This window comes from Bacillus sp. EB106-07-01-XG149, assembly GCF_058791555.1.
In genome coordinates this window covers 195289-252959 of the sequence record NZ_JBYTDP010000003.1, presented here as the reverse complement: position 1 = coordinate 252959, position 57671 = coordinate 195289, and the positions used below count along the sequence as shown (strand labels likewise).

The following is a 57671-nucleotide window of genomic DNA, read 5'->3' as shown; positions in this document are numbered from 1 at the left end:
CCGATATTTTCACGCTCAAAGGACATTGCAATTGCTTTTCGGATATTTTTATTTGCTAAAAATTTATTCTTTTCATTTAAGCGAATAAATTGTGTAGATGGTCTCTTAATCGTTTTAAAGTCAGCATCTGATTTGTATTTGTCTACAAACTCTGATGTTAAGACTACACGATCAATTGCTTTCGTTTCATATAAATTTATAGCAGTTGAACGATCCTTAACAATATTGAAGTTTATTTCCTCAAGTTTTACTTCTTTATTTTCCCAATACGTTGGATTCTTCTTAAGTTGGAAACTTTGTTCATGCTTCCATTCATTTAATACGAATGGACCATTATAAAGTGTCGTATTGGATTCTAATCCAAATTTTGCTCCTTGTTCTGTTACAAACTTCTCATTCAAAGGATACAATGTTGGATAGACTGTTAAACTTACAAAATAAGGAACAGGGTTATCTAATTCCACTTCAAGTGTATGATCATCAATTGCCTTTACACCAAGCTCTTCAACTGGCAATTCTTTTTTGTTAACTTTCTCCGCATTTTTAACATCAAATAGTATGTAAGCAAACTTGGCACCCGTGTTTGAATCTACAGCTCTTCGCCAAGAATAAACGAAGTCTTTCGCTGTTACAGGTTCACCATTAGACCATTTCGCATCTTCACGTAACTTAAACACATACTTTTTGCCATCTTCTGATTTCTCATAAGATTTAGCGACACCTGGAACAAGTTTATCGTCTTTCCCCAGACGATATAATCCCTCCATTGTGTTATTCATGATGTTAGAAGATGTTGCATCCGTTGATAACGTCGTATCCATAGTTGGAATTTCAGCTGTCTCAGTTAGATTTAACGCTTGCTTGTTTGAGGATTTTTCTTTTGCACCTGCTTTATTATCCTCTTTTTGATAACTACAAGCTCCTAACATACTGACTGTCAGCGTCGATGCAAGTAATAACGGTATCTTTTTCTTCATGTTGTGTTGCCTCCCCTAATTGCACTTCCTGTACCCTCACTTGTAAAAAAGTAGAATTGAAAGAATAATCTCCAAGTTTCTACAATTTTCATTATACATATAATATAACAATTGTGAATATAGTTTTTTGTTTTTTTGTTAAAATTTTTAATAAAATATTTATTTTTTTATTTTTTTGTAAAGGGATACGTTAACATTGCTACCATCATCTTGAAATCAGACCTTTAATTGCGTATAATTTTCAAAAAATTAATTCTAGTACATATTATAGCTTTTATAGTATAATAATTCTAGTAATATTTTGACGGAGGGGAACATTTTGAATAAAGTTTTTTTTCATACTTGTATACTAATTTTCATAGCGATAATCGCTTCTAGTATTGGCGCATTCCTCGTTTCATCGCAATTTTTGTTGAATTTTGTCAACATATCGTTTTATGTCGCACTATTTTTTATTCTTATAGGCGGTTTTTTATTCATATTTCAAAATGGATTTTTTAACGTAACAATTTACGCCTTCCAAAGAGTATTTGGTACGAACAAAAAAATTGAGTCTTTAATTGAAGAAGTAGAGGAACCTGTCGATAAGAAAGAACGTATTTATAAAACATATTCATTCAAATGGACGTATCCAATTTGCATTACCGGTATCGTTCTTGGGTTGTTCTCGACCCTCATTAGCTTTACTATTTTGATGTAGTTTGCAAACACTATCCCATATGATATAATAATCAGCAAAACATTTTGTTATAAAACTTTAGTTCTTTCATATTAAAAGAGCTTAGGTAACAATAAATAAATTTATATGTATGCGATGATAAAGAAGAGTACATATTGAGGCAATTTCAGAGAGCTTGTGGCTGGTGTGAACAAGTAATTGCGCAGTATGGAATGGGCTTTTGAGCACCAAACCGAACCGAAAGTAGTAGGCTTTGGCGTTATATCCAAACGTTATTATGGATTAGAGAGATTTCACAGTAGTGAAATAATTAGGGTGGTACCGCGGTCCATTCGTCCCTATAGTTTTTGGGATGAATGGGCTTTTTTGTTTGCCTTCTCTTCCCCATCACGCATTCAAATTTAGGAGGAATTACTTATGTCAGTTATCTTTTCTGGTATTCAGCCGAGTGGAACGATTACACTTGGAAACTATTTAGGAGCTATGAAGCAATTTACAGAGCTTCAAAATGAACACGACTGTTATTTCTGTATTGTAAACCAACACGCGATTACAGTACCTCAAGATCCCGTACAACTTCGTAAAAACATTCGCAGTCTTGCTGCACTTTATGTAGCATGTGGCATCGATCCTGAAAAAGCTACTCTATTTGTACAATCAGAAGTACCAGCACACGCTCAACTAGGATGGATTATGCAATCAGTTGCTTACGTTGGAGAATTAGAGCGTATGACGCAATATAAAGATAAATCTTCTGGTAGAGATTCAGTTCCAGCTGGATTACTAACGTATCCACCATTAATGGCTGCTGATATTTTACTTTACAACACTGAAATCGTACCTGTTGGTGATGATCAAAAACAACATATGGAATTAACACGCGACCTAGCAGAGCGTTTCAACAAACGCTTCCGTGAAGTGTTCACTGTCCCTGAAATTCGTATTCCAAAAGTAGGAGCTCGCGTTATGTCATTAACAGAACCTACGAAAAAAATGAGCAAATCTGATCCGAATCCAAAAGCAATGATCAGTATGCTTGATGAACCAAAAACAATTGAAAAGAAAATTAAAAGTGCTGTAACTGATTCTGAAGGTATCGTGAAATTTGATAAAGAAAACAAACCTGGCATCTCTAACTTATTAACAATCTACTCTTCATTCTCTGGAAAAACAGTTGAAGAAATCGAAGCAATGTACGAAGGAAAAGGATACGGCGACTTCAAAGGCGACCTAGCACAAGTAGTCGTAGAAGCAATTCGTCCAATCCAAGACAAATATAACGAACTAATCAACTCACCAGAACTAGACGAAATTCTAGACAAAGGTGCAGAAAAAGCAAACCGCGTTGCATTCAAACAACTACGCAAAGTAGAAAACGCAATGGGACTAAGTAGAAAACGTAGGTAACTTATAAAGCGGAAGCGGCTCGTTCAGAATGTGAGGGGGATGGAGCTCCTGACGTAGAGGCGGATTTTGCCTCGCAGGAAGGCGCGAAGCCACCGAACATTCTTGCCGCTGGAGCTGGATTTCTATATAAAGCGGAAGCGGCTCGTTCAGCTCTGACTAGCTAGGGTTCTTTCGCATAGAAGACGCTTTTTGTCTTCTTATGCGGAAGGTTCTTAGACGCGAAGGGCTAGGAGCCGGAGCTAAGTTACAACAAATTAAAAAAACCGCCAATTGGCGGTTTTTTTAATTTACCTTTTGCTCGTTTTCCATTTCCCATAACTTTTCAAAAAATGGCTGTCCTTTTACAAGACGCTCGCATAATTGTTCGTGCTTCTCAGACCAGCCTGTTTTCGCTTCATCATACAGTTTAGCCCAAATATCTTCAAATTCCATATGTTGAACCATTCCGTATGCTGATGGATCCCACTCTGTGAACCAATAGCGAATTTCCGCTGTGTTTTTCGTTGTATGTAATTGATCTAACGCCATAAATAATAATTGTTTCAGCTGTCTTTCTTTACGAGTTAAGCCATTCATAATGAAAGGTGATGGTGATAAAATATGATGTTCTTTTTCCATTTCTTCTACTTGGAACTCATACTTTTCTGCTTGTACGTTTTCTACCATCTCATATACCATCTGCTCTTGGCGCGGTATAAGTCTGCTCTTTCGAATTGGTACATTGTAACCAATTGTGTCGATCGCAATAATTCCTTTTCCATCTGTAACAACAAAGCAATACTCTTGCTGCAAACGTTCATGATTTTTACGAATATATGCCTTATGATGTACGTCTTCCAACATTTTTTGCGGAAGCTCTAACAATTCGTCCTCGATGTAATGATATAATGTGGCATCTACTTTTAATAATGGCACTTGATCTAATAGCTCAATCGTATCATCTTTCCGCCATTCGTAAAAATGACAAACGTTATACCCATTCTCTTCACCTTCAAACCAATTTACCCATACATCATGTAGATATAACATTCACTACCCCTCACTTCACTACTGTTTGTATCAATCATTATGTTCAATTTTTCTTAACTTTATTCCACCTAAGGAAATATATTCTAATTATTATTTCTTCTTCTATTAATACTAAAAAAAACAGGAAATAGAGCTCCTGTTTTTTATATATGAAATGTATTTGCTTTATTCAATATTTCTTTTGCATCTATAGATAATAAAGAAAGTGTATCTTCTCCTTCCAATGTTACACAATCTTTGACAATATGAAATCCAAGCGCATAACCAAGCATCTTCGGATAAGAGTGAAATCCATTTAATAAGATGTCGTGCTCCCTTGTTCCTCGTTTTATACTTATTCTTTCATGTACAACATTTTTCCAATAATAAATAGCCTCTTCTTTTGAAAGATACGTCGTCCACGGTGCATTGTTTTTTTCTGAATATCTTTCCGTTACCGCTTGCTCAGCTAGCCCTTCCATAATCATCGTATCAAGTAATGTATATTCTGTTTCTTTCGTCTCAATTTGATGTAACCTGCATATGTGATGATATTCATGCGCCAATAACACCTTTAATTCTTCCACCGAATTCCGTCCACATACGAATAAGAAAATAACATGACGCATAGATAATCCAGCCCTACCGTTATACTCTTCTTGTACAGTTCGATTATAGGAATCTGATAATAAAATAAAGACAGGGACATCTGGACCTTTTAACCAATTTTTTAGTTTCTCATACTCCGTACGTAACTCTTTCCAAATTTCCTTTTTCTCTAACTCTTTAATTTCCTGTTCTCCTCGCATAACCGGGCGATACATACCTTTAGAAATTAAAAAGCGATACAATCTTTCTTTTGGCAGCGGGATATACTTCGTAAACTTCTCACACAGCTTTTCTGGCCGTCCATAATATAGATGTAACCACTCAGCAGTTTCAACAATCCCCATCTTTATCCCTCCTTTTTCTTATGTATATGCAAAAGGAGAAAAAGGCGTAAAAATAAATAAGGAGTTTTTTCGTAATATGCTACGAAAAAACTCCTTATTTCATCTATTATTTATACGATTTAAATACTAATACTGCGTTATGACCACCGAATCCTAGTGAGTTACTTAATACTGCATTTACTTCTTGTTGTCTCGCTTTATTCGGTACGTAATCTAAGTCACATTCTGGATCTGGTGTTTCATAGTTAATTGTTGGAGGGATTACTCCGTCTGTAATTGATTTAATTGAGAAGATCGCTTCAACAGCACCAGCTGCTCCTAATAAGTGACCTGTCATTGATTTCGTTGAGCTAATTGCTACTTTGTACGCATGCTCACCGAACGTTTCTTTAATTGCCATCGTTTCATACTTTTCATTCGCATCCGTACTTGTACCGTGCGCATTAATGTAATCAATATCTTCTGGCTGTAGACCTGCATCCGCTAAAGCTTGACGCATTGCACGCACGCCGCCTTCACCGCCAGGAGCCGGCATTGTAATATGGAATGCATCGCCAGTTGCACCATAACCAGCGATTTCCGCATAAATGTGAGCACCACGAGCTAATGCGTGCTCTAATTCTTCAAGAATTAAAATACCTGAACCTTCACCCATTACGAAACCGCTACGATTTTTATCAAATGGACGGCAAGCTGTTGCTGGATCTTCATTAAATGTTAATGCTTTCGCTGAACTAAATCCGGCAAATGCCATACTTGTTAACGGCGCTTCTGCTCCGCCTGTTATCATTGCATCAGCATCACCGCGTTGAATCGCTTTAAATGCATCACCAATTGAGTTTGCACCAGATGCACAAGCCGTTACAGAACAAGTGTTAATTCCTTTTGCTCCTGTTGCGATCGATACTTGACCTGCTGCCATATCTGGAATCATCATTGGTACGAAGAATGGACTCACGCGGCGCGGACCTTTCTCAGTAAAAATCTTAAATTGTTCTTCGTATGTTTCCATACCGCCAATACCAGAACCAATCCATACCCCAATTCGAGGTCCGTTTTCTTCTGTAATTTCAAGCTTTGCATCTGCAACTGCCATTTTCGCTGCTGCTACTGCATATTGTGTAAAGCGATCCATACGGCGCGCTTCTTTTTTATCAATATATTTCTCGACTTCAAAGTCATTAATTTCTGCTGCTACTTTTGCTGGAAATAGTTCCGGATCAATTCTTGTAAGTCGTCCGATTCCAGATACACCCTTTTTAATGTTTTCCCACGCTGTTTCAACATCTGTTCCGATCGGTGTAACAGCTCCTAGTCCTGTAATTACGACCCTCTTTTTCTCCATACAAAATACACTCCTTTTTTTCTCTCAGTCCTTATTTACCCCAACGAAGAGCAACTGCTCCCCATGTTAATCCGCCGCCGAAACCAACAAGTATAATTAAATCACCATCTTGAATACGTCCATTTTGCAATTCCTCTACCATTGCAATTGGAATTGAAGAAGCTGATGTATTACCAAACTTTTCAATTGTCATACTCATTTTTTCTTGTGGTAAATTTAATCTCTCTCTTGCAGATTCCATAATACGAATATTCGCTTGATGTGGTACTAAAAAATCCACATCCTCTTTCGTAAGTCCCGCTTTTTCTAACACGCGAAGACAGGAATCACCAAGTTGGCGAACAGCAAATTTAAAGACTTCTCTGCCGTTCATCATAACATACTCGTCTTGATAAAGATGCTTACCGCCGCTTCCGTCTGCTCCTAATTCGAAAGATAGAACGCCTCTTCCTTCTGAAACAGCCCCCATTACGATAGCACCGGCTCCGTCTCCAAATAGTACTGCTGTATTTCGATCATTCCAGTCTACAATTTTAGATAGTTTATCACTACCAACTACTAATACATTTTTATAAGTTCCCGTTTGAATAAATTGCTGCGCTGTAATCATTCCGTACATAAAACCAGCACACGCTGCACTTAAATCCATTGCGGCTGCGTGTTTTGCGCCAATGGCTTCTTGAATGACACAAGCTACTGCTGGGAATGCGCGATCTGGTGTTACTGTTGCCACTAAAATCAGATCGATATCCTCTCCACTAATCCCGGCATCTTCAAGTGCTTTTTTAGAAGCCTCTACCGCCATATATGAAGTATCTATTGTATCATCGGCAATGCGTCTTTCTGCAATTCCCGTTCTCGTACGAATCCATTCATCAGATGTATCTACGATTTTCTCTAAATCGTGATTTGTGACTACTTTTTCTGGCACATATCTTCCGATTCCTAAAATGCCCACGTTCACATCGCAGCCCTCCGTTTTATATCAATTATTATGACTTGGTACTAATTTTAAAACATAAATGTATTTTTGTCTAGAATATATTTCAGCTAAAACATAAATCCAGCATTATTCACTTTATTGTTTATTAAAAGAAACAGAAACATACCTTTCCTCTTTCTTTTGAAATATAAAAAGGCCCGAACCGCTTCTATCCACGGTTCGAGCCTCTCTTCCCTTCCAAAAAAGAAGGTTTTATTCTTTATCTGCTTTCCCAAGCTCATATGCTTCGTTCATAACTTTCATCAATAACTCTAATACTGGTTGTGCTTTCTCCATATCAAGCGCAATTCCATTATCATCTAAAATGGCCTTTGCTTCTGGTAAATGCTTCATTGCGATTTGTAAAAATTGCATGCTTTTCTCATTCATATTATGTTCTTCCTCTCCATTAAAACTTTCACATACATAGTGTAACACGCTCGCTATCCTTCGTATAACTCTTTATATTTTTTCATATGTGCCAATTGTTTATTTAAACCGTATTCTAACGGAGTATTTCTTTTTATCGAAATAACCTCGACAGTATCATCTCTTTCTTCCTCGCTCTTTTTATGCACTTTATCCGCTGCACGTAAAAGGTTCATACCTTTTTTCCATAATGACTTTTTACCACTAAGTAAATTGTATATGCCGAGATGCTCCTCGTTCATTCCATTTTCCCATAAGTATTCACATACATCTTCCACGTACAATAGATCACTTCCATTTTCCTCACTCGCATAATGACACTCTTTCTCATCCAGTTCTGATAAAATGAGCTGATGATACATCATAAAAGATGGTTGCCATGGCCCATATAATGTAGGAACTCGAAATACACTATATGGTGCCTCTCCTTTTTTCAATCCTTCTTCCACTTTCGAAAATAAACGTTTATTTTCAGATTCATCTACGTTTCCTACTTCAATAGAAGAAATTAGATTTAACTTCACTTTCTGTTCTGCACACAGTTTTATAATCCGCTTTAAATACTGTAATATAACTCTTTCATTCCGAAAACCACTTTGTTGATTTGGCTCATACAAGCAAAAGTAAACCGTATCGAACTTCTCTCCTTCTACTGATCTCCATCCATCTTCATCTCTTATCGAATAATACGTAAATAACGCATTTCGTCCAATCAACAATAACTTCTCCTCATTAATTTTTGTCATATTCTCGAATTCATCAAAATCAAGACCGTACACTTCTACTTCTTCTGCAATCATTTTATTCACAAGGTGATAACCTACAAACGTAAGTGCACCTATAATTAGCACGCGCTCCATACCACCAACCCTTTCTCCTTGAAACAAATAGCTCCTCATTTATGTATATGGGAGCTTCACAATTCTTCTTCATATTTTTTAAAGAAATCAGTCGTTTGCCTAACCATTTTATATTTCACATCTTGCAGATGGAATAAGACAGAAGTATCGCATTGATTGAATTGCCTCATTTTCTCATATTTACGTAACAACTGTTTTCTTCCTCTTTTTTCTTGTGTTGATACGAAAACTTTAACAGGTACACAAGACGGAAGAAGCGTAAATGATTTCTTATTTATTTTGGATTCTAATTCTTCTTCTTTGGAATCATACGCCAAACTTAATTCCTTCACTAATCTTTTGTAAAAAAACTTATGCTCTTTTTCAAACTCCACATATTCTGGTAAATCTAAACACGGATTTAACATAATGACAGAGCGTATACATTCAGGGTATTTGTTCATCATTTCAAGTGCTACAAGTGCACCCATACCATCTGCCATAATGTGCATTTTCGTATTTAATGTCTCTTTTCTCAAAACAACGTCATATAAGCGTTTTGCTAGACGAATAGATTGATCGTTTCCCCAATGCCTTCCATATAAATTAGAGGAAAAGACCGTATAGCCTTCCGCAATAAGGCCATGTAAAAAATAAGATCTTCCTGCATGCTGTGTCCATAAACTTGTACCATTCTCAATAAAGTAGTTGTAATCACCGAGAAGCATAACAGAAAATCCATTTGGCTTCTCCGGTAAATAAATGACACATGGTTCTTTTTCTAAATAAAAAAAACGTTCCGTAATACTCATTTTTCCCCCGCCTTATTTTCTAAACGTATAAAAGTACTCTTCTATAATGTATGAACGGAATGCAAATTTGCGTTGAAAAATCTACAAATATTTTTCTATATTCTTTTTTCAATTGTGTTACAATAAGGACAGATTGAACGAATAGAGGTGTAAAATATGCGTTTCATTTGGGCATTAATTTGGTCGTTCGCGCTTGTACATATGATGAGCTACGTAATCGGCTCTATGACTGGCGGTACATACGATTTTAACCAAGCGTCTATTTTCTCAGTTGTTCTTGCGGTATTAGTACTAGCAATTTCAGCTACAATTCCAAACGAGCCAGTAGAACAACACTAAAAAAAGAGTCCGGATTTTATCCGAACTCTTTTTTTATTTTACTTTACATGAACGACTAATTCGTTATTTTCTACATCAACAACTACGTGACTGTTATCAGTAATCGTTCCTGCAATTAATTCTCGTGCTAATTTCGTCTCAACTTGACGCTGTACATATCGTTTTAATGGACGAGCTCCGTACATCGGATCAAAGCCAGCTTCTACAACAAACTCTCTCGCTGCGTCTGTTAATTCTACCGTAATATGACGGTCAGCTAAACGACCTTGTAATTCTTTTACAATTTTATCAACAATACCTTTAATTTCATTCGTTGTAAGAGGTTTGAATAAAATAATTTCATCGACACGGTTTAAAAACTCTGGTCGGAAATGTCCTCTTAATTGCCCCATTACAAGTTCTCTTGATTCCTCTTTAATTGAGCCATCTGCTTCTAATCCATCTAACAAATGAGCAGATCCTATATTTGAAGTCATAATAATAACCGTGTTTTTAAAGTCTACTGTACGTCCTTGAGAATCTGTAATGCGTCCATCATCTAACATTTGTAATAAAATGTTGAATACTTCTGGATGTGCTTTTTCGATTTCGTCTAACAAAATAACTGAATACGGTTTACGTCTTACCGCTTCTGTTAATTGACCGCCCTCTTCATATCCAACATATCCAGGAGGCGCACCAATTAAGCGTGACACAGCGTGTTTCTCCATATATTCAGACATGTCGATACGAATCATTTGCTCTTCACTGTCAAATAACGTTTGTGCTAATGTTTTTGCAAGCTCAGTTTTACCAACACCTGTCGGTCCTAAGAAAATAAATGAACCAATTGGACGATTTGGATCTTTAATACCAGCGCGCGCACGAAGAACTGCGTCTGATACAAGGCTTACCGCTTCTTCTTGACCGATAACACGCTCTGATAAAATTTGCTCTAAGCGTAGTAATTTCTCGCGTTCACCTTCAACGAGTTTTGCGACAGGAATACCAGTCCAGCGTGAAACAATATCAGCAATCTCTTCTTCACTTACTTCCTCACGTAATAAACGATTTTCCTGTTTATTATGTGCGCCCATTTCTTCTGCTTCTTTTAATTCTTTTTCGATAGCTGGAATTTTCCCGTGACGAAGTTCTGCTGCTTTATTTAAATCGTAATTTCCTTCTGCTTCTTCTAACTCACGGCGCAAGCGCTCTAAATGTTCACGTAAGTCACGCACTTTATGAATGTCTTCTTTTTCTTTCTCCCATTTCGCTCTCATACCACTTGCAACTTCTTTTAAATCCGATAATTCACGTTGCAACGTTTTCAGGCGTTCTTGGCTACCAAAGTCCTTCTCTTTTCCAAGAGCCGCTTCTTCAATTTCTAACTGCATAATACGACGCGTTACTTCATCTAATTCTGTTGGCATAGAATCAATCTCTGTTCGAATCGTTGCGCACGCTTCGTCAACAAGATCAATCGCTTTATCTGGTAAGAAACGATCCGAAATATATCGATCTGATAAAACGGATGCTGCTACAATCGCGCGGTCATGAATATTTACACCGTGATAAATTTCAAAGCGCTCTTTTAAACCACGTAAAATGGAAATTGTATCTTCAACAGTTGGTTCTTCTGCTAATACTTGTTGGAAACGTCTTTCTAGCGCTGGATCTTTCTCAATATATTTACGATACTCATCTAACGTTGTCGCCCCGATACAATGCAGTTCACCGCGCGCAAGCATCGGTTTTAACATATTTCCTGCGTCCATCGCACCTTCTGTTTTACCAGCGCCGACGATTGTGTGAAGTTCATCAATGAATAATAAAATGCGGCCTTCACTCTTTTTAATTTCATTTAATACAGCTTGCAGACGCTCTTCAAACTCACCACGGAATTTCGCTCCAGCTACAAGTGCACTCATATCTAATGCGAAGATTGTTCTATCTTTTAATCCTTCTGGTACATCCTTCTTCACAATACGCTGTGCTAATCCTTCAACGATTGCTGTTTTACCAACACCGGGTTCACCAATTAAAACCGGGTTGTTTTTCGTTTTACGTGAAAGAATGCGGATTACACGTCGAATTTCACTATCGCGACCGATAACAGGATCAATTTTCCCTGCTCTCACTTCCGCCACTAAATCACGACCATATTTTTCTAACGCTTCATAAGTTGCTTCTGGATTTTGACTAGTCACTCTTTGATTCCCCCGAACTGTCATTAAAGACTGTAATAAGTTATCTTTTGTAATGTGAAATCTTGTAAGTAATTGATTTATATCGCCTTTTTCTTCTGAAAAAGCAAGCAATACATGTTCAACTGAAATGTAGTCATCTTGCAATTTCTCTGCTTCTTTTCCTGCTCTTACAAGTAGTTGTTGCAGAGCACCTGTTATATATAATTTCCCTACTTCTGCACCGCTTCCCGTTACAGAAGGTTTTTTCTTAATTAAACTTTCGGCGCCTTGCTTTAACGCTTCTATATCGACATTCATTTTTTGAAAAATACGCACTGCTAACCCATCTTGCTCTTCTAATAATGTAAACAAGAGATGAATAGTATCTACTTCTTGATGATGATGAGATACCGCTAAAGATTGGGCACTCATAATCGCCTCTTGTGTTTTTGTTGTCATTTGATTTAAGTCCATCTTTACAGTCCCCCAAATGTTTGACTTTCTTTGACCTTTGATTTGATTATACGCCAACTGACTTTTTTATACAATAATTTTGCTTATGTATTTTCAAACTTATTATTGGAAAAAGAAAAAGGGAACATTCATTATACAGTTGAAAAATATACGGTAAATGAAATTATAATTTGTAACGACAAAAAAGCCGCAATAATGATTGCGGCTTCTGTTACGGTTTTCTTTTATACGTCCACTGACGGTTATGATTCGCGTTATCTGGAAACTTTTCACCCGCAGTTAATTTCACCATTTGCGGATCTTTTACCATACTTCCTGTTTCACCAATTTCTACGTAAATGCCATCGTTTGGCGCTTTTTGTCCAGAACGAAACCTGCGATTTTGTCCCATTTCCATTCTCCTTCCATGACGTCTTTGCCTCATTAGTATATCCATTTTAAAAGAAAGCTTTTCTGTCATGTTTAGGAAACAAGTACTACATTTCGTTCTCGTACATATACATGAATGACACAAGCATAGGAAGGGATTTCTTTCCTATTTGTAGAAAAAAAAGAAACCAACCTACTATAGGCCAGCTTCAAAGGAGAGTCAAACATATACGAGAAGATTACATATTCATTATAAGCCTCATCATACGAGCAATGTAACCCTTTTCACAATTTGTACATAATGAAAGAAACATTGTTTGAACTTTCTAAAAAGATATTGACTTTTCTTAATTTCCAGCGAGAAATAGTAGACACCGCAGCACTTTGCGACGTAAGATGGATATATAGTGAACTTTCCATCTTTGGTGTTCTCACCCAGTTTAACCTCTTATTTCTGCATATTAAAAACGGAAATACAGATAGAAACAAAAAAATTATTATAAGAGGTGAAATTATGAATAAACAGCATTTAATCGCATTAGACTTAGACGGCACTTTATTGACAGACAACAAAATAATTTCCACTCGAACAAAACATACAATTGCAAAAGCAAAGGAACAAGGACATATTGTCGTTATTTCAACAGGACGTCCATTCCGTGCTAGTTTTGATTACTATAAAGAACTCGGTCTTAATACACCAATCGTAAACTTTAACGGCGCTTACGTACATCATCCTCTTGATTCAAAATGGGGAACACATCACTCTCCTCTTGAGCTAGCAACAGCGCAAGAAATTGTCCGAGCTTGCTTTGATTTTGGCGTGAAAAATATATACGCTGAAGTAATGGACGATGTGTATGTTCGTGAAATTGATGAAGATAAAAAACATATTTTCGAATTCGGTTCTCCAAATATTTTTACAGGAGACTTATTAAATACTCTAAACGATCATCCAACCTGCTTATTAATTGACGCACATGACGAGCATTCCAGTGCAATTCGTCAACATTTAACTGATATGCATGCTGAAGTAATCGACCATAGAAAATGGGGCGCACCTTGGCCGATTATTGAAATCGTAAAAAGCGGGTTAAATAAAGCTGTCGGATTACAAAAAATTTCTAGTCATTACAACATTCCACAAGAGCGAATTATCGCTTTCGGTGATGAAGATAACGACTTTGAAATGATTGAATTTGCTGGTCATGGCATCGCAATGGGTAATGCAATTCCTGAATTAAAATCACTCGCAAATCATACGACATTAACGAATGAAGATGATGGTATTGCGCTATATTTAGAAGAGGTTCTTGGGTTGTAATCTAAAAATTCCCTGCTTATAGTTTTTCGCCAAACGCTCATACTATAATTAGACGCCGGATTATCGCGTCGATTGTTTTCAGCTAAATAAAGGGGGTTTTTCGAATGGGTAAAAAGAACAAATCAAAACGTTTTATCCAACAAGGAGCCGATGCTGTTATGAAGCATGATGCAAGATTCCCGTACAGAGGTACATTAGCTGAGGCAGAAAAAGCGAGAAGTAACTCTTCTTTTGGAGGGGTTTAAATGGGGAACTTACTATTCCAACAAGCTAGAGATGCCGTTGCAAATGCCGTATCTTGTTCAAGCGGTACTGAGCAACAAGATCTCGTATATAGGGCAAAAAACGCTTTGCACTCTGCTTACGCAAACTCTTCAACAGCTGAAAAAGTTCAGCTACGCGAAATGCAAGAGCAGTTGCAAAACATTACGAATTTACATTAAAGATAAAGAGGACCAGCTTTGGTCCTCTTTATCTTTAATCTTTTCGAAACAAGCCAAACACCCCAACCGTCTGTAATACGTTCGTAAATGCACCTGGGTCCACTTGCCTAATAACCCTTTCTAATTCATACAACTCATAACGCGTAATAACAATCATTAACATTTCCTTATTTTCATTTGTATAAGCGCCTGTTGCTGGTATAGTTGTAATCCCCCTCACTAAGCGAGAATGAATCGCCTTTCGTACATCTGCCCCATTCTTCGTAACGATTAATGCTGTAATCTTCACATGACGCGTATGAATCGCATCGATAATTCGCGTTGATACATACAAAGTCACCAAAGTATATAATGCTTTTTCCCATCCATACACATAGCCAGCGGCGATAATGATCAGTGCATTAAAGAAGAAAAAATACGTACCGACAGGCTTGTCTTTAATCTTTGATAAAATCATGGCGATAATATCTAAACCACCTGTAGAAGCCCCCCACTTTAAAGCAATTCCTACTCCAATCGCCGAAATAATCCCGCCAAAAATCGCATTCAATATGATGTCGTTCGAGACTGCCCTAACCGGGATAATTTCTAGAAACAAAGTCATAAATACAACGCAAAGAAAACTAAAGAAAGTAAAGGCCTTTCCAACCTTTTTCCATGCTAAAATAACGACGGGAATATTAAACAAACTAAACAATACCCCCGTTGATATGTGAATAGATAAAAAGTCCCCTAATATTTGTGATAACAATTGAGACAATCCAGCAAAGCCACTCGCGTACACTTTCGCTGGCGTTAAAAATAAATTCATTCCAATCGCGTTTAACAAACCTGCGACAATTACAACGATTAACTTCTTTATAAGTTCGGTATAATTCAACTTCAAATCCATTTCTAATCCACCTTTATTATTCATGAATGCACTGCTATACATAGTCTTTACGAAAAAGGAAATGATAAACGTACAACGGTTAGAAATGGAGTTGATACATATGCCACATACGAGTGATAACGACAAAAAAGCACGCGATAATAATGCAAAGCGTACACAAAAAAATGAGCAAGAACAAAAAAATATTCAGCAAGGTAAGCGTGCCTATTCTAAAAAGACTGATCACCTTTGATCCCATCGTACATCAACAATATTGTTGATGTACTTTTTTTACATTTTACAGGGAAAAAACATTAAAAATTCACTTCATGTTCACTTCTATATTCTACAATAGCGATAACATATTCGGATGAGGTGTTGGCATGAGAGGGAAACACATTTTCATTATTACTGCACTAATAAGTATATTAATGCTAGCTGCTTGTGGACAAAAAAACAGCTCAGCTACAGTCGCTACAGCAACAGACTCAACCATTAAGAAGAGCGACTTCGAAAAACAGTTGAAAGATCGTTACGGAAAAGACATGCTATACGAAATGATGGCACAAGACGTTATCACGAAAAAATATAAAGTATCTGACGATGATGTAGATAAAGAAGTACAAAAAGCGAAAAATCAATACGGAGATCAATTCACAGCAATACTCGAAAACAATCGTTTAAAAGATGAAGCTGATTTCAAAAATCAAATTAAGTTCAAACTTGCTATGAATGAAGCGATCAAGAAAAGTGTTACAGAAAAAGACGTGAAAGACCACTATAAACCAGAAATTAAAGCGAGTCATATTTTAGTAAGTGACGAAAATGAAGCGAAAGAAATAAAGAAAAAATTAGATACCGGTGCTTCATTTGAAGAATTAGCAAAACAAGAATCACAAGATCTACTATCAAAAGAAAAAGGTGGAGACCTTGGATACTTCAATTCAGGCAGAATGGCGCCTGAATTTGAAACAGCTGCCTATAAACTAAAAGTCGGACAAATTAGCAATCCCGTTAAATCACCAAACGGTTATCATATTATTAAATTAACTGATAAAAAAGAGTTAAAGCCCTATGATGAAGTGAAAGACTCTATTCGTAAAAACTTAGAAGAAGAACGTATTGCCGACCCTACATTCAGTCATAAGTTAATACAAAAGGAATTAAAAAAGGCAAATATTAAAATAAATGATAGTGACTTGGAAGATACGTTTACTCTTGCGCATGAGCAAGGGAATTAAAAAAGCACCGCCTTATTTTTACAGCAAAATAAGGCGGTGCTTTTTATTTAATTTACTTCTTAAAATACGTCCAACCTTCTTCTTGATAAATCTTTTCTTCTTTCATCAACTTACCAAGCGCGCGCTTAAATGCAGCTTTACTCATGTTGAAACGTTCTTTAATGTCTTCTGGGTTGCTCTTATCCCAAAATGGCATTGCTCCGCCTCGTTCTTCCATATATGCATAAATTACAGTAGCATCATCTTCCATTCCTTCTTCTTTACGAGGAAGAAGTGAAATGTTAATTGTACCGTCATCTTTCACGTCAATAATACGGCCAGTTACACGTTCACCGATGCGGACTTGTTCTTTTCTTTCAGTATGGTGTAAGAAAGCACGGAAATGCTCATCAGTTAGTATGAATGAACCAACTTGAAGTGAACGATACACACGTCCATTTACGTTTTTATTACGCATAGATGGCGTCGCATCTACGATAATTTCTTGCATATCACTGTCTCTTGCCGGAAGAGCGATAAGGCGATCTCGATTCGTTAATTTTAACGTACAATATAATTCGTCTCCAACTTCAGGCCATACTGGCATATAAATCGGGAACTCATCAGCTGGGATTAGTATATCTTTTGATACACCAATATTAACAAACACACCTAAACTAGGAATAACTTCTACAACCTTTACCCAGTTCCAATCAAAAGTTGTAATAAGTGGCTCCTTCATTGTTGCTGAAACACGATTTTGATGATCAAGGTATAAGAATACATCAATCGTATCGCCTTCTTCAATTTCTCCAACTAATTCGTTTTTATGTAGGAAAATTTCTTCCTCTTCATTCCCAACCATATATCCGATTTCCGTTTCGCGTAAAACAGTTACCTGTTCAATCGCTCCTAATTGTAAATACATATTTTTTAATTCCCTTCTATATATATAAAATTAACTTTTTTATCTTTTTATCATTCCAAACAAAAGTTAATTATAACACGATTTTTCCTTTATTTGTCCAACTGCCCAAAATTCACTATAATAAAATGAGGTTACATAAATATAAGTATGAAAACACTTAAGTCCAGACTCGTTTTCAGCTATACTTTAGTATGTACAGTACATAAAAAGATTAGAAATTTATTTGGAGGTGCTAACTATGGCAAAAGATAGTTCTTTTGACATCGTTTCGAAAGTAGAATTACCTGAAGTAACAAACGCAATTAACATCGCATTAAAGGAAATCCAAAACCGATATGACTTTAAAGGAAGTAAAAGTGATATTAAATTAGAAAAAGAAGTACTAGTTTTAACTTCTGACGATGAGTTCAAATTAGACCAAGTAAAAGACGTTCTAATTTCTAAGCTTGTAAAACGTAACGTTCCAATTAAAAACTTGGATTACGGAAAAGTTGAAGCTGCGACTGGTAACACTGTTCGCCAACGCGCAACACTTCAACAAGGTATCGATAAAGATAACGCGAAAAAAATTAACAACATCATTAAAGAAATGAAATTAAAAGTAAAAACACAAGTACAAGATGACCAAGTACGTGTTACAGCGAAAAGCCGTGATGACTTACAAGCAGTTATCGCAGCAGTTCGCAGTGCTGACTTACCGATTGACGTACAATTTATTAACTACCGCTAAAAAGAAAAACATCCTCTGTGCAGAGGGTGTTTTTCTTTTTAGCTTGTAGAGAAAATATTACAAAGTCTAAGCTTACGAGCAATCAGATTTTTAGAATGGGTATTTAATTATTATGCATAAACGAAGAAGATCCTTTTAATAATCGGCACAAAAAACCTCCCCCCACTCAAATGTAACAATTTATGAGTATAAGAATATTTTCCACCCTTTCATGTAATGTAAAATTAGTAAGGAATTTATTTTTCGAAAAAATGTTAATTAAACAAGAGTTAGAAGTGGTTATTTGAAGAAATTAATACTATGTTTTTTATTAACTACATTCTGTCTATATATTGCAGGGTGTTCTAATAATATAACTACACCCGGGGATACACCTAAAACTTCAACACCTGCGAAGTGTAAATACATCAACAAAGCTTGGTATAAGAAACCTATAAAATGTAATAATTGATGATATAAGTTATAAAAAAAGACACCATAAGGTGCCTTTTTTTATAGAAATTAATAAGATATTCATCAGAAATTATGAGTCATTTTTTATTTTGTTTTTCAAAATATTTTTCTTTAACTATTTTGATCAGATTTTCTTTTTCTGTTAGTTCAAAGATAAATAATGCTTTTTTCATGTTATCAGCTACATCTTCTTCATTATATTGTTTCAGCTTTAGTAAATTCCAACCTTTTCCATAATATAATTCACCTAATAAATATAACGTGTTTAGATTAATAGCTAATTTGATACCCATATCATTGTATTTTATTGCCTCTTCATGTTGATTTGCATGACCTAAAATTTTGGCTAAATTAAAAATGATTTTTAATTTAATCTCTTTATCTCTAGGGAAATCTAACTTATTAAAATTAGTTAAACATCTTCTTAGTATATTAATACTATTTTCATACTCTTTATTTTCCCCATAAAATATAGCCATTGACTGCATAATATCTATTTCTCTTTCTGATAAAAAATCACCATTCGTTACAGTTAGTTTTAATGCACTATTTAAAAGATTTAAAGCAGTTTTTATTGATTTATTCACATGAAATATAGCAATTGCTTCATGCCATATTAGAAATTGTTTATCTTCTTTTAACTGGAAATTACTTTCGTTTTTCTCTTGTTTCACTATTTCATAAAGTTCACTATATTGTTTTTGCTTTGTACAATCTCTCATTACATATTTTACATTTTCTACATATTTTAGTTTTTTGTTTTGAGTTAGTGCGAAAATATTATTTGGATCAATACCAAGTCTTTCAGATAATTGATATAACAATATGCTAGATGGATAAATCATACCTTTTTCTATTTTGCTAATTTGACTTTGCGAACATATTCCATGACACAATTCAGATTGTGATATATTCTTTTTCATTCTAAGTTCTTTAATGGTAATACCCAAATCGTAAAATTCCATTTTTCCTCCTCAAATATAGCCCTCAATGAGTAACAGAATATTTTTCACCCTTTAATGTAATGTAAAATTAGTATAGTTGCAATTATTGTTTGTTCTATAGGTCTTTTCACTTCTTTGCTCAGCTGCATTTCGAGGCGAGAGTCTTCCTTTACAAAAATAGTAGAATACAATGAAAACGAACTGTCACCTCACTCATAAGAAGAAAATGATTTAGCGAAACTAATCCTTCTATAGAGACTAATACATATCCATCATAAGGAACTTCTTCTCTTTTTTTATCGGTTCTCACACAAAAACAGGCTAGGGAGATAGTCTTCTCCTTAGCCTGTCCCCTCTCATTAGAGGAGTTTTCGTACTTATTAAGAACAACACATCCATTACTCATTTCCGTCTCTTTTTAACCGCAATTAAAAACACAATAAATAATACGTTCACACCGACTATTAAGGAGATAAATAACCAATTCACACCTGTTTCTCCGCTAATTTTATACACATTTGATTCTTCGCGCTTTAAAACAAGATAAAACTTTCCGTTTTCTTCTCTTATAATTTCATCTTCTAACAATCCTCTTAACTCTTGTTTTTCACCAATCGCACTTACAGGCAAAGCAACTTTTTGTGTTTCTTTCGTATTATTAATCGCTACTAATGTTACATCATCTTTATACTTTCGTTTTAGTATACTCATTCCATCTTTATCGTATAAAAGCTCAAACGTTCCATGGCGTAGAGATGGTCTCGCTTGTCTAAGCTCACCGAGTTTCGTTATGTGCTGCACAAATTTTTCATCTGATTTGAAATCCATTAATCGGCGATTCTCCGGAGTATCCCCTCCATCTAATGCAATTTCAGTCCCGTAATAAAAATTCGGAATACCTGGTGATGTTAATAAATATGTAAGGGCTAGTTTCAAACGAGATGGTGGATAATTCATATTCTCTTTTGCAATACGGGCAAACCTTTTTGTATCTTGATTATCTAAAAATGTAACGGATTCCCCTTCTTTTTTACTCACATCATATAAAGGTTTCACCGATACATCTACTTTAGAAAACGATTCTACTATTTTTTCGTTATATTCACTATCTTCCTTTGTCATAATACGAAAATCTTTCTTTATCACTTGCATATCTTTTTGCACGTCATCCCAGAAAGAACGCGACTTTTTTTCACTATGTATCACATAACTTCCATCTAAATCGACTTCTTTGATCCACCATTTCATCGCGTCGATGACTTGTTTTTCGTTTTCCCCAAGCGGAAATTGAAGTACAACTTTCATTCCTTTTGCGCGCGCTTCTTGTACAAGTTCTTTCACATCATTTCCTGTTCCGAAATGTTCATTTACCTTTTGAAAATTACGCACGTCTAACCCATCATACTTTCCACTTTCAAAAAGCGGAGAAAGCATAACAGCGGTAAAGCCCATTTCTTTTATGTAATCCAGTCTTTTTATAATCCCTCTTATATCTCCGCCCTGATATCCTTCTAAATTGCCAACTTCTAACTGTTTGTCATTTTTCGGTTCTCCATTATTGAAGCGATCAATCATAATGGAATATATGACTTCGTCTCGCCACTCTCTTTTTTCATCTGCAAACGTATGTATTGGTACAAACAAAACGACAGCTAAACAAAAACAAATGAATAGTTTCCTAGTCCGTATTTTTTCCACACGCATCCCCCATGTTTTTTAATTGTAAGAATATTATACCAATTTTCCGAACGAATCGCATACGTTGATTTCATTCCCCTCAAAATACTTCATGTCAGATTTTCTAACATGAAGTATAAAGTTTTCTGAATTTTTAGTTGATTTTTCATTTCGTTTCGAATATGATATGAAACATAACAAGTTGATGTTATTTTTTCTAACATTATAGGAGGAGAGAGAATGAATATGGGAGATACGGTTTTTATGTTTGTAACAACAGTAATGGTCATGTTAATGACACCAGGATTAGCACTTTTTTATGGGGGCATGGTTCGCAGTAAAAATGTACTTAGTACGACAATGCATAGTTATAGCGCAATGGCTATCGTTTCGATTCAATGGATTGTGATCGGCTATTCTTTATCATTCGGACCAGATTGGCACGGACTTATCGGTACACTCGATTGGTTGGGTTTAAACGGAGTTACCTACGCACCAAATCCAGACTACTCATCTACTATTCCTCACAATTTATTTATGATGTTCCAACTCATGTTCGCTATTTTAACTCCCGCTTTAATTTCAGGTGCATTCGCCGAAAGAATGCGATTTTCTGCTTTCCTTATTTTCATCCTCCTATGGACAACAATCGTTTACAACCCTGTCGCTCATTGGGTATGGGGCGTTGGCGGGTGGCTAAGAGAACTTGGCGCGTTAGACTTCGCTGGTGGTAACGTCGTTCATATTACATCTGGCGTGGCCGGCCTTGTATTAGCTATTTTCCTTGGAAAACGAAAAAACATAAACGGTACTTCTCCTCACCATTTACCATTCACAATGTTAGGCGCAGGCTTACTATGGTTCGGCTGGTTCGGTTTTAACGTCGGAAGTGCATTATCTTTAAACGACGTAGCTTTAACTGCATTTATCAATACAAATATAGCCGCTGCTGCCTCTGCATTAACTTGGATGCTTTCAGAATGGTTCTTCCAATCAAAACCGACTGCGATGGGAGCTGCTTGTGGTGTAGTTTCCGGTCTAGTCGCTATTACACCAGCTTGCGGGTTCGTTACACCTTTCTCCGCTCTTCTTATCGGAGCAATTGGCGGCGTATTATGCTTCGGAGCAGTCTTTTTCTTAAAAACAAAATTCGGATACGACGATACACTTGATGCATTCGGATGCCACGGTATCGGCGGAACTTGGGGCGGTATTGCAACAGGACTATTTGCAACTACTACTGTAAATGCTGATGGCGCGAACGGATTATTTTACGGAAACGCTGCTTTACTGTTTAAACAACTTGTAGCAATCGGCGCAACATACGCATTCACAATCATAATGACGTACGCCATTATTAAAGCGATTAACTTCTTCCTCCCTGTTAGGGTAGATGAGCATGAGGAACATATGGGACTTGATATTTCGATGCACGGAGAGAAAGCTTATGAGTATACAGAGCGAGTGAACTAAAAAAAGAGATGCAATCTATTAGTAGTAGATTGCATCTCTTTTTATTGTACTTACCAGCATTGGATACCCCACCCAGTATTCCGGTAAATATATCGGCGATTCTCCGGATATCTCGACGATTTTTTAAATATATCGATTTACCAACAAATTCCGACATGACGAAACTGAAGAATACTCCGGTATAACTTACGAATCACCATACTTACTTTTATTCAAACTTAATATAATAAGAAACGCAATTGCTATTACAGCTAAAAAACGAACCGGATTAAACGGCGTTCCTACCGTTTCATTAAAACGATGATAAATAAAAGGGATTATCTCAAGTACCATTAGCCCCATCGCAATTTTAAATGTCTCAGCCATCGCTTTATTTTTTATAAACGTAGCACGCTCATCACCTTGTTTTCCAATTGCTATAAACATTTTTATAATAGCAAACACCACAAACAAAAAGACACTTAGCGCAATAATAAAAATCAAAACATCCCTCAAAAATACACCTCATATATGTAAAACTTATTTGACAAGAGTATAACATCTTTCACTCTGTATGTAAAACATCTTTTACACATAAAAAAAGACGACCGTTTAACAGTCGTCTTTTCCTACTTATTTCGGAGCATTTCCCACATATTGCGTAATATCAACATTTAAAGCTTGCGCTAAACGCATTCCGTAATCGTGATCTGCACGGAAGAAGTTACAAATGGCCAGTAATTTTGTGCGCTCATTTACGTCTTTTAAGTCATTTGTTAAGTTTGCAATTAAATTGTCTTGCTCTTCTTTAGAGAATGAACGGTAACGCTCACCTGCTTGTTTGAAATCATTTGGTTTGTCAATTTTTTCACGAGATACATAGCCTTCTACTTTCATAGTTGAATCGCGGTAAGCTTTGTCTTCAACTGGATTTTCAGTATGACGGCTCGGTTCGTAGTTAATTGTAGATGGGTTTTGATTGATTTGCATCGCACCATCACGTTGTTGATTATGAACAGCTGCGTACGGGCAGTTTACAGGAATTTGTAAGTAGTTCGCACCAAGACGGTAACGCTGTGTATCTGGATAAGAGAATAAACGACCTTGTAATAATTTATCTTCAGATGGTTCAATACCATTTACAGTTGCACTTGGAGAGAACGCCACTTGTTCTACTTCAGCGAAGAAGTTTTTTGGGGTACGATTTAACGTCATTGTCCCTACTTCAATTAACGGGAAGCGATCTTCTGGCCATACTTTCGTTGGATCTAGCGGATCAAAGTCTAAAGAATCCGTTTCATCTAGTTGCATCACTTGTACGTGTAAATCCCACTTCGGATAATTTCCTTTTTCGATTGCATCGAACAAGTCACGAGTTGCATGGTTGAAATCTTTCCCTTGTACTTCTTGCACCTCTTTTGCACTTAAGTTACGTACACTTTGCTGTGGTTTCCAGTGATATTTAATGTAGACGATTTTACCTTCTGCATTAATCCATTTAAATGAATGGACACCGAAACCTTCCATTTCACGATAGCTTGCTGGTGTACCGTAATCAGAAAATACCCACGTCATCATATGTGTAGATTCCGGACTTAACGTCATGAAATCCCAGTAACGATCTGGTGTTTGAACATTTGTATCAGGTGCTGGTTTTAAAGAATGCACCATATCAGGGAATTTAATTGCATCACGAATGAAGAAGACCGGTAAATGGTTACCTACGATATCGTAATTTCCTTCTTCTGTATAGAATTTAACAGCGAACCCGCGTGGGTCACGAGCTGTTTCTGGAGAACCTTGACCATGAATAACCGTTGAGAAACGAACAAATACAGGCGTTTCAGTTCCTTCATTTTGTAAAAATGCTGCTTTCGTATATTGCTTCATGCTGTTTTTCGTTACGAACACACCGTGAGCACCTGCACCACGTGCATGCACAACACGCTCTGGAATACGTTCACGATCAAAGTGCGCAAGTTTTTCTACTAAATGATAGTCTTCTAATAATACCGGTCCACGGCGACCAGCTGTACGAGAATTTTGGTTGTCTCCAACTGGAGCACCTTGGTTTGTTGTTAAGCGATTATTTGGATTCATCTAGGGGGATCCTCCTCTTTCTTTCATAGTAATTATTATTTATTTAAAATCATTATAAACTAATTATTATTCAAAACTAAATTCTTGTCAACCATTTCCTTCATTTTTTTGGAAACAATTTCAGCTAAGCAATCGATGAATACAGATTGTGAATTCGGCATATTTGGTCTAAAATATGCGACATTTAATTCATCAGTTACAACTTTACACTCATAATCGTTGTCATATAAAACTTCTAAATGCTCTGCCACAAAGCCAACTGGGCAATATATGAAAGATTCATATCTACGCTCTTCAAATAAATCTCTCGTTAAATCTTGCACATCCGGACCAATCCATGGGTCAGGCGTATTTCCAGCACTTTGCCAACCCGTTGTATAGTTTTGAATATTGGCAGCCTCCGCAATTAAATCTGCTGTATGCTGCAATTGCTCCACATAAGGGTCCCCTGCTGTAATAATTTTTTCTGGCAAACTATGTGCTGAAAAAATTACGACTGCTTTCTCTTTATCTTCAATCTTTGTAAATGTTTCTTTTATTTGATCTACCCAATACGAAATAAACTTCGGTTCATCGTACCATTGTTCAATCGGTTCAATAACAGGACCACCGATTTCTTCCGAAAGACGAATAGCACGGTCATTATATGCTTTAATGCTAAATGTAGAATAATGCGGTGCTAATACGATACTAATCGCTTGCTCAATTCCATCGCGCTTCATCTCTTCTACTGCACCTTCTATAAATGGGGCTATATGTTTTAATCCTAAGTAACAAGTAAATTCATACTCTGTAAATATATTATTCATAGAATCTGTTAATTTATGCGCTTGCTCTTTCGTAATTTTTGCAAGTGGTGAAATTCCGCCAATCGCTTTATAGCGCCCGATTAAGTCTTGGAGTGCTTCTTCTGAAGGTTTATGCCCATGGCGAATATGTGTATAGTACGCTTCTACATCATCTAATGATTCTGGCGTTCCATACGCCATTACGATTAAACCTATTTTTTTCTTTGTCATCTATATAACACCTCAATTTTATAAATGAGAAGCTTTTTCAAGAACATTTGTTTCCAATTATAACAACTAATAATAAGTACGTCAAAATAATTATTCTAAATAAGTATTATTTCTAATATAATTTTGAATTTTATTTGACAATTTCTTTAATAAAAAGCGACTTACATAAAAGTAAGTCGCTTTTCTTCTATTCTTTAATATTTACCCCATATTCTTTAAACCAAACGTGAATTTGCGCTAAGTGAGCTAAAAGTTGCGGCCCAGTCATTAATTGACCGAACCAAGGCGATTGAAATGCACTACCGCCTGACTCAATTAATCCGCTCAGCTGTTCTTTATCAAATAGTTCGTGCAAAATTGAGCCTTTATCCGTTAATAAATCTTGTAGCCATACTGTTACTGCTTTCGTATAGTGCGGATTATGCGTTTTCGGATATGGGCTCTTCTTTCTATATAGGATGTCATTTGGAAGTAACCCTTCTAACGCTTTACGCAATAGACCTTTTTCGCGGTTTTTATACATTTTCATTTCCCAAGGAATATTCCACGCATATTCGACAAGTCGGTGATCCGCAAATGGAACACGTACTTCTAAGCTTGCCCCCATACTCATACGGTCTTTTCTGTCTAATAATGTTGTCATAAACCATACCATATTCAAGTAAAATAGTTGTCGTCTCTTTGCTTCAATTGGGCTTTCTCCCTCTAAAATAGGAACTTCTTGAATGGATTCTTCATAACGCTGCTGTACATATTGTTGTAAGTTTAATTTATTTCTCCATTCTTTCTTTAGCAGTTGTTCACGCGCTTCTGTAGAGCGCATCCACGGAAACGCACTCGATTGTAAATCATCTTCTCTATAAAACCACGGATAACCACCAAATATTTCGTCTGCACATTCCCCAGATAAACCGACGACAAAATCTTGTTTAATTTCGCGGCAAAACCATAATAATGACGAATCGATATCTGCCATACCAGGCAAATCACGAACGAGTACTGCTTCTGTTAAATACTGTGCTAATTGTTCATTTGAAATGACGCAGCGATGATGGTTTGTTTGAAACGTCTCAGTCATCAAATGAATAAATGGCGCATCTGAATTCGGCTGAAACGCATTCGCTTTAAAGTATTTGTCATTATCTTCATAATCAACAGAGTATGTGTGTAATTGCCCTTTTCCTGACCTTGCATATTCTTTCGCAGCAATTGCTGTAATCGCACTCGAATCTACACCTCCTGATAGAAAAGTACATAGTGGTACATCAGAAACGAGCTGCCTTGTAATCGCATCTTGTAATAAAAAGCGTGTTTTCTCTACTGTTTCTTCAAAAGAATCTTCATGTTTTTTGCTTTCCACATTCCAATATCTCCATATACATAAACCGTTCTTTGAAAATGTCATCGCATGCCCTGGACGTAATTCTTTTATACCAGCATAAATGCCATGACCAGGTGTTCTAGACGGCCCAAGACCGAATATTTCGGATAATCCTTCTAACGTTACTTCCGCCTTCACATCTGGATGCGCTAATATCGCTTTTAACTCTGAACCAAATAGTAATCGCCCACTATCATATTTATAAAATAGCGGTTTTACACCTAGTCGATCTCGTGCAATAAATACTTGTTCTTTCTGTTCATCCCATACGGCAAACGCATATATACCGTTTAAATGATCGACACATTCTTCTTTCCATTCAATATACGACGCTAATAGCACCTCCGTATCCGAATGACCTTTGAACGTATATCCTCTTCTTAATAATTCCTTTCGAATATCTTCTGTATTATACAGTTCACCGTTATAGCAAATTGCATAATTCGTTTCGTCTTTTAAACAAGTCATCGGTTGTTTACCACCCTCAGGATCAACAACGATTAACCGTTTATGCCCAAATGCGACATTGCCTTTAATCCAAACTTTATTATCATCTGGGCCACGTTTCGCTAACGTCTCAGCCATCTTCGTAACGACGTCCCGTTCTCCTTCTAATGAGCGTTTATAATCCACCCATCCTGTAATCCCGCACATACGAATCATCCTTCCATCTTATTTCTTTTCCTAAACGAGCAGTAATCCCCACCTTAGAGGTGCGGATCAAAAAAATGAAAAACTTAACGATAACCTACTATCCACATATGGAATAGCATTTTCACTCAGTAAAACGTGTGTTATTGTATGCCCACCTATGTCTAGATGTGTCTAGTTATAAAGAATGCCCGAACTGTCTATAACAGAAATAACTACTTTTTTATTAAGGAGAAATCATATATGATACAACGTAACCATATTTTATATAACCAGCCACGCGCTCATACAGTCGGTAATGTAGAATATATAAACAATGAATGGGTATTCTTTGATGATGAAAATGATGAAGCATTTTTATTAGAAGATATTGCCGAAGATGGCTTTGAAATTTTGTATCACAACAACTGGCTACCAGCTCGTTTCTATGAACAAGATGTATTACAAATCGCCAACGAACAGCACCATTTGCAAAACGGAGAAATGATACGAATTCGAAAGAAATTACTTCTTAGCTATACGGAATGGCTTGAGGAATTACCTGACTCTGTCTTTACGTTATTAACCGAATCATTGCAATCCCTTCACTACTCTTTATATGATTGCATGTATTGTCATAATTATTTATCTTTCTTACCGAAAGAGGAAGCATGCGAAGGAGTAAATATTCTTTTGTTTGATAACGAAGAAATGATTTGTACACTACAGCACCATTTCGTCCGTCACGCTACGTCAAATAAAAACATGTTTCGTTTTACGAAAGTAAACGGAGAAGAGTTGCATATCGATGCAACATAAAGTGAAACTTTAATCAGTGGGGTATCCCCCACTGATTATTAGCCTTCACCAATCGGGTGTTTACGGGATGAAATAAAAAACCACCTTATCTCCCAAGTCTTTGAGATTATAAGGTGGTTTTATTTTTTATTAGAATACTTGCCAGCCAATCGGTAATTTCAGTCCAAGGTAAAATACTGCTACTAGTGCAACAATAAATAGTCCCCAAACTGCCCCTGTTGCTTTGTTCTTGCTCATTTTTACAAGAACCATTTCCATTCCACCGATAACTAAAATACCAGCTACCATTTTTAAACCATACCACATGTGCATGTTACTTGTTGCAGTCTTCATAATACCCATGTACAACATGAAACCTGTCACAATAATGATAATGTACATAAGACGAAGCCCCATATGTACACCTTTACCTTTTCTTCCTGCTGAATAAAGTGAATACGCAACGAAGAATAAAATTAAACCTAACGCCCATGCTGTAATATGCATATGTACCATCGTATCCCCTACCTCCTCTTTTCACACTTTTTCACTCTATATGATAACATGTTCATTTATTTTCAGGAAATGTTTCGCTTTTTTACATTTAAATGATATAATATTTAGAGTATTTACAAACTTCTTGTAATAACAAAAGGGGGAACAATCATGATTCAAACTAAGGATATTATCGAACTTACAGACACATACGGGGCAAATAACTATCACCCACTTCCAATCGTTATTTCTAAAGCAGAAGGCGTTTGGGTAGAAGATCCTGAAGGAAACCGCTATATGGACTTATTAAGTGCATATTCTGCAGTAAACCAAGGTCATCGTCACCCAAAAATTATTAACGCTTTAATTGACCAAGCTAATCGTGTTACGTTAACTTCTCGTGCTTTCCATAGCGATCAATTAGGTCCTTGGTACGAAAAAGTTGCGAAACTAACTAATAAAGAAATGGTACTTCCAATGAATACAGGTGCAGAAGCTGTTGAAACTGCAATTAAAACAGCTCGCCGCTGGGCTTATGATGTGAAGAAAGTAGAAGCAAACCGTGCTGAAATCATCGTTTGCGAAGATAACTTCCACGGCCGTACAATGGGTGCTGTTTCTATGTCTTCAAACGAAGAGTACAAGCGTGGATTCGGTCCAATGCTTCCTGGCATTATCGTAATTCCTTACGGTGATTTAGAAGCGTTAAAAGCCGCAATTACACCAAATACAGCTGCATTCATTTTAGAGCCAATCCAAGGTGAAGCAGGAATTAACATCCCACCAGCTGGTTTCTTAAAAGAAGCTCTTGAAGTATGTAAAAAAGAAAACGTTTTATTTGTAGCAGATGAAATCCAAACAGGTTTAGGCCGTACTGGTAAAGTATTTGCTTGTGATTGGGACAATGTAACTCCTGACATGTACATACTTGGTAAAGCACTTGGCGGCGGCGTATTCCCAATCTCTTGCGTAGCAGCAAACCGCGACATTTTAGGCGTATTCGAGCCAGGTTCTCACGGTTCTACATTCGGTGGTAACCCACTTGCATGTGCTGTTTCTATCGCAGCTCTTGAAGTGTTAGAGGAAGAAAAATTAACAGAGCGTTCTCTTCAATTAGGCGAAAAATTAGTTGGGCAATTAAAAGAAATTGATAACCCAATGATTACTGATATTCGTGGTAAAGGCTTATTCATCGGTATCGAATTAAACGAGCCAGCTCGTCCTTACTGTGAACAACTAAAAGCAGCTGGTCTATTATGTAAAGAAACACACGAAAATGTAATTCGTATCGCACCACCTCTAGTAATCTCTGAAGAAGATTTAGAGTGGGCGTTCCAAAAAATTAAAGCGGTATTATCGTAATAATAGAGAGGTTGTCCTACATGTTGGGACAACCTCTTTCTTTTTATATTGATTTATACTAAAATAAAATTGTAATTTTCTGTATTTTTATTTTAGAAAGCAGGTGCGATATGTTATTACGATATGGTAAACATATTAACTATTTAGCTACATCTTTTATTTTAGTTACATTCTTTGGCTTCCTAATTTCCGTAACATTGCTTAGCCACTACTCCACTTCTACTACATTCACACTACTGAAAGCATCATTTTGGACTGCTGTTATTCTTACTATCATTGGTTTTGGACGAGAAAAAAGCGCACTTACGGTTATATTATTTGGTATTTGTACACTTGCATTCGTTGGTCTTTACACTTTTTCGGTTATCGATTACCTCTATCATCCAAGACCATAGAAAAGAGCTATCTTTTCACAAGATAGCTCTTTTTTCATTTCACTACATTTCGCAAAGTACCAATTCCTTCTACTGTAATAACCACTTCATCACCAGCATGCAAAAACTTCGGTGGTGTGAAACCTTTTCCGACACCAGCCGGCGTTCCTGTTGCGATAATATCGCCTGGCTCTAACGTCATTCCTTTACTTATCGTTGAAATGATTTCTTCTATTGAAAAAATCATTTTATTTGTATTTGAAGTTTGCCTTACTTCCCCATTTACTACCGTTTCAATGTGTAACGCATTTGGCGAACTAACCATTGATTTATGAATTAAATACGGTCCCATCGGACAAAATGTATCAAAACTTTTTCCAAGAAAAAATTGTTTATGCTTCCGTTGAATGTCGCGAGCAGTTATATCATTTATAATGGTGTAACCAAAAACATGCTCAAGCGCTTTTTCTTTTTTTATTTGTTTCCCTCGCTTACCGATGATGATAGCTAGTTCTCCTTCATAGTCTAGTTCATTCGTTGCGTGAGGATGACTATTAATTTTTTCATCCATTCCAATAACTGTCGTCGGCGCTTTCGTAAAGATCATTATATTTTCTGGAATTGACTCTACTCCGCCCATTTCTATCGCATGCTCACGATAATTTTTTCCAACGCAAAGAATATTCTTCCTTGGCCTTGGAATTGGCGCTAATATTTTCACCTCAGTTAACGGATAATACGCTGCCCCTTCATTTTCCTTCGCCCAATTTACAATATCACATATTTTTTCAAAGCATTCGGTTCCTCTTTCAATACACTCTAACATTGTAATCGGAATCGTAACCTTTTCCCCTTTTTGTCTTTGCGCTTCTCTTACATGCAATACCTTTTCTTCCTCTTCATCCACAACACCTACAAATACCTTTTCTTCTTTTTTCGCCGTTACCAAACGCAATATTTCCACTCTCCATCCTAAAACTCATACCCTTTAATTGTATTCGCATCCGTAAGAAAAAAACCTTCTCATGCACGCTAATTTTTACAATATTCTTCTCCTATCCTATTCGTCACTCCTTTATATTTGGCATAAAATGTAGAAATTTTACTTTTTTTAGCGAAGGTATTTCTTTTTTATGGGGTTTTTGTATAATATGTACTACATATATACTAAAAATTTCATTTAGAGATGGAGCCGATTTCAATGTTTGAGCAAGCGATTGAAAAAAAACGTGAAAAAATGATTTATTTTGCTGAACGCTACGGAATGACTTCTCAAAAAACAGTGGATTGCAGCCAAGAACTGGACAGGCTCTTAAATGTAATTTGGCATGTACATACGGATTTTCACCCTAATCAAACACTCAATACACACACGCAATAACGTGTGTGTTTCTTTTATAAAAAAAAAAACACATTTTATTGAAAACGCCCATACAATAGTAGAAAAGAAAATTTTAAAAACGAAAGGTGTTTTGTATGCCAGCTATGGTCGGACATATTCGTATCGTCAATATTGGATCAAGTGGTATTTTTCATATTGGAGATGTATTTGCGATTAGGCCTATTAGTTATTCACGCGCTTTCGCCGGGGCCGGCTCTTTTAATGTGGGAGATAACGTTTCTGTCTACAATTATCAAAGCGCAACGACTGTCAATGATTCAGATGTAATTGATCAAGCGATAATTGGTTCAACTTAGAGGAGGCGATTGCATTGAATCTTTATGTAAACCAAAGCATCATCATTAATAGCATTAAAATTGATAGCATTACAACCTCTTCTGTATTCCAAATTGGTACTGCAGGAAGTATTAAAGCTCTATCTAAATTCTCAAATACTGGCGGATTTACAGAGCCCCTTCGCCCATTGCAGGCGAAAGGACAAATTATTTCTATCAAACCATCAACTAGTTCTTCTTAAGACATCCTTGTCATAAATATATAGCAGGAATATTTTTACCCTCCCTACTGAAAAGGAGGTTTCACAAAATGAATCAAGATATATATACTTACTTACACCAACTTCAACAAGCTCTTCAAGCACAACAAGCAACCATCCTTCATCTAGAAGATCAAGTGCGTCTATTACAAGAAGAGCTTACCGAATTAAAAAATCGCCCCTCCTCTTCTGTAGGAAAAGTGGAATACAAATTCGATCAATTAAAAGTAGAAAATTTAAATGGCACTTTAAATATTGGTTTAAATCCGTTTTCAGCAAAAGGACAGCAAATTGAAGATTTTCAAGTGGATACAGAAACGTTAAAAGTAAATCCTGAAACAGATACAAACCCTGATTTTTACCAAGGTATCCTTCAAGAAATGCATCGTTACTTAGATGAAGAAGCATATAATCGAATTCTCCATTTTGAACAAGAAGAGAGAACGCCGCTCGATGAAATGTATCGACAAATGATGGTTGATGACATAAAAAAACAGATGGAGCATAGGCTTCCTTATTATTTATCACAAGCACAATCATACGAAGGTTCTTCAACAAATCCAGATTATTTACGCGATATCATTCTCCAAGCAATGAAACATGATATCGACAAAGCCTTTCTATCTTTTATTCAACACATACCGGGCAATTTCCGAAAGGAGTAAGTATGTATGAATGTTAACGTTGTAAATCGCGAGTTAAAAGTCGGACAGATTAAAATGAACGGTGTATCATCATCCGCACTCTTTTTAATTGGGGATGCAAATTTCCTCATACTATCTTCTATTCTTGATACACCATTTGAAACTGTTACAGAGGGTCCATTTGTACCATTAGTCACAGATGTCCCTCCTACTCCAGGTTAAGGAGACTGAGAAATTATGTTACATCATGTGTCTGTTGTCCAAAATGTTTCTATTATTTCTTTAGGGATTACTGCTGTATTTCAAGTTGGAGATGCAAATCAAATGGAGTTAAAAAGTAGGGCTCTTGCCGTCCACAGGGAAATTCCTTGTTATATAAAAGACGAAGGCCGCTTAGACGCATTTGAAATCTTTACAGATGAACACATCACAATCCCAAAACGAACGACAGATGTAAAATTAAACATTGTAAATGAATGCCCTTTTATTGAAGTAAACAATGTTGAATTGCGAACACTTTTAAATTCTGGTTGCTTTCAAATTGGAAATGTTGATTATGTTTTTAATAACTCTCGTATTATGCAAATCCGCCAATATATTACGGATGAACCTTCCGCACAATAATTCATATAGTAATTAAAAAGCTTAGTAAAGTGGGTGGATAGTATGCCTTCTGTTGTTGGAAATCTCGTCGTTCAAAACAGTAATGGTTCGTTCAATTTAGGGGATTTTTATAACGTGTCTCCGAAAGAGAATACGAAAGCTTATAATGGATCCGGAGCTTCCAATGTTGGATTTGTCGTAAACACTTTTAGCGGCGTTAGTGCAACAAATACGTTTGATTCTGATGTGGCCGATCAAGATCAGATTGGAACAGCGTAAAAAAAGTAGGAGATATTCTCCTACTTTTTTCTTTTATCTCATTCAAGATTATCAAAAAAAACACTGTTTACTGTTTCATTTATTTAAATGATAATCCGCTCTCCTCCAAAGCCTTTCTAAGCTTCGGCAAAGATGCTGGTCCCATACCATGTAGTTTTAAAATTTCTTTTTCACTATACTTTGAGAGTTCTTCTATAGTGTGAATTCCATGATGTTGCAACGCATTTCGTGCTGGTGATGAAAGAAGTGAAAGAAACCCTGTTGTTGGTTTCTTTTCTTTCTCACAAGCTGGGCAAGTTGGACAATCGCTACTTTTATAGTATTCATGTCCTTTTTCACACGTTCTTAACGTTTTTTCCGTTTCCATTTTCAAGTCCCTCTATTCCTCAACTTTTACAACATGATTGCCATCAAAGAAGTATAAGCATTTCTCTTTCACAGGATGTTGTAAGCTTTTTTCAAGTGCCTTTGCATATAACGAAAGCTGCACTTTGTATCGATCTTCTAAAATTGGTTTTGCTTGATCGAATCCACCTGGGAACTTTCCTTCAATCGTATCCGTTTTAAAATCAATTAAAGTGATACCATCTTCCTCTTCAATCATGCAGTCGATAACCCCTTGGACAAGTATCGTTTCGTCACCCTTACCTTGCCAATCTTGATACGCCTCTTCTGCTGCAAGCATCATCGTAAATGGTACTTCACGCTCAACACTTTTCGCCGCTAATACCCTCTTACCTAGGTCACTGTCAAAGAATGAAATCACTTTTTCAATTGCTACTTCTTCAGCTTGTTCGAATGTTAATAATTCCTTATTTACCATTCCGGCAATTTGCTCCCGAATCACTTCTTCTGTAATCGGCTGCTTCAAATCAACATGCTGCATAACAGCGTGAACCGCCGTACCTCTTTCAGCATACGTTAATCCTTTTTTTTCCATAAAACGAGGACGCGTTTTAATTGGTGCACGCAGTTTTTTAATAAAGGCATTATCGCTACCTTCTTCTGATTGGTAGTTTCTCTTTATTTCTGTCACAGACTGTTTCGCACGGTGAGATGTTGCTTCCTCATATCCGTACTTCCACATTAATCTGTTATGCACTTCTTCTTTTCGTTCACTTTCTAACGGAACAGCTTTTTTCTCACGAAGTGCTTCTAGTAATTCTTGTTTCTCTTCTTGAACCGGTTCTGGTGCAAGTAACGTTTTGCCGTCAACAACTTCTACTTTCCAGCTCGTGTCATATCCATAAATTTCACCCGGAATGCTTCCTTGCCCTAATTCAAGAAGCATTTCACTATCACGATGTCTATATAATGAAGGTGCAATCCAATCTAAATAACAGGACGCTCCGGCACGTATATGGTCTGGTAATAACCATTCACTATGCTCCCTTGCATCGAGCCATTTTTCCATTTCTTTATTGGCATCTTTAACCGTTCCAATTAAAATTAACTTCTCTTTCGCACGCGTTAACGCTACGTATAACACGCGCATTTCTTCCGCGATTAATTCCATTTTCATTTTACGCTTAATTGCTAGTTGCGATAATGTCGTATATTTAATTCGTTTACGAGGATCGATAAATTGTGAACCGAAACCGAAGTCTTTATGCAGTAAGAAACGTTTCATTAAATCTTGTGTATTAAAACGACGACCTAGTCCCGCTACAAATACGACTGGGAACTCAAGTCCTTTACTTTTATGAATCGTCATAATACGAACGACATCTTCTTGTTCACCTAAAGCTCTCGCCGTTCCCATATCATCACCGCGTTCTAAAATACGCTCAATAAAGCGTAAGAAGCGGAATAATCCTCTAAACGATGTTGCTTCATATTGTCTTGCACGGTCATAAAGTACACGCAGGTTTGCTTGCCTTTGCTTTCCGGCTGGTAAACCGCCGACAAAATCGTAATAACCTGTCTCACCGTACACTTTCCAAATTAAATCAGAAAGTGACTGTTGACGCGCGAATTCACGCCATCCTTGCAGTAAGTTATAAAACCACTGTAATTTATCATGTAATTCTTTTTCTTCTTCAAGCGGTGCCCCTTTTAAGAATGAGCTCATTACTTCATAAAACGAACCTTTCTTTCCGTGAGCACGAAGCGTCGCAAGTTCTTCATCATTTAGTCCAACGATTGGTGAACGAAGTACGGCGGCAAGCGGAATATCTTGCATCGGATTATCGATCACGCGGAATACGTTCATCATAATATTTACTTCTGTCGCTTCAAAGTAACCAGTCGCAAGATCAGCGTATACTGGAATTCCTTGCAGCTTTAACTCTTCCATAATTTGCGGCGCCCACGGCATAGAGCGAAGTAAAATAACGAAGTCACGGTATTGTACAGGGCGCATACTATCCGTTTTACGATCATACACTTCATAACCTGAATCAACCATCGCTTTAATACGCTGCGCCATAAGACGAGCTTCAAGTTGTGCTTTTTCTACTTCCGCACCTTCTTCTCCGTCTTGCACTTCTTCTTCTGTTTGCTGAATACATAGTAGTTCAGCCGCTACATCTTCACCTTCTGGATAGCTAGCACCTAACTTTAATTCAGCGTCAGCATCGTAGTCGATTTCTCCGACTTCTTCGCCCATAATTTGTTTGAAAATAAAGTTCGTACCTGCTAACACTTCATGACGACTACGGAAGTTTTTCGCTAAATCGATCTTCATTCCGCCGCCTAATCCTTCTTGCGTAAAGCGTTTATACTTTCCTAAGAATAGTCCTGGTTCTGCTAGTCGGAAACGATAAATCGACTGCTTCACGTCACCTACCATGAACAAGTTTCCTTCACTCTCAGAATCTTTCGTTACGAATTTAATAATGGATTCCTGCACAAAGTTCGTATCTTGATATTCATCGACTAGTACTTCAGCAAATTTATTACGATATTGAAGCGCTACTGCTGACGGCTTCATTTCACCGTTTTCACTTTGTTCACTTAAAATTTGTAAACAGAAATGCTCTAAATCTGTGAAATCGACCATTCCTTTATCTCGCTTCATCGCTTGGAAACGCTCTGTAAATACTTTTACAAGCTGTACGAGTTTTTCTAATACAGGATGCATATCTTGAAAATCTCGTAAGAAACTTTCAGGTCTGCGGCTAAATAACTCTTCTTGTAATTTCTTCACTTCATCTTTCGCTTTATTACGAAGAGAGTCTACTTGTTTTACAACATCCTCGTTGTAATCACTTTTCTTAATACGCTTTAACGTTTGCCACGATACATTTTGCATCGCTTCATACACACTTGTCCACGACTCACAAGCAGCTGATGACAACGTTCCAAGTAAAACTGCATCTGCTTGCAGGGTTTCAACGCGGGGCGCCGGACCGTCAGGAAACATTGCGAGTTCAGTCGCTTTACGAATATGTGCCTCTGCTGTTTCAAGCTGGAATTTCACATCTTCTAATAAGTAAGAAGCATACACTAAATCTTCAATTGTCTTTCCTTCCACGTCGTATGCTTCTACTAATTTATCGAGCCATTTTTCCGGATTTGGATGCGCTCTTGATTCTGTATGAAGCGCTAAAATCATACGCTGTAAGTCATCATCACTACGGTCACTCGTATAACGATCAACGAGTTCAAAGAAAATACTATTATCTTCAATTCCGTACTCTTCTTCTAATATGTCATCTAATACTTCTTCTTTTAACAGTTCATTTTCCGTTTGATTCGCAATGCGGAAACGAGGATCCACATCAAGCATGTAATAGTATCCTCTAATTACTTGTAAACAAAAGGAATGGATCGTCGAAATAGAAGCTTTATTTAATAAGCTAAGCTGCTTTCTTACGTGCTGCGATCCTGGCTCATCAATTAATACTTTTTCTAGTGCTTCCCCAATTCTGTTTTTCATCTCTTGCGCCGCTGCATTCGTAAATGTTACAACGAGCAGGCGGTCGACATCGACTGGGTTTTCTTCATTTATAATCTTTTTAATAATACGTTCAACTAATACTGCTGTTTTCCCTGATCCAGCTGCTGCTGCGACTAATATATCACGTCCGTTCGCTACAACCGCTTTCCACTGGTCATCCGTCCACTGACTACCTTCTGGTTTTTTAGGCCAATTTTCAATCATTCTCCGCCAACCTCCTCTCTAATTTTCTCCATCGCTTCGCTATCTTTCATATCTTTTAGCGTACGGAACTGGTTATCTTCAAGTGATTCATCGAACTGACAAACAGATTTGAAGTTACAGAACGTACACGCCGCTTTATTCCCCTTCTTATAAGGAGCAATATCAATAACGCCTTCTGTAATGTCTTTTCCGATATTTTCAAACGTATGGTGTACGTATTTTTGCAGTACGTTAAACTCTTGTTCACTTGCAATGCTTGAACGCGCACTAAAGCTACCGTCTTTTTTCAAACCAGCAGAAATAATATCAGAACTTCCTGTTGAAAGTTTGTTATCCATTAAACGCACAACATCAGCGTCTCCTAGTACGAGACCTTTCATTTTAAATTTCTTTAAAATCTCTTTCTCAATTTCTGCTTCAGATGCGTCACCTTTCATCTCAACGATCGGGTTATGAATATGGAAGTACAGTACACCAGCCGGTGATGCCGTGCCGCCTTTTTTCATCCACGTATGTGCATTTGAAGTAACAACATCTAAATACGTTAACATTTGAAGTGCTAATCCGTAATACACTTCCGTTAAATCTAACGCTTTTGAGCTTGATTTATAGTCAATAATACGTAGGAACGTTCCGTTTTCATCTTCCGCCTTATCAACACGGTCAATACGACCAACTACTTCCATCTTTACACCATTTGGTAATGAGAATTCCATCGGCGGAAGCGATCCTGTACCGCCCATACCGAATGGCACTTCTAAATCAACTGGTACGAAACCGCTTGACTTCGCATGTTCACGAAGAATGATTGATGTACGGAAAATGATTTGTTGTAGTTTTTGTTTTAAATAGAAATGACGATTTGAACTTAATAAAATTTGTCTTTGTAATAACGGTGCAATCTCTTCTATTACTACAGCCGAAAGATGCTCACACTCTTTTATTGATAAATCCGCCCAAGTACGGTTTTCACGTAATAGCCTGTCCGCAATTCTCTTCAGCGCTGCATGGAATAGTTCCCCGATATCTGGCGCATCCAGTTTGAAAATATCACGCTCTCTTAAGGATAAACCGTGCTGCGCGAAATGAGCATATGCGCAACGGTTAAATAGTTCCATACGAGATACGCTTCCTTTTATTTTATCTCCGTATAAATCTCTACTTACAACTGTACTTAGCTTTTGCGCACGATTTCGGTAGAATAAACTTGATAATACGCGGCTACTTTTTTGTTTCCATTCATCTGAAGTTACGTAGAAGTTATATACATCCCACCAAAAATCTAAATTCCCTTCAAATCCATATCGCTTCCACGTTTGAAGTTGCTGCATAACATATGACAACGTTACTTCTGGCGTTGCTACATATGAAATTTGTTCCGAACGTGATAAATCATTTACGTCATTTGTAATAAATGTATCTTTCACATCAGGGAACATTCTTTTTACTTTCTTAATAAAGCTAGACGCAAGTAACGTCTTCCCTTCTTCATCTGCAAGCGGGCATGAAATATATAATTTCTCAGTTGCTCTCGTTACCATTTGATACATAACGAACTGTTCTTCTAATAAGGTTTGTCTCGTCGTTGGTGCTAATTCGATACCTGCAACGCTAAGAACATCTCTTTCTTCATCAGAAAGCATCCCTTCATCCATCGGTGCTGCTGGAATAACTCCTTCATTCACGCCAATGACAAATGTTGCTTTCACATTTGATAATCTTGAACGATCAATATTAGCAATTAACACTTGGTCTAATGACGGCGGAATGTTTGCAAATTGAAGCGCCTCAAGACCTGTCGACATAACATCTGTGAACATAGAAAGTGACATTTTCTCTTCGCCAAGCATCTCAACGAATGTATCAAGAAGACTCATTACTTCTTCCCATACTTGCTCATGATCTGTCGCAAATAAGAAATCTCCGCTCTCTTCTGCACGAATACGTAATGCTTCTAGTTTTTTTGGAACGTCTAGCTCTTCTAAAAATAAATAAACAGCTTCGCACATTTGCATAACTGTTCCCGCTCGCTTCAGTCTTTTTTGCATACGAATAACAGGCGTTCTTACAACGTCGCGCAGTCGATTTATTCTCTCTTCCATTTCACGTTCACTGTCTGTAATCATCTCGTCCGTATCGTCAAGAGAACGATAGCGGCGATACATCCACGGATCCTCAGAAGTCCATCTCTTCCCTTGTACACCGTACGCTAAACAGTAGTTTTCAAACTCATCCATCTCTTCGCGCATCGTTTCTTTTCTTACGTCTAGTGGATATAAAAGCTCTGTTTTCACGCAGCGGAACACTGCATCATAACGCCAATTTCCGCTAATAATCTCGAGTGCAGAACGAATGCATTCTACTAGCGGATGATGTGACATCGGGCGTTTTTCATCGATGAAGTGCGGGATATTATAATCTGTAAATAGCGTTCGCATCACATCGTAATAACTTTCTCCGTTACGAAGAAGGACTGCAATATCTCGGTAACGATAGTCTTCATCCGCCACAAGTCTACGAATTTCACGCGCAACACCTTCTACTTCAGCTCGTAAATTCGCTGCTGTACTAATCGTTACACTTGCTTCTCCGTGAAACTTTTCATTTGGACGTGCTTCGTAATGAGTTTCTAAATGCGCTAATGCTTGCGAATGAAAGCGCGGTTGTTCCATAAGTGGAATTGTTTTTTCAATTTCTATCTTCTCTTCACGCGCCACTTGCTTTATTTTTTCATACGTTAACGTCGTTTCATAAAATAAATCTAGTTCATTTACTGGCTGCGCTAACGTTTTTTCATCTATCGTTAACGTGATCGTAACTCTCGCGCCGCAAATCATAAGCTGTCTTAAAATTTCTAGTTCTTGCGGTGAGAACGAATGAAATCCATCTATATAAATTTCAGCCCCATTTACATATTCAGACTGTGGAAGCTTTTCGACTAACAATTGTAGGTAGTCTTCTGAATCCAAATATTTTCCGATTAAAGCACGTTCAAAATCATCATATAATAGTTGTAAATCATACACTTTATTCGCTAATAGCTTTTGTTCTGCACTGCTACTATGTGCGTCTAATTGTTGCCACATTTCATATACGTTAGATGGCGTCACATTGTAACGTTTAAACTCCGCAATCATACTACCAAGATGTTCAAAGAAACCGTTTTGCTCCGCTGCTTTTTGGAACACCGATAATCCCTCTTTACGAGACTCAACAATTTTACGAAGCAACATATGTACGCCCGCTTCATCAATGTGAAGACGACTCGCTCCGCCGACTTCTTGCAGCACCTTCCACGCTAATCGTGAAAAACTAAAAACTTGTGCCCGAATAGAACCTCTTACATCCTCACTCCCGATTAACGCCTGCTGCGTTTGGAATGTCATCTGTTCTGGCACAAGATATAATATTGTCTTCCCTCTTGGGCGTTGCTTTAACTCTTCCTGCACTTCGTGTAAACAAAGTGTACTTTTTCCACTTCCCGCTCTACCAATCACAAATCGAAGTGACATGTAACCCCACCTTTCACTTACATAACGAACGTTAGTTTGCTACTATAATTGTATTATAGTACACGAAAAAAGACAAACAGAGTAGTTTGTCTTTTTCTATACTTCTACCTATTATATCAACCTTTTGAAAAATTCGTTTGCACCTCTTGAATTGGCCAATATCGTAAATCAACTTTACCGACAACTGTATCAGCTTTTACAAATCCAAAGTGTCTACTATCCCAGCTCCCGAGGCGATTATCACCTACTACAAAAATATATCCAGGCGGCACCGAATTTTCTTTCGTTAACTCTTCTAGTTTAAAATCACCCGTTAGTTGTCGTCCATTTATCTCTTTCTTATATGTCTCTAAATAAGGTTCATCCACGAATTGTCCATTTATATACAGTTTATCATGCTTATATTCAATTTGATCCCCAGGTAGACCGATAATTCGTTTTACGTAGTCCTCTTTTTTATTCGCATGAAACACAACAACATCAAACCTGTTCAAGTCCCCTACTTGATAACTCACCTTATTTACAACGAGCATATTGCCATCTTGCAATGTCGGCATCATTGACTTCCCCTCTACAACGTACGTTGAAAAGAAAAACGTTCGAAAAAATACAGCTAATAATACACCAATTAAAATTGTTCGTATCCACTCTATGCCTTCTTTTTTCAAAGTTTTCTTCATCAGCTTCTCCCCTTATCCTTTAATAATGAAGCCTGCATTTATAAAGTGAAACTGAATCGGCGGGAGTTTTGTTCATCCCCACTCCTTATCAGCCACACCAATCTAGCATTTACGAGCAACAAGGCTCTCACCTATCCAACCGAATTTTGAGGTGGGAGTTTTACTGCCCTCAAATAGCTGAATAAAGAAGACTATTCTTAATGTAGTTCTAACTTTACTTCGATTTTCTTACCGACATACCATAAAATAAAAATACCAATTGCTACAATGACTGATTTCACCGGATTATGAATAAATGACATTAAATCATGACCGATATACGTTAAAATAAAAATCATCACAAGCTTTCCGAACGCGAGCGCAAGTCCAAACTGCTTTACACTAATGCGAGATAAACCAGCGACAACATTTATAAGCGCAGACGGTGTAAACGGAAAACAAAATATGACGAAAATTGGCGCAAAGCCTTTCCTTTCAATCCACCCCATTGCCTTTCGTACTCTCTCATGCTTATTTACAAAAGAAAAGAAACGACTTCGACCAAAATGGCGGATAATGAAAAAGACAAGTAAGGCGCCCATTACTGATCCAAGCCAAGAATAAAGAAAACCGAGCCAAAATCCAAATGCAACAGCATTCGCCAGTACAAATACGATGAGTGGCAATGCCGGAATCAGCGCTTCTATCATCGGTAAACCAATACCAAGAAGTGGTCCGAACGCTTTATAGCTTTCAACAATATGATCCATATTTTCTGGTGAAAAATACTCTTTGATTGTCTGAAAATCCATTCTACACTTTACCCCTTTACTCTAAGTACTACCTCTACTGTATCATTGCTTATATGAAAGAGGAAATGGTAGATACGACATATGGAGATGTAATTATTAAGTTTCCATACCTTCCATGAGAATTCCTTCATTATTACGCTATGATAATCTATCAATATTCGACAAGACGTTTTGCGATTTTGGAAATGATCCTTTTGTTTTAGTGGTAAATTCCTTGTTAACTGAAACTATATCGGCGATTTTCTGAATATATCGATTGTAACTCGCATTTTATCAGCGATTTTTCAAATATATCAACCACAACTCGATTTTTATCAGCGATTTTTCGAATATATCGACTTACCGACAAAAGCTGACAAATAAAAAAGATGGGGGTTCCCCCATCCTCTCACATTTCGCCTTCCTTAACAAAATACACTTTCTCATATGCTGGTTTTAATCTAGATTCCTCATTTTTATCAATTAATTTGAAGGAAGGATTTCCTTGTTTTTTTCTACGATCTTCATATTCAGTACGCAATTTCGCTGTACGATTTTGTTGATTTTCAAAACTACTTTTTGATATTTCTAATTTCACAGCAAAGCCATTTATAAATCTAACAATGACATTTCCATCTTTTAACTCTTTATTACTTTCAATATAAAAATGAGACAACCAAGCGCACTCTTTTCTAGAGTAAGAATAAGTAGGGAAAAAATAAAGTTGATCTGTTGGACTAATCGCAATCGGTGCTTTATGTGTAATATGAGTTAACTCTTTCGTTCCTTCTTTTCTGCCTAAGAAACTAGAGCCATGCTTGCGGCAACTTCTTTCTATAATATCTAGGGGCTTTTGAAATACGAAAAAAGAATCTTCCATCTCAACAACTCGTGTAACAATTTTCTTCTCACTTAGAATAACAGGAAGTAAGGCCATTGTATTTTTATTTACCACATAGTTTTCGACATAGCGTTCTACTTTACTTTCCATATTCTACTGTCTCCTTTTTTCCATTTATATTAGCAGCTGCATATATAATTTTAGCATCTATGAAAAGGAAATGGCTTACAGATTCCGCTTTTTTACAATACTTTATCATTTATCAAACATCTTTTAAATTTTAAAATAACAATATGGTGTTCTTGTAATAAAAACCTCTACAAAATGTATTTATACTACCGATAAATATTTACAACTACTTCCTCATTTCGCATCATTACAACAATTAACTTTGCTATAATTAAAAGGAAAATCCAATATATGGAGGTCTACTATGGAAGAAAAAGAAATGCAACCAACGATTCAAATGAAAAATAGCAGCATTGTGATCGTGAAAAACTCATCCAGCATTATATTCGGCTTATTTTTCATTCTACTATTCTTTGCAAAGCCTTTTCGTAAATCGAAATGCTCTGAATGTAAGAAACGCGAAAAGAAAAAGATTGGAAAAGAAGAGTAAAAGGCCTTCCATTTGGGAAAGCCTTTTACTCTTCTTCATCCTCAAAAAAACGACTATTTTTTCTTATTCATCTAAAACGAGCGAATGAGATTTCTTCAATCGTATTGTGTAGATCTTCTTTATTCCCGCTACGGACATCAAGTATGACTTCATTTGTATACTTTTCCCTCAAATATAATCATTATGCTCGTATATTACAACAAAAAAAGGGATGGCAGCAGCCATCCCTTTTTTCCATAATAAACTATAAAATTATAGTTTGATTACGTTTTTAGCTTGAGGTCCACGGTTACCTTCTTCGATTTCGAAGCTAACTTTTTGACCTTCTTCTAAAGATTTGAAACCTTCAGTTTCGATTGCAGAGAAATGTACGAATACATCGTTTTCGCCTGGAACTTCGATGAAACCGAAGCCTTTTTCGTTGTTAAACCATTTTACTTGTCCTGTTACTGCCATAATTATTTCCTCCTAAAGAAAACACAATTTATTTTAGTCTTCCTGTATAAAAAAAGAATCCACACATTATCAAACACGAAACATAAACTAGTTCTCACATACTTTTTCTCGTTCGTTTTTCGGCACTTGATAATATATGGATTGCTTAATTTAACTATTCAACTGACTTCATCATAGCATACTTAAAATAAAATGTACAATCTTTTTTGAAAATAACTGACAAATTAAATTGATTATACATTCGTAAATAATTGATTTTAGTATGTGCGGATTTCACTATGAAGTGAACACAAACATCATTTGAATACGATTACATCCCTTGTTCTGAAGTGTTACAATATAATCGTACAGTCGTTATATTGGAGGGGGATTCTATGTCAAACTACGCCAACGAAGAAAAACTTACAGGGGGAAATGTATCAACTGTATATCGTTCTGAAAATACTGTTCGGCGAGAATTAAAGCCAGGCAGTGCAAAAATTCATACATTATTACAACACTTAGAAAACAAAGGGTTTCATCATGCTCCAAAGTTTTTAGGTGTAGATGAAAAAGATAGAGAGATTTTATCCTTTATTGAAGGAGAAGCTGGGAATTATCCGTTAAAAGAATATATGCGGTCTAATGCTGTTTTAAAAGAAATAGCAAAGATGCTCCGCCTTTATCATGATGCGGTAAGTGACTTTCCCTTATCAGATGAATGGCAACCGATGGATCTTACTCCAAATAACATTGAGGTTATTTGCCATAACGATTTTGCCATATATAACATTATTTTTCATGACGAGAAACCAGTAGGTATTATTGATTTCGATGTTGCTGCTCCTGGTCCAAGAATTTGGGATATCGCTTATACGCTTTACACTTGTGTACCTTTAAGTAGAGTGTATTATACAGAATCGGGTGAGGCAGTTCATTATGAATCGGAACAACATGCTAGCCGTATGAAAGAAAGAGTGAAATTGTTTGTCCAGTCCTACGGTAAAAGTATGGACGAAGATTACTTAGGAATAGTGTTACTACGATTAGAAGCATTATGTACATATATGAAAAGAAAAGCACAAGAAGGCGACTTGAATTTCCAAAGAATGATTGATGAAGGACATTTAGAGCATTATGAGAAAGATATGAAGTTTATTCGCGATCATAGAGCTGAGTGGATTTGATAATATCGTCTTTTTTGTCGGTAAGTCGATATATGTGAAAAATCGTTCCGAAAATAACAAGGGGCACCCTTCAAAAAGGGGCCCCTTCCTTTTATTTCGTAAACTGTGCTTCTTCTGTAGATCCTTTTAGCGCTGTCGTTGATGAAGTACCGCCTGTAATAACTTGCGCTACTTCATCAAAGTAGCCTGTTCCTACTTCGCGTTGGTGACGAGTTGCAGAGTAGCCGTGTTTTTCTGCTGCGAATTCTGCTTGTTGTAGTTCAGAGTACGCAGCCATGCCGCGCTCTTTATAGCCGCGTGCTAATTCAAACATGCCGTAGTTTAACGAGTGGAATCCAGCTAGTGTTACGAACTGGAACTTATAACCGTAAGATGCGATTTCTTTTTGGAAGCTTGCAATTGTTTTCTCATCTAGTTTTTGTTTCCAATTAAATGAAGGTGAACAGTTGTATGCAAGCAATTTCCCTGGATGTTCTTTATGAATTGCGTCCGCAAATCGTTTTGCATCTTCTAAATTTGGTTCAGATGTTTCACACCAAACAAGATCTGCATAAGGAGCGTATGCTAAACCACGTGCAATCGCTTGATCGAGACCTGCTTTCGTACGGTAAAATCCTTCCGGTGTTCTTTCACCTGTAATAAATGCTTTATCAACCGGATCAATATCGCTCGTAATTAAATCTGCTGCATCCGCATCTGTTCTTGCAACAATAATTGTCGGCACTCCCATTACGTCTGCTGCAAGGCGTGCCGAGATTAAATTACGTACCGCTGTTTGCGTCGGTAGTAATACTTTTCCGCCTAAATGGCCGCATTTTTTCTCTGAAGATAATTGATCTTCAAAGTGCACACCTGATGCACCTGCTTCAATCATTCCTTTCATCAGTTCAAATACGTTTAATTGTCCGCCAAATCCTGCTTCTGCATCTGCTACAATCGGCACGAAATAATCTGTATCATCGCTTCCTTCCATATGCTGAATTTGATCCGCACGTTGCAGCGTTTGATTAATTCGTTTTACTACAGCAGGTACACTGTTCGCTGGATATAAACTTTGGTCTGGATACATATGTCCAGACAGGTTCGCATCCGCAGCGACTTGCCATCCACTTAAATAAATTGCTTTTAGCCCAGCTTTCACTTGTTGCATCGCTTGGTTTCCTGTTAATGCGCCAAGTGCGTTAATGTAATCTTCCGTATGAAGCGATGACCAAAGCTTTTCAGCACCGCGGCGCGCTAATGTATGTTCAATATCAATTGACCCGCGCAGGCGAATTACATCTTCTGCTGCATACGGACGTGTAATCCCTTTCCAACGTGTATCCAGTTCCCAGCTCTCTTGTAATTTCTCGATTCTTTCGTTTTTCATTTGTTCCATCCCCTTTTCATTTTTTATAAAATTTCATAACCCGGTAATGTTAAAAATGGTACGAATTCATCATTCCGAACGAGATTTGTAAACAACGTTGTCGCCTCTTGGAATCTCTCTTTCTTAAAGGCTTCTTTACCAATCTCTCTTTCTATTTTTGCTAGTTCTTCTTCTTTTAGCTCTTCCATCAATTCAAGCGTAATATTACGACCGTCATTTAGCTTTCCACCTTCATGACGAATCCATTGCCATACTTGTGCTCTAGAAATTTCCGCTGTTGCCGCATCTTCCATTAAGTTATAAATTGGTGCCGCTCCCCGTCCGCTTAACCAAGATGCGATATATTGAATGCCTACGCTAATATTTAGGCGCAGCCCCTCTTCTGTAATCGTTCCCACTGGTACTTCTAATAAATCCTTTTCTGTAACATGTATTTCTTCACGTTTTCTAAAAATTTGATTCGGTGTTTTCATAATGTGATTAAATACTTCCATCGCGACTGGTACAAGCCCCGGGTGGGCAACCCAAGTCCCGTCATGACCATCTAAAGCTTCACGCTCCTTATCTGCACGCACTTTTTCAAAAGCTGCTTCATTCGCTTCTGGATTGTTTTTAATCGGAATTTGCGCTGCCATTCCTCCAATAGCTGGTGCATTACGGCGGTGACACGTTTGAATGACTTTCAAAGAATACGCGCGCATAAACGGCGCCGTCATCGTGACTTGCGCTCTATCTGGAAGTAAAAATTTATTATGATTACGGAAACTCTTTAGAAAGCTGAAAATATAATCCCATCTTCCGCAATTTAACCCAGCAGAATGATCTTTAAGCTCATACAAAATTTCATCCATTTCAAACGAAGCGTGAATCGTTTCCAGTAACACCGTCGCTTTAATCGTTCCGTTTGGAATACCGATATATTTTTGAGCAAATACGAAAACATCATTCCATAACCTTGCTTCTAAATGGCTTTCCATTTTCGGTAAGTAAAAGTATGGACCGCTTCCTTTTGCTAAAAGAGCTTTCGCATTATGGAAAAAATAAAGTCCGAAATCTACTAAGCTACCAGACATATTCTTCCCATCAACTTGCATATGTTTTTCTTCTAAATGCCATCCTCTTGGACGCACAATTAATACTGCTGTTTTACTATTTAAACGATATTCTTTTCCATTTTCATTTTTATGTGAAATCGTTCCCTGCACTGCATCTCGTAAATTTATTTGACCTTCAATCGCATTTTCCCAAGTTGGTGAATTCGAATCTTCGAAATCTGCCATAAAAAGATGCGCTCCTGAATTTAAAGCGTTAATAACCATCTTTCTATCTACTGGTCCTGTAATCTCTACGCGGCGATCCTCTAAATCTTTTGGCAATTGAGCAATTGTCCAATCCGCTTCACGTATGCGCTTTGTTTCTTCTAAAAACTTCGGAAACTCTCCTGCATCAATTCTCTTTTGTTTCTCCGCACGCTTTTGTAAAAGTTCTATGCGGCGCTTATTAAAATTTTCATGTAGTTCCTTTAAAAAACTAAGCGCCTCAGGTGTCAATATTTCGTTGTACGCCGGTAACATTTCTCCGGGCAATGTAACCCGTGAAGTTTGCGTCGACATATTAGCATCCCCTTCTTAAACTGTTTTATAACAGATTTGATTTTATGTTTTATATTATATAACAAATCTTCAGAAAAGGAAGTTTTTTTTGAAAATTCATTTCATTTTTTTCAAAATACCTTTCTTTCGCGCTTTATTCCATACAAAAAAGGCCACTGTTATACAACAATGACCTTTTTGTATTATTTCCCAAAACCCGATTTACTAATTAAAGCTTATTGCTGTCCTTGTTCCATGTCATGCAAAATTGCTTTGTATAAAAACTGTGCGTATTGTTCTCTTTTTACTTTCATGGATGGGCCGAATTTATTATCTCCGATTCCCGCCGTAATACCATTTGTTTGAATTGCACTAATTGCATTTGTTGCCCATGAATTTGCTGAAACATCATTAAACGTATGAGATCCCTTCGCCTGTAAATCAAAAGCATTCGTAAGAACTTGCGCCATTTCCGCACGAGTTAACGTTGCTTTCGGTCTAAAGTTTCCATGCTCGTCTCCCATAAAAATTTCTAGTTCCGTTAAAGCTAATATCTCTTCAATAAAGTTTGTTGAGTTTTCATCGATATCCCCATATGGGTTTTCATATTCATCTTGTTCTTCTATATCAAATACACGATAAATTAAAGCTGCAACTTGCTCACGTGTTACGTCATCTCCAAAACCGAAAATTCCATCCCCATATCCAAAAATAATTTCGTTTGCCGCTAAATTATGAATTGCCTCTTCTGACCAATGTCCTTTTGGTACATCTTTAAATACAATTGGATTTGTATTTTGTAACGGTGCACTTTCTGCTTTTACATTGTTACTCTCTGCTGAGAACAACACCCCACCCATAATTGTTAATGCCGTAGCTGTTTTTAATAATTTTTTGCTCATCAAATTATCTCCCCAATATGTATATGTTTTTTTAAAAATATACATAACAAATGGTATAGTGACAATAGATTTTCCGACACATTTCGTGACGTTTTTGTGAATCATATTACACATCATGTCCTTTTTACAGGGTTGATTATAAAGCCCATGTATAACAATAAAAATACATAAAAACGAATAATAATTCTTCTGTAAACAAACAAAAAAGCACAAATAGTTCTATTTGTGCTTTCCTATTTCACGCTATTTCCAATCCTCTTTCAAATGATAATTAATAATCGCATTGTTTATAAATTGAGCATATTGTTCTCTCGGTACAGGGCGATTTAAGTCATACATACCTTTTCCAGTTCCTGTCACAACTTGATTAGATTGCAGTGCACTAATTGCCGCTTCTGCCCAATGTCCTTTTGGTACATCTTTAAATGTGTGCTTTTGTTTTGCTTCGAAAGCATATGCCTTTTGAAGCGCTACTGCCATTTCAGCTCGAGTAATTGGTGCTTTCGGTCTAAAGTTTCCGTTTGCATCACCTTTAAAAACACCACGTTTTGTTAGCGCCAAAATTTCCTTTTGGAAATCAGTTGAACTGCCAGAAATATCTTTGTATGGATTCGCTATTGCCCCTTCGTCTTTCATTTCAAGTGTTTTGTAAATAACTCCAGCCACTTGTTCACGTGTTGTAAGGTCTCCAACACCATACTTTCCATTTCCGTATCCAACTATTATTTTATTATAAGCTAAGTCTAAAATAGCATCATATGCCCAAAATCCATATGGAACATCATCAAATACAATCATTTCCGGATATTCTTCCGCTTTTACAGGGGCCACATTCGTTCCTGCAAATATACCGCCTACCATTGTCGCAATCATCATTACACCCAATATTTTTTTCTTCATTGTCCTCTCTCCCTATTTCTATTTTATGTTAAATAGAAAAATAATAGATAATACGAAGTTATCCATACTACATATGAAGTATCTTCAAATAAAATGAACTTCATTATTTCAGGAGTATTAATTTGTTGGTGAATGTAAGATAAAATGCAAATCTTCTAGAAGAACCATTTCGACTACCTTTCTGCTTTATACCTCCTTCTTTCTTATTTCAAAAAGGAAGCTGTCACATCTAAGGTGCTATATATTAAAAATTCTACAATCTCTTTGTGAACTCCTTTACATTTTTAAATTTCACTTTATTGACACAAAAAGACGCAAATAGTATATATTTGCGTCTTTTCAATATCGTTTGATCCGAATTATAAAGTAGCACTTTCCTTCATCGATAATTCATTTTCTGTTCCCTTGCGAAAAGTAAATGCCATTCCTACAAATATAAGAACAATCCCTACTACTTGCATACTAGTCGGTCTAAAGCCGGTAAAGACTGTATCTAATAATATTGCAACCGCAGGATCTAAAAACACTAATACCGAAATTAATCTCGTCGATAAACCTCTTAAACTGTCAAAAAATAAGTAATATACAAATCCCGTATGTATAAGTCCTGTTGCTGTGATCATCATCCAGTTCATCTCTGTTAACCCTTGAAACTTTCCAAAGTCTACGAATGGTAGTAATAAAAATATACCTAAAAATGTTTGTAAAAATGTCATCGCATATGCACTCGTATGCTGAATTCCTTTTCCTAATAAAGTGGTAAAAGCATAAAATAAGGCTGCAAGAAGTGCCCATACCATTCCAGATGACATTAATTTCTCTAACGACATACTACCGTCTACTCCAGCGACTAAAACTGTACCGATAAAACAAATGACAATGGACATAACCGCAAATACTGTAAGTCTCTCTTTAAATACAATACTACCAATCATTAATACGATAATTGGTGCAAGATGGTAAACTGAAATCGCAATTGTAATTGACATAACTTCAAACGCTTTAAATAAAAATACCCAGTTAAAAACGAGAAATACACCGCATGCTAATATTTGCATTACTTCTTTTTTATTCCATTTCTCACTTTTATACTGTCCTGTTACGAGCCAACATAATGCTAAAAATATAGTCGCACAAATGCAACGAACGAATACTAATTCAAAAGACGGTAAACCTGTTTGAGTAGAAAAAAATCCAATTGATCCGAAAATAGACATCGAAAGGATCATTTTTATAGCTGGCATTGATTTTTTATTAAACACCCTTTCTCTCCTCCTATAACCTACCTTTTACAAACGAAAAATCTCCAAAACATTACGTATTATTATATATTAGAATTGGAAAATTGTAAAAAATTAGAATATACAAAATAGCATCCTCACAAAATTCCCATAAAAAAGATCATCCTTTTTTACATAGGATGATCTTTTTATTCATTGAGAAGAATTTTTCTATATTAAAACTTAAATATACTACTACTTTTGAAGAGTAAATTGGGCAACTATTTGTTTTAATCTCCCTGCTGCATTATGCATATGTTCAATTGAAACCGAGATCTCTTGAACAGATTTTTCTTGCTGTTGAATAGACTCTTTTACCCTATCAGTTCGGTCAGATGATCTTTGGGATATTTGAGCCATGTCTTCTGCAGAAGCCGAAATCTCTTCACTACTCGCTGCAATTTCATCTGTAGACATAGATACCGTTTGAATTTGCTCAGATACTTGCTGTACTTTTTCTGTAATTTTTCCAAATACTTTTTCTGTATGCATTACTACTTGTGTACCTGCCTGTACCTCATTATCTACTTTCCCCATCATATGTACCGTATGGTTCGTTGTTCCCATAACTTGAGTAATAAGCTTCTCAATTTGTTTTGCAGAATCACTAGATTGTTCTGCTAATTTTCTTACTTCGTCTGCCACAATTGCAAATCCTCTACCACTTTCCCCAGCACGTGCAGCCTCAATTGCGGCGTTTAATGCTAATAAGTTAATTTGAGAGGTAATACCTTGCATAACATCAATGATTTTAACAATTTCTTCTGATTGTTCTTTCATAGTCTCTACTTGTTTCACACCGTTATGTACTGAATTTTGGATTGTATCCATCTGTTGAATCATTTGTTTCATTAATTTGTTACCACTCTCTGCATCTAATGCTGATTGAGCAGACAATTCATTTACAGAGGATGATGTATTCACTATACTCTGCATTCCTTGTGTCAACTCTTCCATCGCACCCGCAGTTTGCTCCATTGCTTGCATTTGACTCTCTGCGCCATTTGCAACTTCTTCAATATCTATAGTGATTTTCTTCGCTGCACCACTAGATACTTCCGATGCAGATACTACTCCGTCTGCATGTTGGAATAAAAGTTGAATATTATTCTCTACTTCTTGCATATTTGTTCTTAGCCCTGCAATCATCTCGTTAAAATCACTTACTAATACACCTAATTCATCCTTAGCATTATACTCACCATGTACAGTTAAATCTCCTTCTTTTGCTCTTTCCATCATACGACTAACCGTTTGTAAAGGAGCAACTATAAGCTTGCTAATAATATAACTTACTATACATATAATAACTGTAGTAACTACTACAAGAATGATAAAAGTAATAACGGACCGATCTATCATTTTTTGAGAATCTTTAAATACTTGGTCAGCTAAATTTGAAACATACGCTTCTAGATCTACAGCATAACTAGCTAACTCTACTCCCTTCGGTTTTAATTCCTTATGAAATTCGTTTACCATTTGAGATTCATTTGTTACCTTCGCTTTATCAAACAACTTCTTATATGTCTCCATATAACTTGGCAAAGATTTCTTCATCTTCTGAAACAGTTCATCCTCTTGCTTACTTAAATTGAAGCCATCATCATATTCTTTTAATAAAGAATCATATTTTTCAAGATCCTTTTCAACATTACCAATAATCCCCTCTTTATTTGTCCCCTCATTTGGTGACGCTGTAATTAATTCTAGTAAGTTATACTCTAGTGAATTTTGTGTACGAAGCATTCCTTCTAATAAAACTACAGAATGTTGATAATCATCTACTACAACCTCTGTATCATGCTTAATCTTATTAATAGAATTAATTGCTACGCAGCTCATAATTACCATGCTCAATACTGCTAATGAAATAAGCGATAATAATTTATATTTCACTTTTAAATTTTTTAAAAAATACATTTTTTCACCTTTATTCCTTTATATATAGATTTTTAGAATTTTATAGCTTATTATTCACAAAATCGCAATAAAAAGCAATGATAAATATTCCCAATATCAAACTTATATCTCTATAAAAAAGAAGTAGCATAATAGCTACTCCTTTTTGCTTTGTTTTTCATATTGTTCAAACGTATGAATTCTTTCGAAAATTGGTGGATGTGTGTATAGGAAAAACTTCACTAACGCAGGCGGATTTACTTGGCTTAAACTCGTTTTTGATAAATATTGAAACGTTTTTACACCAGATTTCCCATCTTTCGTTATATCTAAAGCATATTGATCTGCCGCTCGTTCTTCTATACGAGAAACATAGTTTGTTGCTGGCTGTGATGCAAAAGAGAGTACAGAAGAAATTAAGAAAAATAAAGGTAAAATCGAAAAACATGCTACTTTTGAAATTTGCAGCGTATCTCCCCATTTTCGAATACACATATTTATAATACGGCTAATGAGATACATCCCTATAAACGATAGCAACACATAACTCGCAACGCCCCAATATATATGTTTCATAACATAATGCCCCATTTCATGGGCCATTATAAATAAAATCTCTTTATCTTTTAATTGCTTAAGCGTTGTATCCCACATTACAATACGAGCGTTAGGGCCAATTCCTGTTACATATGCATTTAATGCATTCGTTTTTTCCGACATATTTACTTCATATACATGTTTAGCTGGAATGTCAGCTTTTTCTGCTATCGCTAAAATTTTCGTTTCTAATTCTTTATTTTTCAGCGTCGAGAAGTCGTTATACAGTGGATCAATAACGACAGGCTGTATGAATGTTAAAAAGATTGTAAATGGAACAGAGAGTGCCCATCCCGCTAGCCACCATCTCTTAGGGAATTTACGAATGAGCCATAACAGAACAGTAACTACGATTAACATCGTCGCATAACTCTCCCAAAAACCGATAACATGATCTTTTATCCAGCTTTGTGTACTTTGCGTTGAAATGCCGTAATCAACGGATACTTTTCGGCTAATCCATTGCATCGGCAGGGCTAGAACTGTTGTGAGTAGTGATAAATAAAAGAAATAAATCGCAACTTGCAGGACACTTATTTTCGTCGTTTCCTTCGACCATTTCTCAAACTTTCTTGAAACACCGAGCACAAGTACAAATAATAAAATAATCCATTCAAGAGGCGTCGCTAAAAAGTACAGTAAGTTTTTCACGCGCGAATAATCTTGGCTTAGCGTAAGCTCCCTTGCATTCATAAACGTTTCTGGATCTGCCTTTGTTCCTTTATATATTTCCGGAATCAGTTCATGATTCCATCCAAATAAATACCAATATATAAGCAACGCAAACCCAACGTACAAAAAAAGCGACCACCCAATAACCTTCCTCACGCTATTCCCTCCTCTATGCTGCCTGTCTATTATTATTGTAAGTTCGTACATGCTAAATTAGAACAAGCTTATTACGCGAATTGCTCGAGATCCTTTTATTTATATAAAAAAACTCTTCTACAAAAAGAAGAGTTTTACCTACCTTTAGACACTTTCTTCGGTTCATACTCTGGGATAAGAAACGTACTTACAACCCAACATATTAAACCAGCGCCTTTTATATAGCGTATATATTCATAGTCCTGAAAAAATAACGTCGTTACAATAAGTGTAAAAAATCCAATTAAAACTAGTACGTATCCTAGTTGCTTTTTAGATAACATAACGTGTCTCCTTAAGGAAGTACATCCACTAATAAACTAAAATCTTGTAAAGAAAAAGAACTATATTTCATAATACCTTGCACTGCTAAAAGTAAAATAAGACCAGTCACACACATATAATTAATGCTTTCTTCACTCTTTTTTTCAGCAACTATTCCGCCGCTTATACATAATATTCCTAACAAATGGAGTGCTAAATACATAAAGAAATAAGCTTCCTCCCAGCGAAGAATAACATTGACTGTCGTGATCAGCACAATACTAAGCAAAATCAAATAAAAAAACTTATTTGATGATATTGTTTCATTCATATAATTTTATACATCCCTTTCAAATTTCGAATTAATGATGTTTCAAAGCTATAAAGTAAATGATAGTTTTCATACTATAAAACAAAAGGAAAGCCACTATTACTTTCTCGAATACTTTATGAACCCACATATACTTCTCTTCATTTTTTTTGAAGATGCGCTTCATCATTTCTTCTACAATTAAACCAAATATTAGTAAAGCCCCTAACACAATAAGAAGAGAAATAATATTTTCTTTTAAATGAGTACTAGAAAATAAGTAATACTCTGGAAATACAATCGTATCTACTACAGGTTGCAACCAATGGCAAAAGCTTTTATCACACATATCTGTAAGAGACGTAGATTCTATAATGTCTTTCAATATTTTTTCAAACGTTTTCTTCATCTTACTTATCCCCCACTACGTCTGAAAAACTCTTTTCTTGCTCTACATATATAGCTGGCATTTCTTTACTCCAATATTTGCGGTTAACAAATAAAAAGATGAGTACTAAGTTTAATCCCGTCATAAAAATAATAAGTCCTGGAAAGAACGTCGTATAATTTGAGAAATCTGCAAAACTCATTATCTCTTCTTTATTTATTAGAAAAGAAGCACCGATTACAAATGCATTGTTTAACATGTGAATAGCAATTGGCATGAGTAAGCTATTTGTACGAATATATACGATCGATAGTACAACACTAAATACTACTGCGCCTAGGAAATCAACATGTAGCAACGCAAACAACATCGCTACTACAATGATCGCTATACTCGTTCCCCATTTTGCTGCAAAGCGTTGCAGTAAAAATCCCCGAAAAACAAATTCACCAATAATTGGTGCGATGAATACGACCATAATAACTTGATATACATAGCCCCCTGTACTATCTATAATCGGTTCACGTAATGCGTTCATAATAAATTCCGGTGTAATCCACGCAAAGCTATACATGTACAAAATAAGATACCCGTAACTAAATACGCATAACATAATCGCAATGTATAAAACTTGCACCAGGTTAAATGTTTCATTTTTATTAACAAATAATGAAAAGGAAACACGGTGTTTTCTATACTCATAAAAAAT

General features: G+C 36.5%; 60 protein-coding genes, 1 pseudogene and 1 other annotated feature (2 of these 62 only partly in view). Of the genes and pseudogenes, 22 read left to right on the top strand and 39 right to left on the bottom strand.

The window, feature by feature from the left end:
* Positions 1-977, bottom strand: the 5' portion of a protein-coding gene (locus AC3WTA_RS13565; protein WP_000727224.1) for a peptide ABC transporter substrate-binding protein. Its footprint begins 655 nt before the window's first position; 977 of the gene's 1632 nt are visible here — the first part of the coding sequence; it begins with the start codon at positions 975-977; the stop codon falls past the left edge of the window.
* A gap of 319 nt (positions 978-1296) precedes the next feature.
* Here AC3WTA_RS13565 and AC3WTA_RS13560 point away from each other — a divergent pair, with 319 nt between their 5' ends.
* Both AC3WTA_RS13560 and trpS read left to right on the top strand, forming a co-directional pair.
* Entirely contained in the window at positions 1297-1677 is a 381-nt protein-coding gene (locus AC3WTA_RS13560) for a DUF3899 domain-containing protein (protein WP_001044992.1), read from the top strand.
* A 105-nt stretch (positions 1678-1782) separates the two neighbouring features.
* Positions 1783-1999: a binding site (T-box leader), on the top strand.
* Positions 2000-2073: 74 nt separating this feature from the next.
* Positions 2074-3063 carry a tryptophan--tRNA ligase gene (gene trpS, locus AC3WTA_RS13555; RefSeq protein ID WP_000110999.1) on the top strand — a complete coding sequence of 330 codons (990 nt, stop codon included), beginning with the start codon at positions 2074-2076 and terminating at the stop codon, positions 3061-3063.
* Between the two features lie 282 nt (positions 3064-3345).
* Here the strand turns inward: trpS and AC3WTA_RS13550 are convergent, their stop codons facing one another.
* From AC3WTA_RS13550 to AC3WTA_RS13520, 7 genes are all read right to left on the bottom strand, one after another.
* Entirely contained in the window at positions 3346-4092 is a 747-nt protein-coding gene (locus tag AC3WTA_RS13550) for a YjbA family protein (protein ID WP_000966120.1), read from the bottom strand.
* A gap of 143 nt (positions 4093-4235) precedes the next feature.
* Positions 4236-5024 carry a DUF2268 domain-containing putative Zn-dependent protease gene (locus AC3WTA_RS13545; protein WP_000513285.1) on the bottom strand — a complete coding sequence of 263 codons (789 nt, stop codon included), beginning with the start codon at positions 5022-5024 and terminating at the stop codon, positions 4236-4238.
* Positions 5025-5130: 106 nt separating this feature from the next.
* Positions 5131-6369, bottom strand: a complete 1239-nt coding sequence (gene fabF, locus AC3WTA_RS13540) for a beta-ketoacyl-ACP synthase II (protein WP_000412643.1) — start codon at positions 6367-6369, stop codon at positions 5131-5133.
* 31 nt (positions 6370-6400) lie between these two features.
* Positions 6401-7333, bottom strand: coding sequence for a beta-ketoacyl-ACP synthase III (gene fabH, locus AC3WTA_RS13535; protein WP_001100551.1), 933 nt, complete (start codon positions 7331-7333; stop codon positions 6401-6403).
* A gap of 231 nt (positions 7334-7564) precedes the next feature.
* On the bottom strand, positions 7565-7741 hold the full coding sequence (locus AC3WTA_RS13530; protein ID WP_001986215.1) for a ComZ family protein: 177 nt from the start codon (positions 7739-7741) through the stop codon (positions 7565-7567).
* 53 nt (positions 7742-7794) lie between these two features.
* Entirely contained in the window at positions 7795-8667 is an 873-nt protein-coding gene (locus tag AC3WTA_RS13525) for an NAD-dependent epimerase/dehydratase family protein (protein WP_000486167.1), read from the bottom strand.
* A 29-nt stretch (positions 8668-8696) separates the two neighbouring features.
* Entirely contained in the window at positions 8697-9431 is a 735-nt protein-coding gene (locus AC3WTA_RS13520; protein ID WP_000028696.1) for a lipase family protein, read from the bottom strand.
* A 156-nt stretch (positions 9432-9587) separates the two neighbouring features.
* Here AC3WTA_RS13520 and AC3WTA_RS13515 point away from each other — a divergent pair, with 156 nt between their 5' ends.
* Positions 9588-9770, top strand: coding sequence for a YjzD family protein (locus tag AC3WTA_RS13515; RefSeq protein ID WP_001211113.1), 183 nt, complete (start codon positions 9588-9590; stop codon positions 9768-9770).
* A gap of 38 nt (positions 9771-9808) precedes the next feature.
* Here AC3WTA_RS13515 and clpB read toward each other — a convergent pair whose 3' ends face one another.
* Both clpB and AC3WTA_RS13505 read right to left on the bottom strand, forming a co-directional pair.
* Positions 9809-12409, bottom strand: coding sequence for an ATP-dependent chaperone ClpB (gene clpB / locus AC3WTA_RS13510; protein ID WP_000365366.1), 2601 nt, complete (start codon positions 12407-12409; stop codon positions 9809-9811).
* A 211-nt stretch (positions 12410-12620) separates the two neighbouring features.
* Entirely contained in the window at positions 12621-12800 is a 180-nt protein-coding gene (locus AC3WTA_RS13505; RefSeq protein WP_000531420.1) for a YjzC family protein, read from the bottom strand.
* Between the two features lie 492 nt (positions 12801-13292).
* Here AC3WTA_RS13505 and AC3WTA_RS13500 point away from each other — a divergent pair, with 492 nt between their 5' ends.
* The 3 genes from AC3WTA_RS13500 to AC3WTA_RS13490 all read left to right on the top strand — a co-directional run bounded on the left by AC3WTA_RS13500 (position 13293) and on the right by AC3WTA_RS13490 (position 14545).
* Positions 13293-14102, top strand: a complete 810-nt coding sequence (locus tag AC3WTA_RS13500) for a Cof-type HAD-IIB family hydrolase (RefSeq protein WP_001041226.1) — start codon at positions 13293-13295, stop codon at positions 14100-14102.
* A 104-nt stretch (positions 14103-14206) separates the two neighbouring features.
* A complete protein-coding gene (locus AC3WTA_RS13495) occupies positions 14207-14347 on the top strand; it encodes a hypothetical protein (RefSeq protein ID WP_000516816.1) in 141 nt (46 codons plus the stop codon).
* The gene (locus AC3WTA_RS13490; RefSeq protein ID WP_000527398.1) at positions 14348-14545 is read left to right on the top strand and encodes a DUF3813 domain-containing protein; all 198 of its coding nucleotides are present in this window, start codon (positions 14348-14350) and stop codon (positions 14543-14545) included.
* A gap of 34 nt (positions 14546-14579) precedes the next feature.
* Here AC3WTA_RS13490 and AC3WTA_RS13485 read toward each other — a convergent pair whose 3' ends face one another.
* A complete protein-coding gene (locus tag AC3WTA_RS13485) occupies positions 14580-15437 on the bottom strand; it encodes a YitT family protein (protein WP_000364455.1) in 858 nt (285 codons plus the stop codon).
* 100 nt (positions 15438-15537) lie between these two features.
* Between AC3WTA_RS13485 and AC3WTA_RS13480 the strand changes: the two genes are divergently transcribed.
* Together AC3WTA_RS13480 and prsA are read left to right on the top strand one after the other, a co-directional pair.
* The gene (locus AC3WTA_RS13480) at positions 15538-15669 is read left to right on the top strand and encodes a DUF3941 domain-containing protein (protein WP_001120851.1); all 132 of its coding nucleotides are present in this window, start codon (positions 15538-15540) and stop codon (positions 15667-15669) included.
* Positions 15670-15799: 130 nt separating this feature from the next.
* Positions 15800-16657: a peptidylprolyl isomerase PrsA gene (gene prsA, locus AC3WTA_RS13475; RefSeq protein ID WP_070168539.1), complete on the top strand. Its 858-nt coding sequence runs from the start codon at positions 15800-15802 to the stop codon at positions 16655-16657.
* Between the two features lie 52 nt (positions 16658-16709).
* Here the strand turns inward: prsA and AC3WTA_RS13470 are convergent, their stop codons facing one another.
* The gene (locus tag AC3WTA_RS13470; RefSeq protein ID WP_000281275.1) at positions 16710-17564 is read right to left on the bottom strand and encodes a CvfB family protein; all 855 of its coding nucleotides are present in this window, start codon (positions 17562-17564) and stop codon (positions 16710-16712) included.
* A 238-nt stretch (positions 17565-17802) separates the two neighbouring features.
* On the opposite strand from AC3WTA_RS13470, the gene AC3WTA_RS13465 reads away from it, so the two are divergent.
* Positions 17803-18294: a YajQ family cyclic di-GMP-binding protein gene (locus AC3WTA_RS13465; protein ID WP_001040146.1), complete on the top strand. Its 492-nt coding sequence runs from the start codon at positions 17803-17805 to the stop codon at positions 18292-18294.
* Positions 18295-18824: 530 nt separating this feature from the next.
* Here the strand turns inward: AC3WTA_RS13465 and AC3WTA_RS13460 are convergent.
* Both AC3WTA_RS13460 and AC3WTA_RS13455 read right to left on the bottom strand, forming a co-directional pair.
* Positions 18825-19712, bottom strand: a complete 888-nt coding sequence (locus AC3WTA_RS13460; RefSeq protein ID WP_070168538.1) for a helix-turn-helix domain-containing protein — start codon at positions 19710-19712, stop codon at positions 18825-18827.
* A gap of 381 nt (positions 19713-20093) precedes the next feature.
* A complete protein-coding gene (locus AC3WTA_RS13455; protein WP_492332908.1) occupies positions 20094-21395 on the bottom strand; it encodes an alpha-amylase family glycosyl hydrolase in 1302 nt (433 codons plus the stop codon).
* A gap of 213 nt (positions 21396-21608) precedes the next feature.
* On the opposite strand from AC3WTA_RS13455, the gene AC3WTA_RS13450 reads away from it, so the two are divergent.
* The gene (locus tag AC3WTA_RS13450) at positions 21609-22841 is read left to right on the top strand and encodes an ammonium transporter (RefSeq protein WP_001055859.1); all 1233 of its coding nucleotides are present in this window, start codon (positions 21609-21611) and stop codon (positions 22839-22841) included.
* 186 nt (positions 22842-23027) lie between these two features.
* On the opposite strand, the gene AC3WTA_RS13445 is transcribed toward AC3WTA_RS13450, so the two are convergent.
* The 4 genes from AC3WTA_RS13445 to asnB all read right to left on the bottom strand — a co-directional run bounded on the left by AC3WTA_RS13445 (position 23028) and on the right by asnB (position 27974).
* On the bottom strand, positions 23028-23324 hold the full coding sequence (locus AC3WTA_RS13445) for a hypothetical protein (RefSeq protein WP_002096801.1): 297 nt from the start codon (positions 23322-23324) through the stop codon (positions 23028-23030).
* Between the two features lie 129 nt (positions 23325-23453).
* Positions 23454-24920 (bottom strand): catalase KatB, encoded by a 1467-nt coding sequence (gene katB, locus AC3WTA_RS13440; RefSeq protein WP_078182912.1) that lies wholly within the window; start codon positions 24918-24920, stop codon positions 23454-23456.
* 59 nt (positions 24921-24979) lie between these two features.
* Complete coding sequence (gene hemH, locus AC3WTA_RS13435; protein WP_492332907.1) at positions 24980-25939, bottom strand: ferrochelatase; 960 nt, start codon at positions 25937-25939, stop codon at positions 24980-24982.
* Between the two features lie 187 nt (positions 25940-26126).
* Positions 26127-27974 carry an asparagine synthase (glutamine-hydrolyzing) gene (asnB, locus tag AC3WTA_RS13430; protein ID WP_000333990.1) on the bottom strand — a complete coding sequence of 616 codons (1848 nt, stop codon included), beginning with the start codon at positions 27972-27974 and terminating at the stop codon, positions 26127-26129.
* A 240-nt stretch (positions 27975-28214) separates the two neighbouring features.
* Between asnB and AC3WTA_RS13425 the strand changes: the two genes are divergently transcribed.
* A complete protein-coding gene (locus AC3WTA_RS13425) occupies positions 28215-28769 on the top strand; it encodes a DUF2777 domain-containing protein (RefSeq protein ID WP_000616065.1) in 555 nt (184 codons plus the stop codon).
* Positions 28770-28898: 129 nt separating this feature from the next.
* Here the strand turns inward: AC3WTA_RS13425 and AC3WTA_RS13420 are convergent, their stop codons facing one another.
* Positions 28899-29264: a YisL family protein gene (locus AC3WTA_RS13420; protein WP_000233492.1), complete on the bottom strand. Its 366-nt coding sequence runs from the start codon at positions 29262-29264 to the stop codon at positions 28899-28901.
* A 150-nt stretch (positions 29265-29414) separates the two neighbouring features.
* Here AC3WTA_RS13420 and rocD point away from each other — a divergent pair, with 150 nt between their 5' ends.
* A complete protein-coding gene (rocD, locus tag AC3WTA_RS13415) occupies positions 29415-30605 on the top strand; it encodes an ornithine aminotransferase (protein WP_000616651.1) in 1191 nt (396 codons plus the stop codon).
* A gap of 110 nt (positions 30606-30715) precedes the next feature.
* Positions 30716-31000 (top strand): hypothetical protein, encoded by a 285-nt coding sequence (locus AC3WTA_RS13410; protein ID WP_000926860.1) that lies wholly within the window; start codon positions 30716-30718, stop codon positions 30998-31000.
* A gap of 34 nt (positions 31001-31034) precedes the next feature.
* On the opposite strand, the gene AC3WTA_RS13405 is transcribed toward AC3WTA_RS13410, so the two are convergent.
* Positions 31035-31934 (bottom strand): fumarylacetoacetate hydrolase family protein, encoded by a 900-nt coding sequence (locus AC3WTA_RS13405; protein ID WP_001241733.1) that lies wholly within the window; start codon positions 31932-31934, stop codon positions 31035-31037.
* Positions 31935-32180: 246 nt separating this feature from the next.
* Here AC3WTA_RS13405 and AC3WTA_RS13400 point away from each other — a divergent pair, with 246 nt between their 5' ends.
* The 7 genes from AC3WTA_RS13400 to gerPF all read left to right on the top strand — a co-directional run bounded on the left by AC3WTA_RS13400 (position 32181) and on the right by gerPF (position 34442).
* Positions 32181-32360: an aspartyl-phosphate phosphatase Spo0E family protein gene (locus tag AC3WTA_RS13400; protein WP_000462847.1), complete on the top strand. Its 180-nt coding sequence runs from the start codon at positions 32181-32183 to the stop codon at positions 32358-32360.
* Between the two features lie 95 nt (positions 32361-32455).
* Positions 32456-32677 (top strand): spore germination protein GerPA, encoded by a 222-nt coding sequence (gene gerPA, locus AC3WTA_RS13395; protein ID WP_001111187.1) that lies wholly within the window; start codon positions 32456-32458, stop codon positions 32675-32677.
* Positions 32678-32691: 14 nt separating this feature from the next.
* A complete protein-coding gene (gene gerPB / locus AC3WTA_RS13390; protein ID WP_001055456.1) occupies positions 32692-32898 on the top strand; it encodes a spore germination protein GerPB in 207 nt (68 codons plus the stop codon).
* Positions 32899-32966: 68 nt separating this feature from the next.
* Complete coding sequence (gerPC, locus tag AC3WTA_RS13385; RefSeq protein WP_001070745.1) at positions 32967-33581, top strand: spore germination protein GerPC; 615 nt, start codon at positions 32967-32969, stop codon at positions 33579-33581.
* Positions 33582-33587: 6 nt separating this feature from the next.
* Positions 33588-33782: a spore germination protein GerPD gene (gerPD, locus tag AC3WTA_RS13380; RefSeq protein WP_001102341.1), complete on the top strand. Its 195-nt coding sequence runs from the start codon at positions 33588-33590 to the stop codon at positions 33780-33782.
* Positions 33783-33797: 15 nt separating this feature from the next.
* Complete coding sequence (locus AC3WTA_RS13375) at positions 33798-34184, top strand: spore germination protein GerPE (protein ID WP_000902339.1); 387 nt, start codon at positions 33798-33800, stop codon at positions 34182-34184.
* Between the two features lie 42 nt (positions 34185-34226).
* Complete coding sequence (gerPF, locus tag AC3WTA_RS13370) at positions 34227-34442, top strand: spore germination protein GerPF (RefSeq protein WP_001141570.1); 216 nt, start codon at positions 34227-34229, stop codon at positions 34440-34442.
* A gap of 79 nt (positions 34443-34521) precedes the next feature.
* On the opposite strand, the gene AC3WTA_RS13365 is transcribed toward gerPF, so the two are convergent.
* The 6 genes from AC3WTA_RS13365 to AC3WTA_RS13340 all read right to left on the bottom strand — a co-directional run bounded on the left by AC3WTA_RS13365 (position 34522) and on the right by AC3WTA_RS13340 (position 44500).
* Positions 34522-34809, bottom strand: a complete 288-nt coding sequence (locus tag AC3WTA_RS13365) for an RNA polymerase alpha subunit C-terminal domain-containing protein (RefSeq protein ID WP_000447115.1) — start codon at positions 34807-34809, stop codon at positions 34522-34524.
* Positions 34810-34821: 12 nt separating this feature from the next.
* Complete coding sequence (gene addA / locus AC3WTA_RS13360) at positions 34822-38547, bottom strand: helicase-exonuclease AddAB subunit AddA (RefSeq protein ID WP_000572284.1); 3726 nt, start codon at positions 38545-38547, stop codon at positions 34822-34824.
* Positions 38544-42059, bottom strand: coding sequence for a helicase-exonuclease AddAB subunit AddB (gene addB, locus AC3WTA_RS13355; protein WP_000058581.1), 3516 nt, complete (start codon positions 42057-42059; stop codon positions 38544-38546). The genes addA and addB overlap by 4 nt, the downstream gene beginning before the upstream one ends.
* A gap of 116 nt (positions 42060-42175) precedes the next feature.
* The gene (gene lepB / locus AC3WTA_RS13350; protein WP_000751908.1) at positions 42176-42739 is read right to left on the bottom strand and encodes a signal peptidase I; all 564 of its coding nucleotides are present in this window, start codon (positions 42737-42739) and stop codon (positions 42176-42178) included.
* A gap of 197 nt (positions 42740-42936) precedes the next feature.
* Positions 42937-43530: a TVP38/TMEM64 family protein gene (locus tag AC3WTA_RS13345; RefSeq protein ID WP_000347517.1), complete on the bottom strand. Its 594-nt coding sequence runs from the start codon at positions 43528-43530 to the stop codon at positions 42937-42939.
* Between the two features lie 388 nt (positions 43531-43918).
* The gene (locus AC3WTA_RS13340) at positions 43919-44500 is read right to left on the bottom strand and encodes a competence protein ComK (protein WP_000444424.1); all 582 of its coding nucleotides are present in this window, start codon (positions 44498-44500) and stop codon (positions 43919-43921) included.
* A 283-nt stretch (positions 44501-44783) separates the two neighbouring features.
* On the opposite strand from AC3WTA_RS13340, the gene AC3WTA_RS13335 reads away from it, so the two are divergent.
* Positions 44784-44969 carry a hypothetical protein gene (locus AC3WTA_RS13335; protein ID WP_000391440.1) on the top strand — a complete coding sequence of 62 codons (186 nt, stop codon included), beginning with the start codon at positions 44784-44786 and terminating at the stop codon, positions 44967-44969.
* Positions 44970-45221: 252 nt separating this feature from the next.
* Here AC3WTA_RS13335 and cspA read toward each other — a convergent pair whose 3' ends face one another.
* A complete protein-coding gene (gene cspA, locus AC3WTA_RS13330) occupies positions 45222-45425 on the bottom strand; it encodes an RNA chaperone/antiterminator CspA (RefSeq protein WP_000301522.1) in 204 nt (67 codons plus the stop codon).
* Between the two features lie 374 nt (positions 45426-45799).
* Here cspA and AC3WTA_RS13325 point away from each other — a divergent pair, with 374 nt between their 5' ends.
* Positions 45800-46591 carry a phosphotransferase gene (locus AC3WTA_RS13325; protein WP_000073807.1) on the top strand — a complete coding sequence of 264 codons (792 nt, stop codon included), beginning with the start codon at positions 45800-45802 and terminating at the stop codon, positions 46589-46591.
* A gap of 91 nt (positions 46592-46682) precedes the next feature.
* Here the strand turns inward: AC3WTA_RS13325 and aceA are convergent, their stop codons facing one another.
* From aceA to AC3WTA_RS13265, 12 genes and pseudogenes are all read right to left on the bottom strand, one after another.
* Positions 46683-47960: an isocitrate lyase gene (gene aceA / locus AC3WTA_RS13320; protein ID WP_000787349.1), complete on the bottom strand. Its 1278-nt coding sequence runs from the start codon at positions 47958-47960 to the stop codon at positions 46683-46685.
* Between the two features lie 23 nt (positions 47961-47983).
* The gene (gene aceB / locus AC3WTA_RS13315) at positions 47984-49573 is read right to left on the bottom strand and encodes a malate synthase A (RefSeq protein WP_000107301.1); all 1590 of its coding nucleotides are present in this window, start codon (positions 49571-49573) and stop codon (positions 47984-47986) included.
* Positions 49574-49788: 215 nt separating this feature from the next.
* Positions 49789-50559: an S-layer homology domain-containing protein gene (locus tag AC3WTA_RS13310; RefSeq protein ID WP_116480629.1), complete on the bottom strand. Its 771-nt coding sequence runs from the start codon at positions 50557-50559 to the stop codon at positions 49789-49791.
* 138 nt (positions 50560-50697) lie between these two features.
* Positions 50698-51354 (bottom strand): S-layer homology domain-containing protein, encoded by a 657-nt coding sequence (locus AC3WTA_RS13305; protein WP_000727108.1) that lies wholly within the window; start codon positions 51352-51354, stop codon positions 50698-50700.
* Between the two features lie 359 nt (positions 51355-51713).
* Positions 51714-52616, bottom strand: coding sequence for a DMT family transporter (locus tag AC3WTA_RS13300; protein ID WP_000482318.1), 903 nt, complete (start codon positions 52614-52616; stop codon positions 51714-51716).
* A gap of 213 nt (positions 52617-52829) precedes the next feature.
* Complete coding sequence (locus AC3WTA_RS13295; protein WP_412678134.1) at positions 52830-53621, bottom strand: methyl-accepting chemotaxis protein; 792 nt, start codon at positions 53619-53621, stop codon at positions 52830-52832.
* Between the two features lie 156 nt (positions 53622-53777).
* Positions 53778-54557, bottom strand: a pseudogene (locus tag AC3WTA_RS13290) (MCP four helix bundle domain-containing protein); the annotation flags it as partial.
* Between the two features lie 135 nt (positions 54558-54692).
* Complete coding sequence (locus AC3WTA_RS13285; RefSeq protein WP_001233330.1) at positions 54693-55961, bottom strand: M48 family metallopeptidase; 1269 nt, start codon at positions 55959-55961, stop codon at positions 54693-54695.
* Between the two features lie 134 nt (positions 55962-56095).
* On the bottom strand, positions 56096-56284 hold the full coding sequence (locus tag AC3WTA_RS13280) for a hypothetical protein (protein WP_000949426.1): 189 nt from the start codon (positions 56282-56284) through the stop codon (positions 56096-56098).
* Between the two features lie 11 nt (positions 56285-56295).
* Positions 56296-56595 carry a hypothetical protein gene (locus tag AC3WTA_RS13275; RefSeq protein WP_002096806.1) on the bottom strand — a complete coding sequence of 100 codons (300 nt, stop codon included), beginning with the start codon at positions 56593-56595 and terminating at the stop codon, positions 56296-56298.
* A 31-nt stretch (positions 56596-56626) separates the two neighbouring features.
* Positions 56627-56983 carry a hypothetical protein gene (locus tag AC3WTA_RS13270; protein WP_000750607.1) on the bottom strand — a complete coding sequence of 119 codons (357 nt, stop codon included), beginning with the start codon at positions 56981-56983 and terminating at the stop codon, positions 56627-56629.
* Position 56984: 1 nt separating this feature from the next.
* Positions 56985-57671, bottom strand: the 3' portion of a protein-coding gene (locus AC3WTA_RS13265; RefSeq protein ID WP_078182908.1) for a CPBP family intramembrane glutamic endopeptidase. 168 nt of this gene lie beyond the right edge of the window; 687 of the gene's 855 nt are visible here — the last part of the coding sequence; its start codon lies beyond the right edge, outside the window — the gene reads right to left on this strand; the stop codon is at positions 56985-56987.

What these genes read in the sequence shown, in the direction of transcription:
- aceA (WP_000787349.1), bottom strand. Translation starts at nt 47,960, where the DNA reads ATGAAAAACGAAAGAATCGAGAAATTACAAGAGAGCTGGGAACTGGAT.
- AC3WTA_RS13400 (WP_000462847.1), top strand. Translation starts at nt 32,181, where the DNA reads ATGTTTGAGCAAGCGATTGAAAAAAAACGTGAAAAAATGATTTATTTT.
- addB (WP_000058581.1), bottom strand. Translation starts at nt 42,059, where the DNA reads ATGTCACTTCGATTTGTGATTGGTAGAGCGGGAAGTGGAAAAAGTACA.
- AC3WTA_RS13325 (WP_000073807.1), top strand. Translation starts at nt 45,800, where the DNA reads ATGTCAAACTACGCCAACGAAGAAAAACTTACAGGGGGAAATGTATCA.
- AC3WTA_RS13450 (WP_001055859.1), top strand. Translation starts at nt 21,609, where the DNA reads ATGAATATGGGAGATACGGTTTTTATGTTTGTAACAACAGTAATGGTC.
- AC3WTA_RS13455 (WP_492332908.1), bottom strand. Translation starts at nt 21,395, where the DNA reads ATGCGTGTGGAAAAAATACGGACTAGGAAACTATTCATTTGTTTTTGT.
- AC3WTA_RS13410 (WP_000926860.1), top strand. Translation starts at nt 30,716, where the DNA reads ATGTTATTACGATATGGTAAACATATTAACTATTTAGCTACATCTTTT.
- gerPA (WP_001111187.1), top strand. Translation starts at nt 32,456, where the DNA reads ATGCCAGCTATGGTCGGACATATTCGTATCGTCAATATTGGATCAAGT.
- AC3WTA_RS13550 (WP_000966120.1), bottom strand. Translation starts at nt 4,092, where the DNA reads ATGTTATATCTACATGATGTATGGGTAAATTGGTTTGAAGGTGAAGAG.
- rocD (WP_000616651.1), top strand. Translation starts at nt 29,415, where the DNA reads ATGATTCAAACTAAGGATATTATCGAACTTACAGACACATACGGGGCA.
- asnB (WP_000333990.1), bottom strand. Translation starts at nt 27,974, where the DNA reads ATGTGCGGGATTACAGGATGGGTGGATTATAAACGCTCATTAGAAGGA.
- AC3WTA_RS13505 (WP_000531420.1), bottom strand. Translation starts at nt 12,800, where the DNA reads ATGGGACAAAATCGCAGGTTTCGTTCTGGACAAAAAGCGCCAAACGAT.
- AC3WTA_RS13520 (WP_000028696.1), bottom strand. Translation starts at nt 9,431, where the DNA reads ATGAGTATTACGGAACGTTTTTTTTATTTAGAAAAAGAACCATGTGTC.
- gerPF (WP_001141570.1), top strand. Translation starts at nt 34,227, where the DNA reads ATGCCTTCTGTTGTTGGAAATCTCGTCGTTCAAAACAGTAATGGTTCG.
- AC3WTA_RS13305 (WP_000727108.1), bottom strand. Translation starts at nt 51,354, where the DNA reads ATGAAGAAAAAAATATTGGGTGTAATGATGATTGCGACAATGGTAGGC.
- AC3WTA_RS13495 (WP_000516816.1), top strand. Translation starts at nt 14,207, where the DNA reads ATGGGTAAAAAGAACAAATCAAAACGTTTTATCCAACAAGGAGCCGAT.
- AC3WTA_RS13480 (WP_001120851.1), top strand. Translation starts at nt 15,538, where the DNA reads ATGCCACATACGAGTGATAACGACAAAAAAGCACGCGATAATAATGCA.
- AC3WTA_RS13270 (WP_000750607.1), bottom strand. Translation starts at nt 56,983, where the DNA reads ATGAAGAAAACGTTTGAAAAAATATTGAAAGACATTATAGAATCTACG.
- fabF (WP_000412643.1), bottom strand. Translation starts at nt 6,369, where the DNA reads ATGGAGAAAAAGAGGGTCGTAATTACAGGACTAGGAGCTGTTACACCG.
- cspA (WP_000301522.1), bottom strand. Translation starts at nt 45,425, where the DNA reads ATGGCAGTAACAGGACAAGTAAAATGGTTTAACAACGAAAAAGGCTTC.
- AC3WTA_RS13420 (WP_000233492.1), bottom strand. Translation starts at nt 29,264, where the DNA reads ATGGTACATATGCATATTACAGCATGGGCGTTAGGTTTAATTTTATTC.
- gerPD (WP_001102341.1), top strand. Translation starts at nt 33,588, where the DNA reads ATGAATGTTAACGTTGTAAATCGCGAGTTAAAAGTCGGACAGATTAAA.
- aceB (WP_000107301.1), bottom strand. Translation starts at nt 49,573, where the DNA reads ATGTCGACGCAAACTTCACGGGTTACATTGCCCGGAGAAATGTTACCG.
- hemH (WP_492332907.1), bottom strand. Translation starts at nt 25,939, where the DNA reads ATGACAAAGAAAAAAATAGGTTTAATCGTAATGGCGTATGGAACGCCA.
- katB (WP_078182912.1), bottom strand. Translation starts at nt 24,920, where the DNA reads ATGAATCCAAATAATCGCTTAACAACAAACCAAGGTGCTCCAGTTGGA.
- AC3WTA_RS13275 (WP_002096806.1), bottom strand. Translation starts at nt 56,595, where the DNA reads ATGAATGAAACAATATCATCAAATAAGTTTTTTTATTTGATTTTGCTT.
- AC3WTA_RS13425 (WP_000616065.1), top strand. Translation starts at nt 28,215, where the DNA reads ATGATACAACGTAACCATATTTTATATAACCAGCCACGCGCTCATACA.
- AC3WTA_RS13500 (WP_001041226.1), top strand. Translation starts at nt 13,293, where the DNA reads ATGAATAAACAGCATTTAATCGCATTAGACTTAGACGGCACTTTATTG.
- AC3WTA_RS13365 (WP_000447115.1), bottom strand. Translation starts at nt 34,809, where the DNA reads ATGGAAACGGAAAAAACGTTAAGAACGTGTGAAAAAGGACATGAATAC.
- AC3WTA_RS13470 (WP_000281275.1), bottom strand. Translation starts at nt 17,564, where the DNA reads ATGTATTTACAATTAGGAGCGATTGAACAGGTAACTGTTTTACGCGAA.
- AC3WTA_RS13490 (WP_000527398.1), top strand. Translation starts at nt 14,348, where the DNA reads ATGGGGAACTTACTATTCCAACAAGCTAGAGATGCCGTTGCAAATGCC.
- AC3WTA_RS13310 (WP_116480629.1), bottom strand. Translation starts at nt 50,559, where the DNA reads ATGATTCACAAAAACGTCACGAAATGTGTCGGAAAATCTATTGTCACT.
- AC3WTA_RS13515 (WP_001211113.1), top strand. Translation starts at nt 9,588, where the DNA reads ATGCGTTTCATTTGGGCATTAATTTGGTCGTTCGCGCTTGTACATATG.
- AC3WTA_RS13375 (WP_000902339.1), top strand. Translation starts at nt 33,798, where the DNA reads ATGTTACATCATGTGTCTGTTGTCCAAAATGTTTCTATTATTTCTTTA.
- addA (WP_000572284.1), bottom strand. Translation starts at nt 38,547, where the DNA reads ATGATTGAAAATTGGCCTAAAAAACCAGAAGGTAGTCAGTGGACGGAT.
- AC3WTA_RS13530 (WP_001986215.1), bottom strand. Translation starts at nt 7,741, where the DNA reads ATGAATGAGAAAAGCATGCAATTTTTACAAATCGCAATGAAGCATTTA.
- AC3WTA_RS13280 (WP_000949426.1), bottom strand. Translation starts at nt 56,284, where the DNA reads ATGTTATCTAAAAAGCAACTAGGATACGTACTAGTTTTAATTGGATTT.
- AC3WTA_RS13340 (WP_000444424.1), bottom strand. Translation starts at nt 44,500, where the DNA reads ATGGAAAGTAAAGTAGAACGCTATGTCGAAAACTATGTGGTAAATAAA.
- prsA (WP_070168539.1), top strand. Translation starts at nt 15,800, where the DNA reads ATGAGAGGGAAACACATTTTCATTATTACTGCACTAATAAGTATATTA.
- gerPC (WP_001070745.1), top strand. Translation starts at nt 32,967, where the DNA reads ATGAATCAAGATATATATACTTACTTACACCAACTTCAACAAGCTCTT.
- clpB (WP_000365366.1), bottom strand. Translation starts at nt 12,409, where the DNA reads ATGGACTTAAATCAAATGACAACAAAAACACAAGAGGCGATTATGAGT.
- trpS (WP_000110999.1), top strand. Translation starts at nt 2,074, where the DNA reads ATGTCAGTTATCTTTTCTGGTATTCAGCCGAGTGGAACGATTACACTT.
- AC3WTA_RS13465 (WP_001040146.1), top strand. Translation starts at nt 17,803, where the DNA reads ATGGCAAAAGATAGTTCTTTTGACATCGTTTCGAAAGTAGAATTACCT.
- AC3WTA_RS13460 (WP_070168538.1), bottom strand. Translation starts at nt 19,712, where the DNA reads ATGGAATTTTACGATTTGGGTATTACCATTAAAGAACTTAGAATGAAA.
- AC3WTA_RS13485 (WP_000364455.1), bottom strand. Translation starts at nt 15,437, where the DNA reads ATGGATTTGAAGTTGAATTATACCGAACTTATAAAGAAGTTAATCGTT.
- AC3WTA_RS13295 (WP_412678134.1), bottom strand. Translation starts at nt 53,621, where the DNA reads ATGCAAGCAATGGAGCAAACTGCGGGTGCGATGGAAGAGTTGACACAA.
- lepB (WP_000751908.1), bottom strand. Translation starts at nt 42,739, where the DNA reads ATGAAGAAAACTTTGAAAAAAGAAGGCATAGAGTGGATACGAACAATT.
- AC3WTA_RS13335 (WP_000391440.1), top strand. Translation starts at nt 44,784, where the DNA reads ATGGAAGAAAAAGAAATGCAACCAACGATTCAAATGAAAAATAGCAGC.
- AC3WTA_RS13345 (WP_000347517.1), bottom strand. Translation starts at nt 43,530, where the DNA reads ATGGATTTTCAGACAATCAAAGAGTATTTTTCACCAGAAAATATGGAT.
- AC3WTA_RS13545 (WP_000513285.1), bottom strand. Translation starts at nt 5,024, where the DNA reads ATGGGGATTGTTGAAACTGCTGAGTGGTTACATCTATATTATGGACGG.